45 protein-coding genes and 2 pseudogenes (2 of these 47 only partly in view) are annotated in these 57,671 nt (G+C 71.0%); 27 read left to right on the top strand and 20 right to left on the bottom strand.

The window, feature by feature from the left end:
- A protein-coding gene (locus tag BLV72_RS38470) for a TetR/AcrR family transcriptional regulator (RefSeq protein ID WP_093468203.1) crosses the window boundary here: on the top strand, positions 1-192 show its 3' portion. Its footprint begins 384 nt before the window's first position; only the last 192 of its 576 coding nucleotides appear in the window; its start codon lies beyond the left edge, outside the window; it ends in the stop codon at positions 190-192.
- 145 nt (positions 193-337) lie between these two features.
- Here BLV72_RS38470 and BLV72_RS51655 read toward each other — a convergent pair whose 3' ends face one another.
- Together BLV72_RS51655 and BLV72_RS38465 are read right to left on the bottom strand one after the other, a co-directional pair.
- Positions 338-496, bottom strand: coding sequence for a cytosine permease (locus tag BLV72_RS51655; RefSeq protein WP_342030704.1), 159 nt, complete (start codon positions 494-496; stop codon positions 338-340).
- A gap of 351 nt (positions 497-847) precedes the next feature.
- The gene (locus BLV72_RS38465; protein WP_093468202.1) at positions 848-1,468 is read right to left on the bottom strand and encodes a TetR/AcrR family transcriptional regulator; all 621 of its coding nucleotides are present in this window, start codon (positions 1,466-1,468) and stop codon (positions 848-850) included.
- Between the two features lie 211 nt (positions 1,469-1,679).
- Between BLV72_RS38465 and BLV72_RS38460 the strand changes: the two genes are divergently transcribed.
- Together BLV72_RS38460 and BLV72_RS38455 are read left to right on the top strand one after the other, a co-directional pair.
- Positions 1,680-1,970, top strand: a complete 291-nt coding sequence (locus BLV72_RS38460; RefSeq protein WP_093470795.1) for a muconolactone Delta-isomerase family protein — start codon at positions 1,680-1,682, stop codon at positions 1,968-1,970.
- 115 nt (positions 1,971-2,085) lie between these two features.
- Entirely contained in the window at positions 2,086-3,537 is a 1,452-nt protein-coding gene (locus BLV72_RS38455; protein ID WP_093468200.1) for an amidase, read from the top strand.
- Positions 3,538-3,642: 105 nt separating this feature from the next.
- Here BLV72_RS38455 and BLV72_RS38450 read toward each other — a convergent pair whose 3' ends face one another.
- The 4 genes from BLV72_RS38450 to BLV72_RS38435 form a co-directional block, all read right to left on the bottom strand.
- Positions 3,643-5,124 carry a MerR family transcriptional regulator gene (locus BLV72_RS38450; protein ID WP_093468199.1) on the bottom strand — a complete coding sequence of 494 codons (1,482 nt, stop codon included), beginning with the start codon at positions 5,122-5,124 and terminating at the stop codon, positions 3,643-3,645.
- Entirely contained in the window at positions 5,118-5,912 is a 795-nt protein-coding gene (locus BLV72_RS38445; protein ID WP_425288478.1) for a HEAT repeat domain-containing protein, read from the bottom strand. Before BLV72_RS38445 ends, BLV72_RS38450 begins: the two co-directional genes overlap by 7 nt.
- 93 nt (positions 5,913-6,005) lie before the next feature.
- The gene (locus tag BLV72_RS38440) at positions 6,006-9,407 is read right to left on the bottom strand and encodes a CARDB domain-containing protein (protein ID WP_093468197.1); all 3,402 of its coding nucleotides are present in this window, start codon (positions 9,405-9,407) and stop codon (positions 6,006-6,008) included.
- A 343-nt stretch (positions 9,408-9,750) separates the two neighbouring features.
- Positions 9,751-10,212, bottom strand: a complete 462-nt coding sequence (locus BLV72_RS38435) for a pyridoxamine 5'-phosphate oxidase family protein (RefSeq protein ID WP_093468195.1) — start codon at positions 10,210-10,212, stop codon at positions 9,751-9,753.
- Between the two features lie 149 nt (positions 10,213-10,361).
- Between BLV72_RS38435 and BLV72_RS50595 the strand changes: the two are divergent.
- A pseudogene (locus BLV72_RS50595) lies at positions 10,362-10,598 on the top strand (isocitrate lyase/phosphoenolpyruvate mutase family protein); the annotation flags it as partial.
- A gap of 152 nt (positions 10,599-10,750) precedes the next feature.
- Here the strand turns inward: BLV72_RS50595 and BLV72_RS38425 are convergent.
- A pseudogene (locus BLV72_RS38425) lies at positions 10,751-11,615 on the bottom strand (AraC family transcriptional regulator).
- Between the two features lie 19 nt (positions 11,616-11,634).
- Positions 11,635-12,465 (bottom strand): alpha/beta fold hydrolase, encoded by an 831-nt coding sequence (locus BLV72_RS38420; RefSeq protein WP_244321228.1) that lies wholly within the window; start codon positions 12,463-12,465, stop codon positions 11,635-11,637.
- Between the two features lie 413 nt (positions 12,466-12,878).
- On the opposite strand from BLV72_RS38420, the gene BLV72_RS38410 reads away from it, so the two are divergent.
- From BLV72_RS38410 to BLV72_RS38375, 8 genes are all read left to right on the top strand, one after another.
- Entirely contained in the window at positions 12,879-13,793 is a 915-nt protein-coding gene (locus BLV72_RS38410) for a LysR family transcriptional regulator (protein WP_093468191.1), read from the top strand.
- Positions 13,794-14,033: 240 nt separating this feature from the next.
- A complete protein-coding gene (locus BLV72_RS38405) occupies positions 14,034-15,041 on the top strand; it encodes an Lrp/AsnC family transcriptional regulator (protein ID WP_093468189.1) in 1,008 nt (335 codons plus the stop codon).
- A 91-nt stretch (positions 15,042-15,132) separates the two neighbouring features.
- On the top strand, positions 15,133-16,089 hold the full coding sequence (locus tag BLV72_RS38400; protein ID WP_093468188.1) for a polysaccharide deacetylase family protein: 957 nt from the start codon (positions 15,133-15,135) through the stop codon (positions 16,087-16,089).
- Positions 16,086-17,414 (top strand): MFS transporter, encoded by a 1,329-nt coding sequence (locus tag BLV72_RS38395; RefSeq protein ID WP_093468186.1) that lies wholly within the window; start codon positions 16,086-16,088, stop codon positions 17,412-17,414. Before BLV72_RS38400 ends, BLV72_RS38395 begins: the two co-directional genes overlap by 4 nt.
- Positions 17,414-18,337 (top strand): SDR family NAD(P)-dependent oxidoreductase, encoded by a 924-nt coding sequence (locus tag BLV72_RS38390; RefSeq protein ID WP_093468185.1) that lies wholly within the window; start codon positions 17,414-17,416, stop codon positions 18,335-18,337. Before BLV72_RS38395 ends, BLV72_RS38390 begins: the two co-directional genes overlap by 1 nt.
- Positions 18,334-20,556, top strand: a complete 2,223-nt coding sequence (locus BLV72_RS38385; RefSeq protein ID WP_093468183.1) for a M20/M25/M40 family metallo-hydrolase — start codon at positions 18,334-18,336, stop codon at positions 20,554-20,556. The genes BLV72_RS38390 and BLV72_RS38385 overlap by 4 nt, the downstream gene beginning before the upstream one ends.
- A gap of 339 nt (positions 20,557-20,895) precedes the next feature.
- Positions 20,896-21,639, top strand: a complete 744-nt coding sequence (locus BLV72_RS38380) for a hypothetical protein (RefSeq protein ID WP_244321227.1) — start codon at positions 20,896-20,898, stop codon at positions 21,637-21,639.
- A 119-nt stretch (positions 21,640-21,758) separates the two neighbouring features.
- Positions 21,759-22,652 carry an NAD-dependent protein deacetylase gene (locus tag BLV72_RS38375; protein WP_093468180.1) on the top strand — a complete coding sequence of 298 codons (894 nt, stop codon included), beginning with the start codon at positions 21,759-21,761 and terminating at the stop codon, positions 22,650-22,652.
- 49 nt (positions 22,653-22,701) lie between these two features.
- Here the strand turns inward: BLV72_RS38375 and BLV72_RS38370 are convergent, their stop codons facing one another.
- Positions 22,702-23,571, bottom strand: a complete 870-nt coding sequence (locus tag BLV72_RS38370) for a TIGR03619 family F420-dependent LLM class oxidoreductase (protein ID WP_093468179.1) — start codon at positions 23,569-23,571, stop codon at positions 22,702-22,704.
- Positions 23,572-23,915: 344 nt separating this feature from the next.
- Between BLV72_RS38370 and BLV72_RS38365 the strand changes: the two genes are divergently transcribed.
- Positions 23,916-25,061, top strand: coding sequence for a serine hydrolase domain-containing protein (locus BLV72_RS38365; protein ID WP_208906094.1), 1,146 nt, complete (start codon positions 23,916-23,918; stop codon positions 25,059-25,061).
- A 260-nt stretch (positions 25,062-25,321) separates the two neighbouring features.
- On the opposite strand, the gene BLV72_RS38355 is transcribed toward BLV72_RS38365, so the two are convergent.
- The gene (locus tag BLV72_RS38355) at positions 25,322-25,693 is read right to left on the bottom strand and encodes a winged helix-turn-helix transcriptional regulator (protein WP_093468176.1); all 372 of its coding nucleotides are present in this window, start codon (positions 25,691-25,693) and stop codon (positions 25,322-25,324) included.
- Between the two features lie 106 nt (positions 25,694-25,799).
- Here BLV72_RS38355 and BLV72_RS38350 point away from each other — a divergent pair, with 106 nt between their 5' ends.
- A complete protein-coding gene (locus tag BLV72_RS38350; RefSeq protein WP_093468174.1) occupies positions 25,800-26,639 on the top strand; it encodes an enoyl-CoA hydratase/isomerase family protein in 840 nt (279 codons plus the stop codon).
- A 93-nt stretch (positions 26,640-26,732) separates the two neighbouring features.
- Here the strand turns inward: BLV72_RS38350 and BLV72_RS38345 are convergent, their stop codons facing one another.
- The 4 genes from BLV72_RS38345 to icmF form a co-directional block, all read right to left on the bottom strand.
- Positions 26,733-27,086: a hypothetical protein gene (locus tag BLV72_RS38345; RefSeq protein ID WP_093468173.1), complete on the bottom strand. Its 354-nt coding sequence runs from the start codon at positions 27,084-27,086 to the stop codon at positions 26,733-26,735.
- 317 nt (positions 27,087-27,403) lie between these two features.
- Positions 27,404-28,519: a M24 family metallopeptidase gene (locus tag BLV72_RS38335; protein ID WP_093468170.1), complete on the bottom strand. Its 1,116-nt coding sequence runs from the start codon at positions 28,517-28,519 to the stop codon at positions 27,404-27,406.
- A gap of 504 nt (positions 28,520-29,023) precedes the next feature.
- Positions 29,024-29,884 (bottom strand): 3-hydroxybutyryl-CoA dehydrogenase, encoded by an 861-nt coding sequence (locus BLV72_RS38330; RefSeq protein WP_093468168.1) that lies wholly within the window; start codon positions 29,882-29,884, stop codon positions 29,024-29,026.
- A 41-nt stretch (positions 29,885-29,925) separates the two neighbouring features.
- A complete protein-coding gene (gene icmF, locus BLV72_RS38325) occupies positions 29,926-33,156 on the bottom strand; it encodes a fused isobutyryl-CoA mutase/GTPase IcmF (RefSeq protein ID WP_093468167.1) in 3,231 nt (1,076 codons plus the stop codon).
- A 339-nt stretch (positions 33,157-33,495) separates the two neighbouring features.
- Between icmF and BLV72_RS38320 the strand changes: the two genes are divergently transcribed.
- The gene (locus BLV72_RS38320) at positions 33,496-35,448 is read left to right on the top strand and encodes an oxidoreductase (RefSeq protein WP_208905860.1); all 1,953 of its coding nucleotides are present in this window, start codon (positions 33,496-33,498) and stop codon (positions 35,446-35,448) included.
- Positions 35,449-35,478: 30 nt separating this feature from the next.
- Here the strand turns inward: BLV72_RS38320 and BLV72_RS38315 are convergent, their stop codons facing one another.
- The gene (locus tag BLV72_RS38315) at positions 35,479-36,021 is read right to left on the bottom strand and encodes a class I SAM-dependent methyltransferase (protein ID WP_093468165.1); all 543 of its coding nucleotides are present in this window, start codon (positions 36,019-36,021) and stop codon (positions 35,479-35,481) included.
- A 561-nt stretch (positions 36,022-36,582) separates the two neighbouring features.
- Between BLV72_RS38315 and BLV72_RS38310 the strand changes: the two genes are divergently transcribed.
- Positions 36,583-37,722: a PQQ-dependent sugar dehydrogenase gene (locus tag BLV72_RS38310; protein ID WP_093468164.1), complete on the top strand. Its 1,140-nt coding sequence runs from the start codon at positions 36,583-36,585 to the stop codon at positions 37,720-37,722.
- 114 nt (positions 37,723-37,836) lie between these two features.
- On the opposite strand, the gene BLV72_RS38305 is transcribed toward BLV72_RS38310, so the two are convergent.
- Positions 37,837-38,103: a dihydrodipicolinate synthase family protein gene (locus BLV72_RS38305; RefSeq protein ID WP_244321226.1), complete on the bottom strand. Its 267-nt coding sequence runs from the start codon at positions 38,101-38,103 to the stop codon at positions 37,837-37,839.
- 277 nt (positions 38,104-38,380) lie between these two features.
- Between BLV72_RS38305 and BLV72_RS38300 the strand changes: the two genes are divergently transcribed.
- Both BLV72_RS38300 and BLV72_RS38295 read left to right on the top strand, forming a co-directional pair.
- The gene (locus tag BLV72_RS38300) at positions 38,381-38,956 is read left to right on the top strand and encodes a helix-turn-helix domain-containing protein (protein ID WP_093468162.1); all 576 of its coding nucleotides are present in this window, start codon (positions 38,381-38,383) and stop codon (positions 38,954-38,956) included.
- Positions 38,957-39,018: 62 nt separating this feature from the next.
- Positions 39,019-40,272, top strand: coding sequence for an MFS transporter (locus BLV72_RS38295; protein ID WP_093468161.1), 1,254 nt, complete (start codon positions 39,019-39,021; stop codon positions 40,270-40,272).
- 56 nt (positions 40,273-40,328) lie between these two features.
- Here BLV72_RS38295 and BLV72_RS38290 read toward each other — a convergent pair whose 3' ends face one another.
- The 3 genes from BLV72_RS38290 to BLV72_RS38280 form a co-directional block, all read right to left on the bottom strand.
- Positions 40,329-41,231 (bottom strand): phosphotransferase family protein, encoded by a 903-nt coding sequence (locus BLV72_RS38290; protein WP_244321225.1) that lies wholly within the window; start codon positions 41,229-41,231, stop codon positions 40,329-40,331.
- 147 nt (positions 41,232-41,378) lie between these two features.
- The gene (locus tag BLV72_RS38285) at positions 41,379-42,026 is read right to left on the bottom strand and encodes a DUF4232 domain-containing protein (RefSeq protein WP_093468158.1); all 648 of its coding nucleotides are present in this window, start codon (positions 42,024-42,026) and stop codon (positions 41,379-41,381) included.
- A 200-nt stretch (positions 42,027-42,226) separates the two neighbouring features.
- Positions 42,227-43,159, bottom strand: a complete 933-nt coding sequence (locus BLV72_RS38280; protein ID WP_093468156.1) for an NADP-dependent oxidoreductase — start codon at positions 43,157-43,159, stop codon at positions 42,227-42,229.
- A gap of 89 nt (positions 43,160-43,248) precedes the next feature.
- Between BLV72_RS38280 and BLV72_RS38275 the strand changes: the two genes are divergently transcribed.
- A complete protein-coding gene (locus BLV72_RS38275) occupies positions 43,249-43,641 on the top strand; it encodes a winged helix-turn-helix transcriptional regulator (RefSeq protein ID WP_093468155.1) in 393 nt (130 codons plus the stop codon).
- A gap of 42 nt (positions 43,642-43,683) precedes the next feature.
- Here the strand turns inward: BLV72_RS38275 and BLV72_RS38270 are convergent, their stop codons facing one another.
- Positions 43,684-44,034 (bottom strand): gluzincin family metallopeptidase, encoded by a 351-nt coding sequence (locus tag BLV72_RS38270; protein WP_244321224.1) that lies wholly within the window; start codon positions 44,032-44,034, stop codon positions 43,684-43,686.
- Positions 44,035-44,955: 921 nt separating this feature from the next.
- Between BLV72_RS38270 and BLV72_RS38265 the strand changes: the two genes are divergently transcribed.
- The 8 genes from BLV72_RS38265 to BLV72_RS38230 all read left to right on the top strand — a co-directional run.
- On the top strand, positions 44,956-46,434 hold the full coding sequence (locus BLV72_RS38265; RefSeq protein ID WP_093468153.1) for a sugar transferase: 1,479 nt from the start codon (positions 44,956-44,958) through the stop codon (positions 46,432-46,434).
- 70 nt (positions 46,435-46,504) lie between these two features.
- Positions 46,505-47,830, top strand: coding sequence for a nucleotide sugar dehydrogenase (locus BLV72_RS38260; RefSeq protein ID WP_093468152.1), 1,326 nt, complete (start codon positions 46,505-46,507; stop codon positions 47,828-47,830).
- Entirely contained in the window at positions 47,820-49,100 is a 1,281-nt protein-coding gene (locus BLV72_RS38255) for a glycosyltransferase family 4 protein (protein WP_093468150.1), read from the top strand. The genes BLV72_RS38260 and BLV72_RS38255 overlap by 11 nt, the downstream gene beginning before the upstream one ends.
- On the top strand, positions 49,097-50,494 hold the full coding sequence (locus BLV72_RS38250; RefSeq protein WP_093468149.1) for a Wzz/FepE/Etk N-terminal domain-containing protein: 1,398 nt from the start codon (positions 49,097-49,099) through the stop codon (positions 50,492-50,494). The genes BLV72_RS38255 and BLV72_RS38250 overlap by 4 nt, the downstream gene beginning before the upstream one ends.
- Positions 50,491-52,011, top strand: a complete 1,521-nt coding sequence (locus BLV72_RS38245; RefSeq protein ID WP_093468147.1) for a Wzz/FepE/Etk N-terminal domain-containing protein — start codon at positions 50,491-50,493, stop codon at positions 52,009-52,011. Before BLV72_RS38250 ends, BLV72_RS38245 begins: the two co-directional genes overlap by 4 nt.
- Positions 52,012-52,014: 3 nt before the next feature.
- Positions 52,015-53,949 carry an asparagine synthase (glutamine-hydrolyzing) gene (gene asnB / locus BLV72_RS38240; RefSeq protein WP_093468146.1) on the top strand — a complete coding sequence of 645 codons (1,935 nt, stop codon included), beginning with the start codon at positions 52,015-52,017 and terminating at the stop codon, positions 53,947-53,949.
- Positions 53,950-53,967: 18 nt separating this feature from the next.
- Positions 53,968-56,175, top strand: coding sequence for a bi-domain-containing oxidoreductase (locus tag BLV72_RS38235; protein ID WP_093468144.1), 2,208 nt, complete (start codon positions 53,968-53,970; stop codon positions 56,173-56,175).
- On the top strand, positions 56,172-57,671 hold the 5' portion of the coding sequence (locus BLV72_RS38230) for a heparinase II/III family protein (protein WP_093468143.1). It continues 477 nt past the right edge of the window; the window shows 1,500 of its 1,977 coding nt (coding positions 1-1,500); it begins with the start codon at positions 56,172-56,174; its stop codon lies beyond the right edge, outside the window. Before BLV72_RS38235 ends, BLV72_RS38230 begins: the two co-directional genes overlap by 4 nt.

Here is a 57,671-nt window from a genome sequence, read left to right as displayed (position 1 = left end):
CTGCGCGAGGGGTACCAGGCCCTGCTGGACCCTCTCCAGGACCACGCGGGCTCTGATGCACCGGGGTTGTTCGTCGAGACGTTCTGGGCCGCGCTGCACGGACTGGTCACCCTCACCCGTGCCGGACGTATGCCCGCCGACCAAGTCCGCCAGCGCCTCGACCTCCTGATCGACCGCTTCATCCCCCGCTGAGGCCCGCGGGACGCCGCCCGCCGCCCACGCCACGGAGGCGAAGCGCGACCGATCAGCTCGGCTCGCGTAGGTCAGGCCCGCCTCGCCCAGTGGTGACCGGGGGCGACATAGGCCCGCACCGGGACGTCGGTCAGCAGGCGCCAGGTCAGCGTCGCGACGAACGGTGCGATGACCTCGGTGATGGTGCGATCGCCTGTCCGGCGACGAGGCTGCCCTCGACGGCGAAGCCGAGGTACATCAGCACCACCATGACCGAGGGCAGCAGCGCGCCGTAGAAGCCGAACTGGGCGCGGCTCTGCACCATCTGCGGCAGGCCCAGTTGGGTCCCTGGGCGGAGTGGTAGGCCATGAACAGCGCACCGACCAGGTTTCCCACCAGGATGCTGATGATCGACCAGGTCAGGCCGGGTCCCGTCCGTCAACAGCAGCGTCTACGTCGGCCCGCTGGTGCGGCCCCTCGGCGGCGCCGACCTGTCCTGGCTCATCGGGCTCGCCGTGGGCGCGGTGGGGTACTACGCCGCACCAAGCTGTTCTCCGACCGACGGCCCCGGCCGGTCGCGCCGCAACGGGAGCACGCCACGCTCGCCGGTACCGATCCGGCGCCTGTCGACCAGCGCTGACCAGGCGCCCGCGGGCCTCGGTCACGCCCGCACCGCTCAGGAGCGGACGGCCGCCATGCCCGTCTGGCGTGCGGAAAGCAGCGCCAGGCAGTTCTCCCACAGGGCTTCGAGGTGCTGGGTGTTGTTGTAGAGCTTGGCGAACAGCACCTGGCCCTCGAGCTGGGCGACGACCGACCGGGCGGCGTCACGGGTGTCGCCGACGGTGACCTCCCCGCGCTCCCGGGCTTCGGCGATGACCGTATCGACCATCTCCACCTGGGCGTCGAAGATCTGCTGAAGGCGTGCGCGGATGGGCTCGGTCTGATTGCTCAGTTCCAGGGTGAGGTTGCCGAACATGCACCCGGAGACCGTTCCACAGCTCTGCTGGCCCGCGCGCAGACCGGCCTGTGTCTGCTCGAACAGCCGGCGCAGCCGCGCGAGCGGCTCCGCGTCGTCCTCCAGGGCCCGGGCCCAGTCGCCGCGCTGCGTGTGCCAGTGCTCGTCGAGGACGGCCAGGGCAAGAGCTTCCTTCGACTCGAAGAAGTAGTAGAAGCTGCCCTTGGGGACGTCGGCCGCCTTGCAGATCTCGGCGACGCCCAGCGCCGAGTAGCCCCGCAGTTCGATGAGCGAGTGCGCGGCGTCGAGGATCTTCTCCTTCGCATCACTGGTGCGTCCCATGGCGGCAAGTGTACGACCGATCGTCTATACCGAGGATGCGCAGCCCCCGGGGGCCCCGCCGGGTGCCCGGGGCCGGCCTGTCCCCCGTGGATCCATGCTGGTGGTTGCCGATAGACGACCGGTCCACTAATCTGGGCCGACCGGTCGCCGGCGAGACGGTTCCGATCGACCGCACCGCGATCCCCTGCCTCACACGGAGAGGAACATGATCATGAAGGAGTTCCTGGTCGAGCTCACCACCACCGTGCCCGAGGGCACCGACCCCGCCGAGGTCAGCCGGCGCCGCGCGGACGAGTCCGTCCGGGCGAAGGAGCTCGCCTCCGCCGGCCACCTGGTCCGGCTGTGGCGCCCGGTGGGCGAGCTCCGCAGCATCGGTGTGTGGCGCGCCGACAGCGAGGCGGATCTGCGCGCGAAGGTGCTGGGGACCCTGCCCCTGTGGCCCTGGATGACCGCGATGGTCACGGCCGTACAGCCGCATCCCAACGACCCGGGGCAGCGCTAGCGCCACCGGGCGAATTCTCCCTGTCGGCAGGGCACTTGATGCGTATTCAGGCATCCATCCCGTTGCGCTGAGCGGTGTTTCGTGGCCTGTTCCTCAGGCCGTTACGGTCGGATTTATGGAGTGGAATTTTCAGACGGCCGAAAACCTCGCGGCCGCTTTGCGTGCCGGTGAAGTGACCTCGGCGGAACTGACCGACCAGGCGATCGCCCGTATCGAACGGGACGACGAGGCCATCAACGCGATCTGTGTGCCGGACTTCGACCGCGCGCGGGCCGCAGCGCGCGGTGCCGACGAGGCCCGCGCCCGTGGTGAGGACCGGCCGCTGCTCGGCATTCCGGTGACGGTCAAGGAGTCCTACAACGTCGCCGGGCTGCCCACGACCTGGGGCATGCCGCCACACCGGGACTTCATGCCCGCCGAGGACGCGGTGCAGGTGTCGCGGCTCAAGGCCGCCGGCGCGGTGGTGCTCGGCAAGACCAATGTGCCCTTGGGGCTGCAAGACATCCAGAGCTTCAACGAGATCTACGGCACCACCAACAACCCGTGGGACCACGGCCGCACGTCGGGTGGGTCCTCCGGCGGATCGGCGGCGGCCCTGGCGTGCGGATTCGGCGCGCTGTCCATCGGTTCCGACCTCGCCGGTTCGTTGCGTACCCCCGCGCATTTCTGCGGTGTCTACGCACATAAGCCGACACTCGGGCTGGCGGCCAACCGCGGTATGGTCCCGCCGTCCGAACCGGCCTTGCCGGTCGACCTCGACCTCGCCGTCGTCGGTCCGATGGCGCGCACCGCCCGCGACCTCACGCTTCTGCTCGATGTCATGGCCGGACCGGATCCGTTGACGCTCGGCGTGGCGCACGACGTGAGGTTGCCGCCCGCGCGCCACGAACGGCTCCGCGACTTCCGGGTCCTGGTCCTCGACGAACATCCGCTCATTCCCACCGGGGCGGCGGTGCGGGCGGGCGTGAACCGAGTCGCCGACGCGCTGGTCGAGGGCGGCGCCCACGTCGAACGGCGCAGTCCGCTGCTACCCGATCTGGCCGAGGCCGGGACGCTCTACAGCCAGTTGCTGGTTTCGGGCTCCGTCGCACGTTTTCCCGTCGAATCGTACGATCGGCTGCGGGCCCGCGCCGCCGGACTGGGCGCGGACGACCAGAGTCTCGACGCGGCACGGCTGCGCGCCATGGTGTTCAGCCACCGCGACTGGCTCCAGGCGATCAACCGCCGCGAACTGCACCGCCACGGCTGGCGCCAACTGTTCGCCGAGTTCGATGCCGTGGTGTGCCCGATCACGCCCACTCCCGCGTTCCCGCACGACCACGACCCCAATCCGCTGGAACGCCGGATCGACATCGACGGCGTCGAGTACCCGTACTTCGACCAGCTCGTCTGGGCCGGTCTGGCCACCATGCCCGGCCTGCCCGCCACCGCCATACCAGCGGGCCCATCCTCCGAGGGTCTGCCGGTGGGAGTGCAGCTCATCGGCCCGATGTTCGAGGACCGCACCCCGCTGCGGCTGGCCGAGCTGCTCGAGCGGCAGATCGGTGGCTTCCAGGCACCCAAGTAGGGCGTACCATCGGGCGTCCCCACTCCGCACCAGGGCAATCTGTGGGGGATAGCCGGCTCACGGCCAGGCGATCCGGCTACCCCCGTACACAGGTGACCGAGCTTGTCAGCCACCCACTCGTAGGTGCCGTCGTTCGGCCAGTTCCTCCGGGCTGACGACGGTCAGAACCGGGGTACCGGGAGGCGCGAACATGGTCACCACCAGCTGCGACTGCGCGTCCGCGAGGTTGTTGGCACCCTGGTAGTGGATCACGTCTCCGCCGGGCTCGAACAGGGCGTCACCGGCCTTGAGCACCCGGGGCGCCTCCCCTTCCAGCTCGAAGAGGATCTCGCCCTCGGTCACATAGCCATACAGCGGTCCCGGGTGCCGGTGCGGCGGCGCGCCGGGGTCACCGGGCGCCAGGGTGACCCGGACGGTCCTGGCCTCGGCGCCGGCCGGGATCCGGTCCGCCGCCCCCGGCAGGGTCGTGATCACCTCAACGCCATGTGGCAGGTGTGCGTGCTCAGCACTCATGGGTTCCTCCAAACAGGGTCTGTCCCTAGTAAGGACAAGACGGCCTCCCTGTTTGTGACAGCCCCGCCTCCGCTCTTCGAGAAGCCCGACGAAGGACGAGGCGACGAGGGCGACCGCGCGGTCGTCGTCGTGGGCCAGTTGGCGCAGGACCTCCCGCACGGGGGTTCCCGACAGCTCGACCAGCGCCTGGGCCAGGCGGATCCGCGTCGCGGAGTCCGCGGTGGGGACGGCGAGTTCGTCGGCCAGTGCGTTCGTGATCCGGTCCGCGCACCCGGGGTCCTGGGACAGCGTTCCCAGGACCTCCGCCGCGTCGACGTCGTTGGAGCCCTCGACCACCATGCCGACGAGGGTCGGCACGGCCGCGGTCACGCCACGTCTGCCCAACGCCAGAGCGGCCTGCCTGCGCACCATCGGGTCCCGGTCCCCGAGCGCGTCCGCGAGCAGCGCGGTCGCCCCCGGGGCCTCGGGCAGTTCGGCGATCGCCAGTACCGCGCGCCGCCGGATGTCGACGTCCTCCGAGTGCACACCGGCGGCCAGCGTCGCCACGCCGTCGCCGCCGGATCGGGCGAGGGCCCAGCGCAGGGCGCCCGCGACGTTGGTGTCGGATTCGGCCAGGACCGCCCCGGCCAGCAGTTCGGCGGGAACCGACACATCCCCCGGCCGGGCCAGGATCGCCTGCTGCCTGCGCGCGGCGCTGGTCGAGTTGAGCCCCTGCATGAGTTCGACGATGCGCAGGACGTCCTGCCAGCCGGTGGGCGCCGACGCGTCGATCGCGCGGAGCCGCTCGAGCAGTTCCGCTTCCCGCGCCAAGCGGTCTTCCGTCCATTGGATGAGGTCGCCGACCAGGGCGGACGGGGTGAAGGCCGGGTCGTCCAGCGCGCGCCCGATCTGCTTGAGCGAGAGCCCGAGGGACCGCAGGCTCTCCACGTGGAAGATCCTGCGGACGTCCTCGGCGGAGTACTCGCGGTAGCCGCCGACGGTGCGACCGGTCGGGCGCACCAGCCCGAGGGCGTCGTAGTGCCGGAGCATCCGGGCGCTCACGCCCGAGTGACGGGCCACCTCGCCGATCAGCAATCCGCGATCTCCGCAGCCTTCGCGGTCTCCGCGGTCTGGGCGGTCTGGGCGGTCTGGGCGACTCCCGGCGCTGCCGCGGCGGCAGCAGCCTCCGCGGCAGCGGCTCCTTCCGGGCCGAGTGTGACGACCCGCTTCGCCTCGTCGATGGCCGCGTCGAATCCGGTCTCCGGGTTCTGCCGGAGCAGCTCGGTGGCACGGGCGTGCGTGGCCACCTCCGGGTCGGGGTTGGCCGCGGCCCGCTCCAGGGCGGGCTCGGTCACCTCGCCGAGGTCGACCAGGGCCCGGCTCAGACTCAGCCGCACATCGCGGTCGCCGCGGCCGAGCTGCGTGACCAGTTCCTCGGCCAGGCCCTCCTGCTCGTCCTCGGGTACGAGGACGACCGCGACGCGCCACGCGGTCCGCGCGACCTCGTCATCGGCGTCGTGCAGCAGGTCGCGTGTGATCCAGGCCCACGCGCCCTTGTCGCCGATCTTGGAGAGCGTGTGCAACGCCTGGCCGCGGGCCTGAGTGCGCTCGGAGTCGAGTTCCTGGCGGATCCGGGGCAGGGTGATCTCCGGCGGGAGCCGGGTCAGCGCCCAGGACAGCATGTCCCGTACGAAGAAGTCCGGCTCGATCGCGCACCGCTCGACGAGCGGCTCCAGGAAGCCGGGGTCGGGGTTCGAGCCGACCGCCAGGGCCGCCTGCAGCCGGACCGAGGAGTCCTCGGCGCTCAGGGCGTTGGCCACGCGGGTGTTCTGCCGGGTTCCGATGGTTGTGTTGATCGGGGCCACCTCCTGCACCCAGGGCACACGTTATCACCGTGTCAAGGTCAAGCCCGTGACCGGCGGATCAGAAGATCCGCTGGTCACGGGCCGAAACCGGTGAGCCCTGGGGAACAGCGCTCAGTCGCGCGACGCGGATGCGGAGGACCGGTTCGCGGAGCCGTTGATCACGAACTGCGAGCCGGGCTCCTTCACCACGTCGCCCTCGGCCGAGTTGGTGATCGTCACGTTCGTCAGCGTGGCGCTGCCGCGCGCCCCGCTCATCGCGAGGATCCCGGACCCGTTGGTGGACTTGTCGATGGTGACGTTCTCGATCCGGACGCCGGGCATCGTGCCGCCGCCCGTCTTGAACTGGATGCCGTCGTAGGTGGAGTCATGGATGTCGGTGTCGCGGATCGTGACCCCCGGGATGTCCTGTCCCTGGGCGAACAGGGTGATCGCGCCGAACTCCTGCGCCTCGCCCCAGAACGCGCCGCCCGTGCGGTACAGGCCGTTGTTGGCGATGAGCGTCTGGCCCGAGAAGGGCAGCGGGTCGTGGTCCGTGGCCAGCATGATCCCCGGGTAGTTCATGGTGTCGGAGATCAGGTTGTTCTCGATCGTGTTGCCGTAGCCGCCGTAGACCGCGATGCCGTTGGCCCGCCAGGGCAGCTGGATCGTGTTGTTGCGGAAGTGGTTGTCGTGGCCGATGTCCGTCGAGGTGTCCTTCACGTACTTGTTGGCCCAGACGGCGAGGGAGTCGTCGCCGGTGTTGCGGAAGGAGGAGTTGTAGACGGTCGAATTGCGGGTGCCATTGGTGAAGTTGACGCCGTCGGCATAGGTGTTGCGGATCCGTACGCCGCTGAATTCGAGGCCGTCACCGGGCCCCCACAGCTCGGGGATGTTGGAGTAGTCGCGGCCGACCCAGGCGCCGACGTTGGCGTGTTCGAGCCATACGTTGGTGATCTTGGTGTTCTTGCCGAAGCGGCCATTGAGCCCGACACCGCCCTCGGCGCCGCCGTCGCCACCGCGGATGGTGCCGGAGCCGAAGATGGCGATATCGGAGATCTTGGTGTTGTCGTCGATGTCGAAGCCGAAGTTGCCCTCGTGGGGGTGGTTGATGCCCCCCGCTTCCTGGGGCGGGATGAGCGAGTAGAGCTGGGAGTGCCACATCCCGGCGCCGCGGATGGTGACGTCCCGGATGCCCATCTGGTTGTACTGGCCGTGGTTCTGCGGGTCGTCGGTCAGGATCTTCTTCTCCTGGCGCCACTGGCCCGCGGGGATCCACACGCAGGGGATCTGGCCCTCCTGGTCCGCCGTGACGGCGCGCTGGATGGCGTCCGCGTCGTCGATGCCGTCGCCCGGCACGGCCCCGTAGTCGGTGATGGAGGCGCAGTCGGCGGGCTTGGTGGCCGGTGCCGCGACCTGCTCCAGGTCGACCAGGTCGATGATGTAGAAGGCCGCGTCGTCACCGGCATCCCGCTGCAGCCGGAACTTCGTACCCACCGGGTAGGAGTCGGTGAGCAGGGCGTGGGACTCGTCGAACAGCCGCCGGGCGTCGCCGCCGGGCCGATTGGTCAGGCCCTCGGGGTCGTCGGTCGTGCCGTAGAGCCAGCTGTGCTTGGAGGACAGGGTGAGTTTGCGGACGAACTTCCCGTCCGCGTAGAGGCTGATGGTGGCCTCCTTGCCGCCACCGGCCGCCGCGTCCGGGATGGAGTTGCGGACGACGATCGAGTTGGACGGGGTGGTGGAGGTGAACTCCACGTACTGACCGGTGCTGTCGAGCCGGACCGATTCGCGCCCGGAGGACTCGGTGGCGAAGTTGGTGTGCCCGAAGGTGCGCTTGGCGTCCGACTTCAGCAGGGTCCCGTCGTATCGGCCGTCCTCCGCCTCGTACTCGGTGTACGGCACGGCGGCGCCGCGTCCGACGACGAGGGAGCGGGCGAAGGTGTTGTTGTCCTCGTTGGTCTCGGCGACGGTGCCGGTGGCGTCGGCCGTCGCGGTGAGTGTCGCTCCCCCACTGGTGGCGGTCCAGTCGCCGCCGATGGCCACGGTGGCGGTGCCACCGGCCGGGATGGCGCCCGCCGTGCCGTTCAGCGTGGTCTCGCCGACGGTGAGCCGGGTGACCGATCCGGCGGGCACCGCGCTCGTACCCCTGTTGTGCACGGCGACGGTGAAGGTGACCTTGGCGCCGACGGCCGGGCTGGAGGGGTTGGTGGTGATGCCGGTGACCTCCAGGTCCGGCCCGGGGGCCTGGCCGACGACCAGCTTCGTGGCGGCGTTGCGACTGTTGTTGGTGTTGTCGAGCTCGGCGACCGTGTCGGTCGGATCGACGACGGCGGAGACGGTGTAGCTGCCCATGGGCCGCTTGCCGACCTTGACCGGCACCTTCACCGACGCGCCCGGCGCGAGCGCGGCGACGGCGCCACTGCCGGCGACCGCGCCCTCGAGGCTGACGTTCACGGTGGTCGCGGGCGCGGCGACCGGCCCGGCGTTGCGGACCGTCGCCTCGACGGTGACCGCGTCCGTCTCGGAGGGCGACTGGGGTGACCAGGAGAGATCGGTGACGGTCAGATCGGGGGCGGGTGCGGCCGAGCCGACGACCTCGAATTCGGCGACCTGTCCCCCGCCGGCGCCGGTGTTGCCGAAGAACTGCAGCCGTACGTCCGCGTACCGGCCCGTGACCGGGATGGTCACCGTGTTCTTGTTCTGCGACGGGTTGAACGTGTAGTCGGCCCGGTCCTTCAGCGAGGTGAAACCGGACTCCCCGACCGGCCGTCCCAGCACCTGAATGCTCTGCGACCGGGTGCTCCAGACGGGGTCGGGGTTCAGCTTGACGACGACGCCGGTCAGATCGGCGTCGGCGCCGAGCTTCGCGGTCAGCGTCGAGGACTGGCCGCTGGCCTCCCAGTAGCTGGAGGTGCTGCCGTCGTTGGCGTTGCTCGCCACGTAGTTCTGGGTGGTCGACGACGCCTCGATCGGCTTGCGCAGGGCCAGGTTGGTGCCCGCGGGCGGGTCCCCGGGGCCCTCTCCACCGGCCTCCCCGCGCACCTCCACCTCGGAGAGCTGGGCGGCGTCCCAGCCCGTGTTGCCGGTCACCTGTACGCGCACGTACCGCGCCTCGGCCGTGACGTCGAGCGCCACGCTGTTGCCGGACGACGGCGAGAAGTCCTTGCGCACGTCGGTGACCACGGTGGTGAAGTTCTGGCCGTCGGCGCTGGCCTGGACCCTCACGCCCTCGGTGCGGGACTCCCACGAGGCGGGGAGCTTCAGCACCACCTCGTCGATGTCCGCCTTGTTCCCGAGGTCGACCTGCACCCACTGCGGGAACGAGCCCGCGGGGCCCTCCCAGTAGGAGGACTGGCTGCCGTCGGTGACATTGCTCGCCGGGTAGGAGCCGTGCGCCCCGCTGGCCGTCACCGGCCTGCCCAGCGCCAGGTTCGCTCCCTCTGCGGCATGGGCTGCCACGGGCAGCAGCCCGACCGTGAGCAGACCCGCCGTCACCAGCCCGGCGGCTAACCGCCGACCGTGATGTCTTTTCCTCATGAGGCCCTCTCGATCCCTTCCCCTGAGCGCCCGCAACCGGCCCCGCCACCCGCCGCCCACAGACGCGCAGGATTTCTCGGGGCAGGGAGCACGCAGGCATGAGGGAGCGGTGCGCCTGGTGGACGATGACGGTGTTCAGCGGGCCCGGACGATGTCGCGGTGAAGAAGCCGAGCCAGCCGCAGTGCGAGAGTTGAGTAATTTCGTCTATCTTTTGCAGTGCCTTGACGACAGATTTCTACTGCCCATCGACTTTGTCAACGGCCTGGAACATCGCAGTACTTGGTGACGGAGCGCTGCAACTGGTCACCGACGCGGTGGGCGTCGCGCCCCCGCAGGAGGCGATCACTCCTGCCACGTCCCGTCGCGCATGATGGCTCTCCCGCGTAGCTCCTGCTCACCGCACCAGGCGAGCACCGTCTTCGGCACCACGCGGACGTACAGAAAGGGCCCCTCCTCCGTGCGAGGGTCCCAGCCGAACTTGGCGGTGAACGCCTCGGCCGCCTCTCCGGGGACCTCCTGATCCGGGAAGCACTCCGCCTCGCCCTGGAGCAGCACCACGTCGAAGGTGTCCGGCAGTGCCAGGCGCACGCGCGGCTCCTCGCGGACGTTCCGCGCCGTCACCGAAGTGGCGCTGGTGCACATCCACACGGCCTGCCCGTCCCACAGGAACCACAGCGGCACCTGGTGGGGTCCGCGCTCAGGATGCCCCGTCGACACCCATACATCCCGCTCGGCGACGAGCCGGTCCAGTGTGTCGCGCCTTCGCTCCGCCGTCCGGCGACGAGCGTTTCCCGTGGTCCGCATGGGAGCCGACGCTAGCCAGCGGGCTCACCGCGCGCATGAGGCGCGGGACCTACTACCAGCGACCGGTGGGCGGGCCGAGACTCGGCACGGTCGACGCCGATGTCAGATTCCTGCCGGAAAGGACCACCCGGCGGTGTTTGGGTGGGCGCATGACCGTCACGCAGCAGGCCAAGGCCCGCCTCTTCCGCTCCCTGCACACCCTCGCCGGGCCCCTCGCGCTCGCCAACGCCTGGGACGTAGCGAGCGCTCGCGTCATCGCATCCGCGGGCGCCCCCGCCATCGCCACCACCAGCGCCGGTGTCCCCTGGTCGCTGGGCTGCCCGGACGGCGACGCGCTCGCCCGCGACCAGGCACTGGAGACGATCTCCCGCATCACCGCCGCGGTCGCGGCCTGGGCTCCGGCGTGGCGCAGGGCGCGTACGCTGCCGCTCGCCGCGCGGCGCGGGAACTCTTCGACACCGGTGACTACGGCTCCCTCGACGACGCGATCCCCTTCCCGGAACTCAACACGCCGCTCTCCGAGCCCCGGTGTGCCGTCTCATAAGGTGGGTTGCGTCCCCGCGATCACCCCAGGCGGCCTCCGGGGTGACGATGAGCCCGGCCACGCCACGTCGTCGATCGCGAGCCACGGCGCGACGGCCACGGCCGTCGGGGTGAGCCCGGTGAACGCCTTGACCTCGCGGTGGAGATGGGACTGGTCGACGTAGCCGCTGGCGGTGGCAACGTCGGCGGCGGCGCGACCCGCCGCGAGAAGGTGGGCCGCATGGTCGAACCGCACCAATCGGGCGGCGCGTTTGGGAGTGATGCCGAGCTGGGACCGGAAGCGGGCCGACAGGCGCTTGCGGCTCCAGCCGACCTCCTCCGCCAGGTGCTCGATCCGCACCCGGCGTCCGCCGCCACGCGTGGGCGACCTCCGGGTCGACCGGTGGGCGCGTACCCAGCCACCGGCCGAGGAGGTCCACCGCGATCGCGAACCGCTCGTCCCACGACGCGGCGGCACGCAGTCTCCCCTCGGCTCGCCCGGCGTCGGGGCCCCAGACCTCATCGAGGGACACCACCGCCCCGCTGAGCTCGGCCGACGGGCCGAGCACCGCGGCCGCCGCGACCGGCTCCAGCCGGATCTGGAGGCACTCGCCCACCCGGCCGCCTGCCCGAAGCTCGCCGGGGTGGAGCCCGACGACGACACTGCCGCGCCCGTGCCGACCGTGTGCGTCGTAGACGAGGCCCTCGTCCTCGCTCAGGTCGAGCAGCAGGGTGACGGACGGGTGCGCGACCATGGCGATGTCCACCGCCGCGGGGACACGTTGGCGGAACCCGGCCATGCTGACCCCCGGCAGCCGAGCGGACGGGCGCGGGACCGCGACGTCCACCGCTGCCCAGTCGAATGGTGTCCCGGCCGACATCACGCGACCAGTCTAGGTCTCAGGGCGTCACGGGCGGGGTGTCAACGCCCGTTGCCGCGAAGCCCAGCAGCAGGGTGCCGGTCGCCTCGGGCTCCTCGTACATGGGCACGTGTCCGACCCCGGGCAGCAGCTCGATACGCGCGTTCGGCACCACGTCGTACTGGTGCGCCGACGAGGGCTCCCAGCGGGGGTCGGCGGCGCCGAAGACCACCAGTACGGGGACGTCGAGAGCGGCGAGACGCTCGGGCAGGCTTCGCTCGGCGATGTACGCGGAGTTTTGGCGCAGCACGGTCCTGAGCGTGGGATAGGTGATCCTCCGTATGTCGGCGACCACGTCGTCCGGCACCTCCACCGGGCGAGCGCACGTCGCGCTGATCCCCCTGCGGATCGTCGCGTCCGAACGCCTCGGCCACAGGAGCGGGCCGAGGGGCGGGGCCAACAGCACCCGGAAGAGGAGCGGCTGCGGCAGGAGGGCGTCGAGACGCGGGCCGCTGCTGATCAGCGCGATCGATCTGACCAGATCGGGGCGGTGTTCGGCGAGCGCGGTGACGACGTAGCCACCGCTGGAGTGCCCGGCCACGGCCACGGAACGGACACCCAGGCCATCGAGCAGCGCCGCCACCTGACCCGCCTGCGCGCGCACGTCATAGGACGCCGCGGGCGGCGACTGGCCGCAGCCCGGCAGGTCGACCCGAATGACGTGATGGTGGCGAGCGAGCGCCGGGACCACCGGGCCCCAGAAGCCGCCCGAGGCCCCCGATCCATGGATGAGCAACAGGGGCGGTGCCTGCCGAGGGCCGTCGTGGGCCACATGCATCCCGTGCGAGAGCTCAACGCTGTGTTCACTCATGCGGGGATGGTGCGGCGGCGGCCGGCCGTCGGTCTTGTACATATGTCGTCGGGGCGGTGACGTGGGCCGAGGGGACCGAAGCGACCGAGGGGGTCGACTCCGGTCCAGCTCAGCCGGGTCACCGCCACGGTGAGCGGCATCCAGGCGGTCAGCAGCCCGACGGCGACCGCGGGCGCCCCGGCCCCCCAGTAGAAGAGCAGGTAACGGACCAGACCAGGACGCTTCCCAGCACTCCGCCGGTCAGGGCCGGATGGTCGCCGTGCGGGGTCTGCTCCAGGAGCGCCGGCAGGAGTACGGCGGTTCGTACCGCCCGATCCGAGACTGTCTGCCGCTCCGTCACGTGAGTCAGTGTGCGGCCGGGAAGGGGCGAGGAAAATCAAACGATTCGTGGCCTCACCGTGCAAAATGTTTTCGTGATTGACGCCCGGCTGCGGATCCTCCAGATGGTCGCCGAACATGGCTCGGTGACCGCCGCGGCACGGGCGCTGCACTACACCCCCTCTGCCGTCTCCTACCAGTTGCGCCGGCTCGCCGAGGAGGTCGGAACGGATCTGGTGGTCCAGCAGGGACGCGGCATCCGCCTGACGAACGCGGCCCGCATCCTGCTGCGCCATGCGGAGCGCCTTCAGGAGCAGTGGGAGCTCGCCCGAGCCGAGCTGGCCGCCGCCGGTACCGAGCCCACGGGGCAGGTCACCCTGTGCGGGTTCTCCACCGCCGCCAGCCGTCTACTGCCGCCCGCCGCGGCCGACCTGCGCGATGCCCATCCCCAACTCACGGTGCGGATCATCGAGGCCGAGCCCGACCGCTGCTTCGACCTGCTGCTCTCGGAGGAGGCCGACCTCGCGCTGCTCGTCGTCACCGCCGATTCACCACCCATGACCGACCAGCGCTTCGACCAGCGGCCGCTGCTGGACGACCCGCTGGACCTGGTCGTCCCCCGGGACCACCCGCTGACCCGGCAGCGGCGGGTCACACTGGCCGACGCCGCGCGCGAACCGTGGATCGTGGGCAACCCGGGCACGACCTACCACCAGTTGGTGCTCGCCGCCTGCATGAGCGCGGGCTTCACCCCCGATATCGCGCACCACGCGGACGAGTGGGGCACCGGAACCGCCTTGGTCGCCCACGGCTTCGGCGTCATCCTCGTACCGCGCCTGGCGCAACTGAGCGAGGAATCGCTGGTGGCGCGTCTCCCGCTGCACGGCGAACCGGCCCCGGCCCGCCGCATCATGGCCGTCACCCGCCGCGGAGCCGGCGAGATACCCGTCCTCACCCACGCCGCGCGGACCATCACCGCTGCCGCCACGCGGTTGCTGCCCATGCACTGACTTCCCCGCCCGGGAAGGGGAAGGGAGTACGCCGGTGCGCGCCGCGGCCGGCGAGGGTGAACTTTTTTGGATATCCGCGTGACGTAATCCGTCACGCCGCGCCTCCTCCGTTCCTGCGCGCCAGATCTGCGGGTGTTACCCCTTCGTGATGTCCGGGGTGCCGGATCGCCCGGCTGTGACCAGGAGCGATGCAGGATTCCCTCATTGACGAGCGGAAAAGCGCTCATTAGCGTCCGCCCCATGACCCACCAAGCCCTCGTGGACACCATTGATGACCTGGACCGTTGCGTGATCGCGGCGCTCCAGCTCAACGGTCGTGCCCCGTGGTGCGCGGTGGCCCGTTGGGTGGGTACCAGCGAGACGACCGCCCAGCGGCGCTACAAGGCCCTGCGCGAGCGGGGAGTGCTGCGGGTCGTCGGCACCCTGGAGCTGGACCGCACCCGGGAGGGCTCGTCCATGCTCGTCCGGGTGCAGGCCAAGCCCGGTCGCGGGCTGGACCTCGCGGACCGGCTCGCCGTCAGCCCGGATGTGCGCTTCCTGGCCGTCGTCACCGGTGCCGCCGATCTCATCGTCGACTTCGTTGCCCGTGACAACGAGGAGATGATGCGGATGCTCTTCACCGACCTGCCCGGGGCCGACCTGATCACCAGCACCGAGGCGGTCGCCGTCATCCGTGCGTTCACCTCCGCGTCGATGTGGGACACCGGGCTGCTGCCCGCCGAGGCGGCCGCTGACCTGCGGCCCGCTTCGCTCGCGTCCTCGTGCGACCGCGACGACTGGGACCAGGCGCCAAAAGCGCTGACCGGTCTGGAGCAGGAGGTCGCGGCGGCTCTCAAGGAGGACGGCCGGGCCCAGATCAGCGCCCTGGCTCGGCGCCTGGGCCACACCGAGGCCGGTGTCGCACGGGCCATGGAACGTCTCATATCCCGCGGCATCCTGCAGTTCCGGACGCTGGTCGAACCGGGCCTGCTCGGGTACGACGCGGAGTTCATGGTGTGGCTGTCGATCGAGCCCGACCGGCTCGAAGCCGCGGGGCGGCAGCTCGCGCGGCATCCGGGAACCAAGTTCCTGTGCGCGGCTACCGGGCGTTTCAACCTCGTCGGACACATGGTTCTGCCCCGTCGCACCGATCTGCTCCGCTACACCAGTGAGGTCATCGGGACGCTGCCCGGGCTGATCGCCTCGGATGTGACGTTGCACCTCGCCACCCTCAAGTACTCCTGGCACCGGATGGTCCGCACCGTCTGAGCCCCGGCCGGCCGCCGGGCACACCGCCCGGTGGCCACCCGGCCATACCCTCTTCCGCCCTCTTCCGCTCCGATCCTTGTGGAGATTCACCATGCCCACAGACGACTTCGGCCTGCCCTCGGAGAGCTGGCGCTGGCCCGAACACACCTGGCGCGGCCACATCGACGCGGTCCGCGCCGGGCGGCGGCTGGTCCCGGACCGCTGGCCCGGCGGTGCCCGCGTCGCGGTCGCCCTCTCCTTCGACGCCGACCACGAGACGATCCCGCTGCGCGACGGCGGGACCAGCCCCGGTCTGCTCGCCCAGGGCGAGTACGGAGCCCGCGCCGGCTCCCCGCGGATCCTGGACCTCCTCGCCCGCTACGGCGTCCCCGCGACCTTCTTCATGCCGGCCGTCTCCGCCCTCGTCCACCCCGAGGAGGCCCGCGCCTACACCCGTGACGGGCACGAGCTGGCCGTCCACGGCTGGATCCACGAGCGCAATATGCTGCTGGACCGCGAGGACGAGAAGGACCTCACGGCACGCTCCCTGGACACCCTCACCACGCTGACCGGCCGGCGCCCGGTCGGCATCCGCACCCCGTCCTGGGACTTCTCCGACTCGACCCTCGCCATCATGCTCGAGCTGGGCTTCGCCTACGACTCCTCGCTCATGGCCGACGACGAGCCGTACGAGATCGTCGCCGACGGCCGGCCCACCGGCCTGGTGGAGATCCCCGTCGACTGGATCCGGGACGACGCCCCGTACTTCACCATGGACCGCTACGGGTCCGCCCGCCCGCACAGCCGTCCGCGCGACGTACGGGAGATCTGGACCGACGAGTTCGACGCCGCCTACCGGGACGGCGGCGTCTTCCAGCTCACCCTGCACCCGCACGTCATCGGCCACCGCTCGCGCCTGGTGGCGCTGCGGGAGCTGCTCGACCACATCGCCGCTCACCCCGGCGTCTGGTACGCCACGCACGCCCAGCTCGCCGACACGGCCCGCGACGTGCTGCACGGCCGGACCACAGCCGGCTCCGCCGCCGACACTCCGGAGCACACGCCATGAACACCGGATCCGCCACGCCCACCGGCCCCCTGCGCCAGGACGCCGCCGCCCCCGCCACGACCCGGCTCAGCGGCGCCCAGCGCAAGGCCATCGTCGCCGGCACCATCGGCAACACCGTCGAATGGGTCGACTGGGCCCTGTACTCCATCTTCGCCAAGATCATCGCCGATGAGTTCTTCCCGAAGAGCGACGGCGCGGTGGCCCTGCTGTCCACACTCGCCGTCTTCGCCGTCGGGTTCGTGATGCGCCCGGTCGGTGCCGCCGTCCTCGGCGCCTACGCCGACCGCCACGGCCGCAAGAAGGGCATGACCCTCACGGTCGGCCTGATGGCGGCCGCCGGCTTCGTCATCGCGATCACCCCCTCCTACGAGACCATCGGCATCGTCTCGCCGCTGCTCCTGCTGGTCGCCCGGCTGGTGCAGGGCTTCTCCGCCGGTGGCGAGTTCGGCTCGTCCTCCGCGTTCCTCGTCGAGTCGGCGGCCCGTGGCAGGCGCGCGTTCGCCGGATCCTGGCAGCAGGTGTCGGTCGCCGGCGGGGTGCTCGTCGCCTCCCTCCTGGGCACCCTCGCCACCTCGGCACTGAGCGAGGACGCCCTGCACTCCTGGGGCTGGCGTGTGGCGTTCATCCTCGGCGGCCTCCTGGGGCTGGTCGGCCTGTGGCTGCGGGTCTCGGTGGCGGACACCGACTCCTTCACCCAGGTGCGGGGCTCCGGCCGCACCCGCACCAATCCCGTCAAGGCGATGTTCGTGGAGCACCCCGGGGCCGCCCTGCGCGTCGCCGGCATCACGGTGGCGGGCACTCTCACCTACTACATCTGGGTCAACTACCTTCCCACGTACGCGAATCTGACCACCGGCATCCCGCTGAAGACCGCGCTGCTGTCCCAGACGCTGTGTCTGGTCGTCTTCGTCATCGCGTTGCCGCTCGTGGGCGTGGTCTCGGACCGGCTGGGACGCAAGCCGACCATGGCGGGGTTCGCCGGTGGCTTCGTCGTCCTGGCCTGGCCCCTGCTGCACCTGCTGAGCAACAGCTTCCTCAGCCTGTTCCTGGTGCAGCTCGTCGGCATGCTGCTGATCCTCGGCTACTCCGCCAACTGCGCCGTCATCATGGCCGAGCAGTTCCCACCGGAGGTGCGCGCCACCGGTATCGCCCTGCCGTACGCCCTGGCCGTCGCGCTCTTCGGCGGCACCGCGCCCTACTTGACGACGTGGATGCACGAGAGCGGCCACAGCGACCTGCTGTGGATCTACGTATCGGCGGCCTCACTGATCTCCTTCGTGGTCTACCTCACGATGCCGGAGACCAAGGACAAGGAGTTCAGCTGATGACCCACGTCCTCGTCACCGGCGCCGCGGGCGGCATCGGCGGGGCGATCGCCGAGGAGTTCGCCGCCCGGGGCGCGTTCCTCACCCTCGTCGACCGCGACCTGGCCGCGCTCCAGCGGACCGGGGCGCGGGTGGGAACCCGTACCGCGGCACGGGCCGCGGACCTGACCGACTCCGACGCGCCCACCGCCGTCGTCGAGGCGGCCTGGGCGGAGCACGGCCCCCTCGACGTCCTCGTCAACGCGGCCGGCGTCTACCCCTCCCTCGACATGGCCGAGGTGGACGCGATGGCCTGGGACCGGCTGTTCGCCGTCAACCTGCGCGCCCCGGTCCTGGCCACCGCCGCCTTCGCCCGGCTCGCCATCCGCCATGGACGGCCCGGTGCGGTCGTCAACATCTCCTCCGGCTCCGCGCTGCGCGCCCGCCCCGGCGGGGGCCCGTACGCGAGCTCGAAGGCCGCTCTGGAGATGGCCACCCGCGCCGCCGCGCTGGAACTGGGCCCGCACGGCATCCGCGTCAACGCGGTCAGCCCCGGTTTCATCCCGGTGGACAGCGACTGCAACCCCGTCTCCGCCCAGTACGCCGAGGCCATCGGCGCCAACCCACTGGGCCGCCCGGGAACGCCACAGGACATCGCCCGGGCGGTGCGCTGGCTCACCGGCCCCGACGCCTCCTGGATCACCGGCGAGGTGGTGCGGGTGGACGGCGGATCCAGCACGGGCGCCCTCCACCTGCCCCGGATCTGGCAGCCAGACGACACCCGCGCCACCCCGCCCGCCCCGGTGCCGGCGGCCACCGCGGCCGCGACCACCGCGACCACGACCGCGACCACCGCGACCACGACCACGAGCGCCGCGACCACCGCGACCACGACCGCGACCGCCGCGACCACGACCACGGAAGAAGGACGAACCACCCGATGAAGGACGCCCAGCCGGTCAGGCCCGGATACACCGTCGTCGGCGCGGGAGCGATCGGCGGCACCCTCGCCTTCGCCCTCGCGCGGGCCGGCCACCCGGTCACCGTCGTGGACACCGACCGCACGCATGTGGACGCCATCCGCACCCGCGGACTCGTCGTCGCCCGCGGCGGCATCCGCGAGAGCGTGCCGGTCGCCGCCACGACCCCGGACGAGTTCACCGGCACCCTTCATCGCGTCCTGCTGGCCGTGAAGGCGCAGGCCACCGGCACCGCGCTGGACTGGATCGCGCCCCGGCTGGCCCCGGACGGCTACGTCGTCTCCCTGCAGAACGGATTCAACGAGTCCCTGATCGCCGAGCGCCTGGGGGCCGCCCGCACCGTCGCGGCCTTCGTGAACATCTTCGCCGACGTCATCGAACCGGGCGTCGTCCTGGACGGCGGCGCCGGAGCCCTCGTCATCGGCGAGCCCGGCGGCGGGCCCGTCAGCCCGAGGGTCCGGGATCTGGTGGCCCATCTGCGGAGCTGGGGCCCGGCCGTGGCCAGCGACAACGTCGAGGGATATCTGTGGGCCAAGGCCGGGTTCGGCGCCATGCTCGCCGCCACCGCCCTCGCGGACGCCCCCATGGCCGACCTCATCGACCGGCACCGCCCCGCCATGGCCGCGCTCACCGGCGAGATCTTCGCCGTATCCGACCGCCTCGGCGTCACCCTGGAAGCGTTCGACGCCTTCGAGCCGCACCCCTTCCGGCAAGGGACGGATCCAGCCACCCAAGACGCCGCCTTCGACCGTCTCACCGCATGGCTGCGCACCCAGACGAAGGACCGCAGCGGTATCTGGCGCGACCTCGCGGTGCGCCACCGGCCCGTGGAAGCCCCCACCCACTACACCGACGTCTTCGACCACGCGGCGCGCGAAGGTCTGCCCACGCCCTTGCTGCACACGGTCGTGACCGGCCTGCGCCAACTGGAGGGCGCCGCGCAGAACATGTCGGAGTCACGGCTGGACGAACTGGACCGCCTGGCGCAGCCCCCCGCACCCTCGGTCCCGCTCGACGCCGAACAGGCCGACGCGGTGCGGCAGTGGCTCGACGCCCACCGCGAGGACATGGTCGCCGACCTCGCCGCCTACACCTCCCAGGGCAGCGCCAGCGACGACCTGGACGCCCTGAAGAGCTGCCTCGGCTGGCTGCGCGACTGGCTCGACCGGCGCCTGGGCGCACCGGACGCCGAGGAGACCCTCGCGCGCGAGGAGGCCGGAGACATCCTCGTCCGCCGCTACTCCGCCCGGAACACCACCACCCAGGACCACCGCCCCGTCCTGCTCCTCGGGCACTACGACACCGTCTGGCCGACCGGCACGCTCGACACCTGGCCCTTCCGGCGGGACGGCGACCACATCACCGGCCCCGGCGTCTTCGACATGAAGGCCGGCCTGGTCCAGGCGGTCTGGGCACTGCGCGCCCTGGACGCCCTCGATCTGCCCCGCCCGGCCTGCACCGTGATGCTCAACGGCGACGAGGAGACCGGCAGTCTCGCCTCCCGCGACGCCATCGTCGAGGAGGCACGCGACAGCCGGCTGGCCATGGTCTTCGAGGCCGCCGCCGACGGCGCGATCAAGACAGCCCGCAAGGGCGTCGGACTCTTCACCGTCACGGTCACCGGCGTCGAGGCCCACGCCGGTCTGGACCCCACGGCCGGAGCCAGCGCCGTGGACGAACTCGCCCACCAGATCCTGCGGCTGACGGACCTGCGCGCCCCCGACGCGGGCACCTCGCTGAACGTGGGCGTGGTGGAGGGAGGCACCCGCAGCAACGTCACGGCCGGGCACGCCGTCGGCCGCATCGACATCCGCGTCGCCACCGCCGCCGAACAAAAACGCCTCGGAGACGCCCTGGCCGCTGTGCGTCCCGTCGACCCACGGACCCGCGTGGAGGTCACCGGTGGCTGGAACCGCCCGGTGTTCGAACGCACGGAAGGGGTCGCCGCACTCGCCGGCCTGGCACGCCGGTGCGCCGCACTGCTCGGACACGACCTGCCCGAGGCGTCGGTCGGCGGAGCCAGCGACGGCAACTTCGTGGTGGCCCGGGGCACTCCGGTCCTGGACGGTATCGGCGCGGTGGGCTCGGGCGCACACGCCCGCTCGGAGAACACCTCGGTGCGGGGCATGGTCACCCGCGCGGCGCTGGCCGCCACCGTGCTGGCGGCACTGGCAAGGGAGTGACCCCCTGCCCCGCGCGACCCGGTGGGACATCGAACCGCGTGCCTTACAATTCCCCGGCCACTGGCGAAAAATGAGCGGTCGGCACATGGGCCGCAGGGGCGAGGAAGAATCGCGATGGCATCGGGGGGATGGGGTCTGCCGAACGACCCCGGACAGGGAGGAAACCGCTGGGGGCCTCCGCCGTCACCCGGTCCGTACGGGCCGCCGACGCCGGATCCGTACGGGCCACCACCACCGGCACCGGATCCGTACGGACCGCCGCCGAACCCCTACGGACCGCCGCCCCCGCCGCCCGGGCCCTACCGCCCGGCGCCCAGGAACCGGCACTGGTACCGGCGGGTGCCCTTCCTCTTCTTGATCGTCCCCCTGCTCCGCTCGGTGCACCGGGCCGCGCGCAGGGTGTTCGACCAGGACGGCGGCGGACGTGTCCACGATCCCGTGGTCACCCGCTTCCAGATCACCCGCACGGTGCTCGGCGTCCTCGCCACGTTCGCGCTCTACTACATGTACGGGGCGGACAACGGCCTGGAGGACCAGGCCAGCGAGGGTCTCGGCCGGCTCCTCCTGACCCCGGTCCTGCTCATCATCGCCGGACCGGTCCTGATCACTGCCTTCATCCGCTACGCGCCCGCGGAGCGGCGGCGGCTGCTGCGCTCCCGGCTCGGCGTCCCGGCCAAGACCGTCGGCTGGTACGTCCTGGTCGTGGCGGCCCTCATCGGCACGGCGTGGGTGATCTCGGACACCACGCTGCTGCACGGGGTGCACGGGGTGTGGCTGTTCGTGGCCGCCGTCCCCGCGCTCGCGTTCGTGCTGTGGGGGCTGCCGTTCTTCTTCATGGCCTCGGCCTACGTCGCCCGCTCCGCCTTCAACACCGCCTATGTGCACGCCGCGCTACCGGCCGTGCTCACCGTGGTGATGGTCTGGATCATCGCCATCCTCAACGTGACCGGGAGCGGCATGCCGAACGGTCCGATGTGGGCCCAGTTCTGCTCCCTGTTCGGCGGCCCGCTCTCGGTGACCGGGCTCTCCCTGTGGGAGCTGCGCCGACTGCGGACGCGCCACGGCGTGACCATACGCGGCTGAGACTCCCACCCTTCCCGGTGGCGCGGCGGTCGTACCGCGGGCCACCAGGCGCTCCGCCGCGTTGCCCGGGAAGCGACGGCGGACGTGGGCGGTGGCGGCCGGTTCCGTACCCTGGCGGCATGCGCATGCGCCCCACCTTGAGCTGGACCCCGGTCGAGGACCTGCCGCCGGGCAGCACGGACCTGGAGCCGGTCGCCGACGCGCTGAGCACCGGCGGTGTGCTGGTGCTCAGCGGGGCCGGCATGTCCACGGAGTCGGGCATCCCCGACTACCGGGGCGAGGGCGGGAGCCTGAGCCGGCACACCCCGATGACCTACCAGGACTTCACCGCCGGCACCCAGGCCAGGCGCCGGTACTGGGCCCGCAGCCACCTCGGCTGGCGCACCTTCGGCCGCGCCCGTCCCAACGCCGGACACCAGGCCGTGGCCGGGTTCGCGCGGCACGGCCTGCTCTCGGGCGTGATCACCCAGAACGTCGACGGCCTGCACCAGGCCGCCGGCAGCGAGGACGTCGTGGAACTCCACGGAAGCCTGGACCGGGTCGTCTGCCTGGCCTGCCGCGCCTCCAGCCCGCGCCGCGAACTCGCCCGGCGGCTGGAGGCGGCCAATGTGGGCTTCGCGCCGGTGGCCGCCGGAATCAACCCGGACGGTGACGCCGACCTCACCGACGAGCAGGTCGGGGACTTCCGCGTGGTGCCCTGTACGGTCTGCGGCGGCATCCTCAAACCGGACGTGGTGTTCTTCGGCGAAGCCGTTCCACCACGGCGCGTCGAGCACTGCCGCGAGCTGGTCCGCGAAGCCACCTCACTGCTGGTCCTGGGCTCCTCACTGACGGTGATGTCCGGGCTGCGGTTCGTCCGCCAGGCGGCCCAGGCCGGGAAGCCGGTGCTGATCGTCAACCTCGACCCGACCCGGGGCGACCAGCACGCCGTCACCCGCGTCGCACTCCCGCTGGGAACGGCCCTCACCAGCGTGGCCGAGCGACTGGGCATCCCGGGTCCGGCACAGACCTGACGCGGATCCGGCGTCACGCGGACCGGGTCCGGCACCTTCACGGCCCTGGCTATTCCGCCGGGCGGATCCAGGTCCGGGCGAGTTCCGCGACCCAGGTGGCCGCCGCGTCGGGAGCGGGCGGAGGAGCGCCGACGACCACGAGTTCGGTGACGCCCGCCGCGCCGAGTGCGGGGAGGTGCTCCGGGGTGCCGTCGCTCAGCGCGACGGCGACCGTGAGCTCGTCAAACGCGCGGCCGTGGCGGGCGCACTCGTCGGCGAGAACGGCGATACGCGCCGGGACGTCGGCCACCGGGACGTTGAAGCCGTACCAGCCGTCGGCGAGCGTGGCCGCCCGGCGCAAGGCGGCGTCGCTGTTGCCACCGGCCACGACCGGGAGCCGGCCGCCGCGCAGCGGCTTCGGGTTGACCCGGATCGCATCGAAGCGGATGAACTCCCCCGCGTAGGAGGCCGGATCCTCGGTCCACAGAGCCCGCATCGCGGCAAGGTACTCTTCGGCGCGCCGCCCGCGCCCGGCGAACGGAACTTTGAGCGCTGCGAATTCCTCGGCCGACCAGCCGACCCCGACCCCGAGGCTGAACCGCCCGGCGGAGAGCACATCGAGTGTGGCCGCCTGTTTGGCGACCAGGACCGGGTTGTGCTCCGGCAGCAGGAGTACGCCGGTGGCGAGCTCGATCCGGCTGGTGACCGCCGCCGCGAAGGCCAGGGCGAGCAGCGGGTCCAGCCAGTCCGCGTCCGCGGGCACGGCGATCCGGCCGTCCGCCGAGTAGGGGTAACGAGAGGCGGGCGCGTCCACGAGCACCACGTGCTCACCGCCCCAAAGCCTCGCGAAGCCGTGGGTCTCGGCGGCCGTGGCCACCGCACGGATCACCTCGGGACGGGCGCCGTCACCGATACCGAGCGCGTGCAACCCCACTCGCATGCTCCACCTCCGGGCGTCACCTTAGGCGCGAGGCGCGGAGGCACTCCGGTGACGTGGCACGCCGCGCCCGCGCGCGGCGGGGCATGTCATCCGGACGAGCGAAGGCTGCCCTCGATGCCCTCTGGCGGAAGCCTTGAGCATGTCTACGGGGGGTACCCCCAGCCACTGCCCTGAGGACAGCACATCGGCAGGTCAGGGGGGCGGCCGGATGGCCCGGTCCCCTCCCCGCTGGTGGGATGGTGCCGACCACCGGCTCCGGGGGCGAAACAGCCGCGGGCACAGCCTGAGCGGTCCCCGAACGCGCGGGCAACCCGAACAGAAAAGGGCTCACCATGCAACTCACCATGCATGTGCCGGGAAAGCGCCGCCGGGGCCGGCTCGTCCTGACCGGCCTGGCCACGGTCCTCCTCGCCGCCTCGACCGGACCGGCGGCGGCGAAGCCGCGGCAGACCGATCCGCTGCAGCGGCAGGTGGACTCGGTCCACGACACCGGGGTCGTCGGTGTGCTCGCCGAGGTGACATCACTGGACAGACGTGACACCGCGCGCGCCGGAACGGCCGAGGTGGGCACCGGGCGGCCGATGCCACGGAACGGCCGTTTCCGGATCGGCAGCGCCACCAAGACCTTCACCGCCACGGTCGTGCTGCAACTCGTCGGCGAGGGCCGCGTGTCCCTGGAGGACACTGTCGAGCGGTGGTTACCGGGAGTGGTCCAGGGCAACGACAACGACGGCAGCCGGATCACGGTGCGGCAGCTGCTGCAGCACACCAGCGGCATCCATGACGTCCTGCCGGAGATACCCGCGTTGAACAGCGCGGACGGCTACCGGGCCGAGCGGTTCCGCACCTACACCCCCGAGGAGTTGGTGCGGCTGGCGATGAAGCACCGGCCCAACTTCCCGCCGGGCGACGGCTGGTCGTACTCCAACACCAACTACGTGCTCGCCGCGATGATCATCAACGAGGTCACCGGCCGGAGCTGGGCACAGGAGGTGAACGACCGGATCATCCGCCCGCTGGGCCTGAAGGACACCAGCACCCCCGGCGCCTCCCCGTCCATCCCCGGCCCGCACGCCCACAGCTACGCCGAGTTCGGCACCCACACCAGCATCGACGTCACGGCGCTCAATCCGAGCATGGCCGTCGGCTCCGGCTCGATCATCAGCACCACGCACGACCTGAACCGGTTCTACACCGCACTGCTCGGCGGCCGCCTGCTGGCTCCGGCACAGCTCGACGCGATGACGACCACCAAGCCCGCACCCGAGCTGGGCGTGCGGTACGGACTCGGTCTGGGCGAGCTCCCGTTGTCCTGCGGCGGCAGCTACTTCGGCCACCCGGGCGAACTGCTCGGTTATCACACCTGGAGTGGCGTCACCCGGGACGGCACCCGGACCGCCGTGGTGTACGTCACCGGCGACGGCGGCGACGACACCCAGCAGACCATGAGCACACTCGTGGACCAGGAACTGTGCCGGGCCCGCTCCTGATACTCCGCTCCGCGACCCATGTGCGGGCCCGGTGGCCGCTGCTAGTGACCTGCGCCCATTCGACCAGTACGGCAGGGCGGCCGGACACAGGCGTGGGCGAGCGCTCCGCAGCGTGCGCCGCGAACACCCACCGCGCCCAGCAGGGCCTGGCCCTCGCCGTCGTCGCGTAACGGATGAAGGACTGCCAGGAGGAGCCTCCGCCCCCGTCGGCCCAACGAATCACCGAGCCGTACGACTGGTGGCCCCAACGCCGGCCTGTGTTACGGCGTGAGGGGCGTTTGTTCGCTGCGCGTACGTCGCTCGTCATAGTCGGATCGGGCGGCTTCCACCGTGTCGAGGTTGTCGACGACCCACCTCAACATCGCTCGCAGGGGTGACTCGAGGCTCCGGCCCAGGTCCGTGATGCGGTATTCGATCGCCACCGGGTCCGTGGACACGACCAGCCGTTCGATCACGCCATTGCGCTCGAGCCGCCGCAGGCATGTGGTCAGTGACTTCGGCGTGACGGCAGGCAGGTGCTGGCGAAGCTCATTGAAGCGCCGGGGGCGGTCGCACAGTGCCTCCAACACCAGCAGGGACCACTTGTCGAAGAGCTGGTCGAGCAGACGACGACCCTCGCTGTCGAAGTCCATTTCCGCCACGCCGGTCTCCTCCGCGATACCTGGTTTCGTTGAAGTATATCGCGCCTACTAGGTATACAGAAGATACTCCCTTGCTCGACCAGTGAAGGCAGGATCCATGCCCGGCGCATACTCGGCTCTCCAGGTCTCCATCAACGGCGGTGTGGCGCAAGTCGTCATCGACCACCCGCCGCTCAACTTGCTGGACGCCACCCTCATGCTCGACCTGGACCGGTTCGCGGCCTCGATGTCCGGCAACGACGACGTCCGGGTGATCGTCTTCGACAGCGCGGACCCGGACTTCTTCATCGCGCATGGCGACATGACGTTTGCCGACGATCCCACGACGTTCACGGGGCTCCCCATCGCCCCCGAGGGGGACCAGTCCTTGAACCCGATGATGCGGCTCCACGAACGCCTCGGGTCGCTGCCGCAGATCACGATCGCCAAGGTGCGCGGGCTGGCACGTGGTGGCGGGGCGGAACTGCTGTCGGCGATGGACATGCGGTTCGCTTCCCTCGAGCACGCCGGTCTGGCGCAGCCCGAGGCTGCGGGTGGGATCATCCCGGGCGCGGGAGGCACCGCATACCTGCCCGGTCTCGTGGGCCGCGCACGGGCTCTGGAGATCATCCTCGGTACGCGGTTGATCGATGCGGCGACCGCGGAACGGTACGGATGGGTGAACCGGGCCGTGCCCAACGCCGAGCTCGACCATGTCGTCGACACCCTCGCTGCCCGAATCGCCGCCCTGCAACCCGGTGTCGCTCGCGCCGCGGTCGAAGCGGTCGACGCCGCGTCGGACTCGATCGCTCACGGCCTGGAAAGGGGGAATGAACTTCTCGGCCAGCTCCTCGGCGGGCCCGCCGCGGCCCGTCTCACCAAGGCCGTACTTGCCGCAGGTGCACAAACCCGCGACGGGGAGCGGCACTTGGAGGCCATTTTCGACAAGGTCCAGTAGGTCCGCCTTCAAACGGATTCCGATCAGCGTGGCCGAGCCCCGCCACCACCCCTCGGGCGGTGGCGGAGCTCGGTGCGGTGCGGTGCTGACCGGTCAGGTGATGACCTGGGTGTAGGCGGGGCCGGTGGAGCCGTTGAAGTTGGCGTCAGCCGAGTAGGCGGCGAAGGTGATGAGCTCCAGCGCCGGGGTGTGGGTGTCGATGCCGGTGGACGGCAGGAAGTCCGTACTGCCGCTGTAGATGACCACCACGGCATGGGTGCCGACACCCAGGGCGCCGAGGTCACCGTGGTCGTCGTCGACGCCGGGATCACCAGGACCGCCGTGGTGCCGGTGTGGCGCAGCGCCCGGCGGCTCGCGCCGTGCGCGCCGCACATACCGGCCGAGCGCCGGTGCGACGGCGAGCCCACGTCCCGTCGCCGACGGCAGCGGCGGCGCGGCCCACCGCACGGGAACTGTGCGCGGCGGGCGCGGCGAGCGGCCGACGGACGAGCACGAAGCCGCTCCGCGCTTCGACGCCCCAGGCGCCATGGATGATGTGGTGGTCGGCGACGCCGCCCATGCGCCGTCCCACCTGGCGGGTCAGGGCATCAGCCTGGCCCTGACCGGCGCCTACCTGCTGGCCGTCGAGAAGCCCGGCACTCCCCCTCGTCCACCCGCACGAACTCGCCATCGCCACCGCATGAGGCAGCGGGCACACCCATGGCCATTCCATGCCTCATACGGTGTTCCGGCCCCGCCCCAGGAGCGTCGACCGCACAAGACGGTCACGGCAGGACGACCAGCTCACGGCTGGTGCGGTTGAGCCGTTCGCCACCGTCGTCGGTGCAGATGACGATGTCCTCGATGCGCGCTCCGAATCGGTCGGGAAGATAGATGCCCGGCTCGACGGAGAAGGCCATGCCCGGCTCCAGCGGCAGGGCGGAGCCCGCCACGATGTAGGGCTCCTCGTGGGTTTCCAGCCCGATGCCGTGGCCGGTGCGGTGGATGAAGTGGGGTCCGAAGCCCGCGTCCGTGATGATGTCCCGGCCGATCGCGTCCAGTTGCTCGGCGGTGATACCGGGCCGCACCGCGTCGGTCTGGGCGCGCTGGGCGGTCAACAGCACCTCGTACAGCCGTCGGTACTCCGCCGGGGGCTCGCCGACGACGTAATCGCGGGTGGAGTCGGAGCAGTAGCCGTCTTCGGTCGTCCCGCCGATGTCGACCACCACCGGGTCACCGGGCTGGATCACCCGGTCCGACAGCTCATGGTGGGGGCTGGCGCTGTGGGGCCCGGAGCCGACGATGACGAAGTCGGTCCGCACATGGCCTTCGGCCGTGATGGCTTCCGCGATGTCCCGGCCGACCTCGCGTTCGGTGCGCCCGGCGCGCAGCCACTCGCCCATGCGGGCGTGCACCCGGTCGATGGCCGCGCCCGCCCGGCGCAGCGCCTCGGCCTCGGCCTGGGTCTTGCGGATCCGCAGCCGGCCGAGCACCTCTCCGGCGAGTGCCTGGTCGGCGTCGGGCAGCACGCCGCGAAAGGCGATCGTCTTCTCGGCCCACATGTGGTTGTCGACGCCGACCCGGGCCATACCGGCGGGCAGCCTGGCCGCGATGAGGGCATACGGGTCCTCGGTCTCGGCCCATCCGGTGATCTCGATACCGAGGTTCCCGGCCGGGGACGCGAGCGCGGCGGGCCGTTCCAGCTCCGGCACCAGGAGGAAGGGCTCGCCGTCCACGGGAAGCACCAGGCAGGTGAGCCGCTCCAGGGGCAGGGCCTGGTAACCCGTCAGATAGCGCAGGTCGGCGCCGGGACTGATCAGCAGCGCGCCCAGGCCCGCGCCGGCGGCGGCCTCCCGGGCGCGCTCCAGACGGTCGGCGGGGTAGAGATCGGTGGGGATCACAGGGAGTTCTCCATCCTGGTATCGGGCCGGACCGGGCCGAGGCAGCGGACCGGACCGTCCTCGACCGGCTGGGGCCCCTTCAGCTTCAGCCTCCACAGCATGCAGCACAGCGGCAACCCCAAGGGCACGGGACGCACTGCCTGGGCCAGGTCCAAGCCGACCGCCTGACCGACCCGCTCCTAGCCCAGATCCTCGAAGATCTCGCCCCAGAACCCGGATTCGTCCACGTCCGAGTCCAGGTCGGTCATGCGCTCCCGCAGCTCACAGGCGCTGGTCCTACCGCGTGGCCACGGTGAAGCAGAAGTTCTTGGGCGGGGAGTCGTCGTCGCGGTGGCGGTTCCCGTAGATCTCGTCGGCATCGAACGGTTACAGCCCGTCCTCGGCCCGCACATGCCGGGTGTCGATCCCCACGACGCCGAGACGGACGGCGGGAAAACCGACCGTGAGCAGGAACTCCCTCAATCGCATCGCGCGGCGCGGCCTTTCAGCGCCACGGGGTCGATCTCAGGCATCGTAGGTGTAGAAGCCACGCCCGCTCTTACGGCCGAGATGACCCGCCGCGACCATGCGGCGCAGCAGCGCGGGCGGTGCGTACAGAGGCTCCTTGAACTCCTCGTACATCGACTCGGCCACCGCCTGAATGGTCTCGAGGCCGATGAGGTCGAGCAGCCGGAGCGGTCCCATCGGGTGGGCGCAGCCGAGTTCCATGCCCTGGTCGATGTCGTCCGGGCCGGCGGAGCCCGATTCCACCATGCGCACCGCGCTGAGCAGGTAGGGCACCAGGAGGGCGTTGACGACGAAGCCGGAGCGGTCGGGTGCCTGGATGGCCTGCTTGCCGAGCTGCTGGGCGATGTCGTGGGTGCGCCGCACGGTCTCCTGGCTGGTGGTGAGCGCGGGGATCACCTCGACCAGCTGTTGCACGGGCACGGGGTTGAAGAAGTGCATGCCGATGAGCTGGGCGGGCCGTTCCGTGGCGACCGCGAGGTCGACGATGGGAATCGAGGAGGTGTTGGTGGCCAGGATCGCCGCCGGGTCCTCCACCACCTTGTCCAGGGCGCGCAGCACATCGGTCTTGATGTCGCGGTTCTCGGCGACGGCCTCGATGACGAACTGGCGGTCGGACAGCTCACCGAGGTCATGGGTGAAGGAAAGCCGGGCGAGGGCCCGGTCCCGCTCCTCCTCGCTGAGCTTGCCACGCCGTACGCCCCTGTCGAGGGAGGCGGTCAGACGACGGCGGCCCGCCTCGACGGCGTCCGGGGTGGCTTCGGCGACACGGACATCGATGCCGTGCCGGGCGGCGACTTCGGCGACGCCGGAGCCCATGAGGCCGCAGCCGACGACGCCGAGGCGGGTAACGGGATCCATCTGAGGTCCAATCCGGTGGGGTGGTGGTGTGCCGGGGCTGGTCAGACGTTGCGGCGGTACTGGCCGCCGACCTCGAAGAAGGCGTCGGTGATCTGCTGCAGCGAGCAGACCCGGGCGGCGTCCATGAGCACGGCGAAGACGTTGCGGTCACTCACCGCCGCGTCCTTGAGCGCGGCCAGCGCGGCATGGGCCGTCTCATGGTGGCGGGCCTGGAAGTCCCGCACCCGCGCCAGTTGGGACTGCTTCTCCTCCTCCGTGGCGCGGGCCAGTTCGATGGCGTCGGGCTCGGCGGTGTCCGCATGCGGGTTGCGGAAGGTGTTGACGCCGATGATCGGCAGGGTGCCGTCATGCTTGCGCTGCTCGTACAGCATCGACTCGTCCTGGATACGGCCGCGCTGGTAGCCGGTCTCCATCGCCCCGAGCACACCGCCGCGCTCGCTGATCCGCTCGAACTCCTCGAGGACGGCCTCCTCCACCAGATCGGTGAGCTCGTCGATGATGAACGACCCCTGCAAGGGGTTCTCGTTCATCGCCAGACCCCACTCGCGGTTGATGATCAGCTGGATGGCGAGGGCCCGGCGGACCGAGTCCTCGGTGGGGGTGGTGACCGCCTCGTCGTAGGCGTTGGTGTGCAGGCTGTTGCAGTTGTCGTAGATCGCGATGAGCGCCTGCAGAGTGGTGCGGATGTCGTTGAAGTCCATCTCCTGGGCGTGCAGCGAGCGGCCGGAGGTCTGGACGTGGTACTTCAGCTTCTGGCTGCGCTCGTTCGCGCCGTACTTCTCCTTCATCGCCACCGCCCAGATGCGGCGGGCGACCCGGCCGAGGACGGAGTACTCGGGGTCCATGCCATTGGAGAAGAAGAACGACAGGTTCGGGGAGAAGTCGTCGATGTGCATGCCCCGGGCGAGGTAGGACTCGACGTAGGTGAAGCCGTTGGCCAGGGTGAAGGCCAGCTGGCTGATGGGATTCGCACCGGCTTCGGCGATGTGATAGCCGGAGATGGATACCGAGTAGAAGTTGCGGACCTTGTTGGCGATGAACCACTCTTGGATGTCGGCCATCATCCGCAGGGAGAACTCGGTGGAGAACAGGCAGGTGTTCTGACCCTGGTCCTCCTTGAGGATGTCGGCCTGCACCGTGCCGCGCACGCTGCCCAGCGCGTGCGCCCGCAGTTCGGCCGCCTCCTCGGGCGACGGGTCGCGGCCCTCGGCGGTACGGAACCTCTCGATCTGCTGGTCGATCGTGGTGTTCAGGAAGAACGCCAGGATGGCCGGCGCCGGTCCGTTGATCGTCATGGAGACCGAGGTCGTCTGCGCCACCAGGTCGAAGCCGTCGAAGAGCGCCTTCATGTCCTCCAGGGTCGCCACCGACACTCCGGAGGTGCCGACCTTGCCGTAGTTGTCCGGGCGCTCGTCCGGGTCACGGCCGTAGAGGGTGACGGAGTCGAACGCGGTGGACAGCCGGGTGGCCGGCTGGCCCTCGGACAGCAGCTTGAAGCGCCGGTTGGTACGGAACGGATCGCCCTCGCCCGCGAACATCCGCGCCGGGTCCTCGCCGTCACGCTTGAACGGGAACACCCCGGCGGTGAACGGGAAGTGGCCGGGCAGGTTCTCCCGGCGCCAGAACCGCACCAGTTCCCCGTGGTCGGTGAAGCGGGGCAGGGCGACCCGGGGGATCTTGTTGCCGGACAGGGACTCGCGGGTGAGCGTGGTGCGGATCTCCCGGTCCCGGATTTTCACGATCTGCTCGTCGCCGGAGTAGGAGGCCACGACGGCCGGCCAGTTCTCGATGCGTTCCGCGACCTCGTGCGGGAGTTTCCGGCGGGCATCCTCGAGCAGCGACCGCACATTCCCGGCGTCGGAGCCGACCTGGACGAGTTCGCCCTCCACCGCCTCCAACCGCTGCACCCGCCGGGCCGACTCGGCCATCCGGTCGGTCTCGGCGTGGTACCCGCGGACCAGCTCGCTGATCTCGGCGAGATAGCGCACCCTCTCCGCCGGAACCACCTGCCGGATACCGGAGGAGTAGCGCACATCGACGGGCGCCAGCCAGCCCTCGGACAGCGGCAGCCCCTTCTCGGCCAGGGAGCTCTTCAGGTGCTGGTAGAGCGCGGTGACACCGTCGTCGTTGAACGTGGCCGCCGAGGAGCCGTACACCGGCATCTCCTCGGGCCGCATGCCGAACGCCTCGCGGTTGCGGACCAGTTGACGGCCCACGTCGCGCAACGCGTCCTTGGCCCCGCGCCGCTCGAACTTGTTGATCGCCACGACGTCGGCGAAGTCGAGCATGTCGATCTTCTCCAGCTGCGAGGCCGCGCCGAACTCGGGTGTCATCACATACATCGAGGTGTCGACGAACGGCACGATCGCCGCGTCCCCCTGGCCGATCCCCGGCGTCTCCACGATCACCAGGTCGAACCCCGCCGCCTTCACCACGTCGATCACATCCGCCAGGTGCTCCGGCAGCTCACGGCTGTTGCGCGTGGCCAGACTCCGGAAGAACACCCGGTTCCCGTCCAGCGAGTTCATCCGGATCCGGTCACCGAGCAGGGCACCGCCACCACGACGGCGGGTCGGGTCGACCGCGATCACCGCGACCCGCAGCTTGTCCTGCTGATCGACGCGGAACCGGCGCACCAACTCGTCGGTGAGCGACGATTTACCCGAGCCGCCGGTGCCGGTGATGCCGAGCACCGGTGTGACCCGCGCCGCCGCGGCGGCACGGAGCTGGTCCAGGAAGTCCGGGGGCAGCTTGCCGAGTTCGGCGCCGGTGATGGCACGGGCGATCGCGAACCGGTCGCCGGCGAGTACGGCGGCGATGTCGGCCGGCCTGCCGTCCCACAGGTCGAAGTCGCAGTCCTTTATCACCGAGTTGACCATCCCGGCGAGGCCCATCCGCTGCCCGTCCTCCGGGGAGAAGATGGTCACTCCACTGTCGCGCAGCCGGTCGATCTCCTCGGGCACGATGACGCCGCCACCACCGCCCACCACACGGACGTGCTCCGCCCCCTGCGCACGCAGCGACTCCACCAGGTACTCGAAGTACTCCACGTGACCGCCCTGGTAGGACGAGACCGCGACACCGTGTGCGTCCTCCTCCAGCGCCGCGTCCACGACCTCCCGCACCGACCGGTTGTGACCGAGGTGGATCACCTCCGCGCCCTGGGACTGGAAGATCCGCCTCATGATGTTGATCGACGCGTCATGCCCGTCGAACAGCGCCGAGGCGGTGACCAGGCGGACGGGGTGCGCAGGACGGTGCAGATCGCTCATGAGGGCCTTCCCAGACAGGTCAGGGCGCTGACTGAAGAGATAGTAGGACGTCCTAGTAAATTACTGGAGGCGGGGGCGGTGTGAAGAGCAGCACAGCGGCGGCGCGAGTGATCCCGTACCGCCAGGGCATCGCGAGGGCGGGCCGGTCACATCGGCAGTAAGTGAATCTACTTCAGTTGGAAGATTAGGTGCGGCGCGTCGGCTCGTCAACCATCTCTGCAGATCAGCTCATGGTTGACGACACCCCGAGGCCACATCTAGCTTTGAACTCGATTAGGTTCCACCATGCCCTCTGCACGGAGCGTGCCCGCATGGCCCCTTCCCCAGAAGTGAGGCGCCGTGATCGCATCACACCTTCCGGCCGCCGCCGCACCACTGACCGTCGGTTCGCTGACCCTGCGGAACCGGCTCGTCGCCACCGCCCACGCCAGCGGTTTCGTACGGGACGGGCTACCGCTCAGCGGCGACGCCGAGTACTGGGGCCGGCTGGCGGCCGGTGGCGCGGCGCTACTGATCTGCGGCGGTACGACGGTGGCGCCGGAGTCCGCGCCACGGCAGGGAAACATCCTTCAGCTCCATCGCCCGGAGGCGGTCGAGCCGCTGCGAGCGCGGGTCAGCGCCATGCACGCCGAGGGCGCGGTTGCCGTCTGCCAGCTTGTCCATCTCGGCCGGGAGACGCTCGGCGCGCCGTCGTACTACGCACCGGCCGCCCCCTCGACCGTACGTTCTCCCCGTGAGCCGACAGCACCGCGCGCTCTGCTCGGCAGCGAGATCGACGATGTGGTGGAGGCGTTCCGCGTATCGTCCGCCCACGCCCTGGCGGCCGGGTTCGACGGGATCGAACTCCACGCCGCCCACGGCTACCTGCTGGAGCAATTCCTCTCACCCCGCACGAACCCGCGCCGTGACGGGCTCGAGGTGCTGGAACGCGTGATCGCCGCGATACGCGGGCTGTCCACCGCCGCACTGCTGGGCGTCCGTTTCAGCGTCGACGCGTCGGAGGACGTGGCCCTCACCCCGGACGAACTGGCCGAACTGCTGCCCGCTGTCGATCCGTTGGTCGACTACGTCAACGTCACCGTCGGCGTACGCACCACATACGTCCGGGACATGGCCACCGAGCGCCCGCCGGTGCTGGACGACCTGGCGCGTCTGCGGTCGCTCATCACCCGGCCGCTTGTGGCGTCCCACGCCTTCCGTACCGCGGCCGCGATCGGTGACGCCCTGGCGGCCGGAGCCGACCTGGTGGGGATGGCGCGCGCCCTCATCGCCGACCCGGACCTGCCGCGCAAGGTGCTTGACGGACGTGAGACGGAGGTCCGGCCCTGCGTGGCCTGCAACGAGGACTGCCGGACGTTCGACCCGGTACTGCTGTGCGTGGTCAACCCGGACCTCGCACCGCCCGGCGAACCGCGCCGGCCCGCCGCACCGCTGGTGCGCGCGTGGGATCCGCCACGCGCCACCGGACAGCGCGTGGCCGTCGTGGGGGCGGGACCCGCGGGCCTGGAGTGCGCGCTGAGTCTGGCCCGCGCCAAGGTGGCGGATGTCGTCCTCTTCGAAGCCGCCGACCGGCTGGGCGGACAGCTCTCCACGGCGGCCCTGGCACCCCACCGCGCCGGGTGGGCCGCACTGCTCAGCTTCTACGAACGGATGCTGTCCGCCATGGGTGTCGATGTGCGGCTGAGGCGGACCGCGGAGCCGGGCGGCGAACTCGACGCCTTCGACGCCGTGGTGCTGGCCACGGGCGCGGTGGAGACGTCACCGCTGATCGAGACCGGGGCCATGGGGTCGTCGGCCGCGCTGGCGCGGGGAGTTCCGTCCTTGGCCGGTGCCGGCCATGTGCTGGTGGCCGACGACGGATTCGGCTGGTGGCCGGGGTGCGATGTCGTGGAACTGGCCGTGGCCGCGGGAGTTCCCCACATCACCTTCGTCACCCCGGGAACGGCCTTCGCCGGAGCCATCCCGCCCGAGAGCCGCGTCCAGCTGCTGCAACGGCTGTCAGGCACCTGCGAACTGGACATCATGCCGCTGTGCACGGCAACCGGCATCGGCCCCGAGGGCGTCACCGTCGCTCACCACACCTCCGGAGGGATGACCACCGTGGCGGCGGACCAGGTCGTCGTCGTGGGGGAACGCCGCCCACGCGCCGCCCCGGACCGCACCAACCCCCTGGTACTGACAATCGGCGACGCCGTGGTGCCGCGACGTGTCGCGCACGCGATCGCCGAGGGACGGGAAGCCGCCGTGAGAATCGCCGCTGCGCTACGACACGGTATGACGCCCACGCGGTAGGGGGCGCTCCGGATCCCCTGGCAATCAGCGCTAGGGCTTGCCATGCACGGAAACGGCGTACTGCCCGCCGGTGTAAGGGTCCCGGGACCATGTCGCGTACCTGGCTTCAACGGTGAGTCCCACCGCACGGCAGTGCGCGTCGTAGTCGTCCAGTGTGTAACCGCGGTCCAGGGCAAAACCCGCGACGAGACGGCCGGCCGGGCGTACGTGGGCCGCCGCCCCGGCCACCAGGGCCGGTTCCGTTCCCGGTGGGGTGAACAGAGGGACATTGCCCGCCAGCACCACGACATCGAAGGACAATCCCAGGTCGAGGTCGACCAGATCCCGCTGGTACCAGCGGATCTCCGGGGCCAGTCGGCGGGCGGTGGCGAGCATCGACGCGTCGGTGTCCACGCCCACCACCTCGATCCCGTGACGGGCCAGCTCGATGGCCACCCGGCCGGTGCCGCACCCCGCATCGAGGACGGTGGCGGGCTGGAAGGAGCGGACCAGCGCGGCTTCACCGTGGATGTCCCCGCCTTCGGCGGCGATGCGGTCAAACCGGGACTGGTAGTCGTCACCGTCCCACCTCATGCTCACGCTCATGCGGCCAGAGTGTCACATGCGCGGTCGCGCAAGGCGATGCGGGCAGCCAGCACCTCTGGCCGCCCTCGGGAACCCGTCCGAGAAGGCTGCGGCCAGCCCGTCCCCGTCCCCTTGACGCATCGCTTGGCACACTATTCAGGACTCCACAGGTCCGCCGGACGGGCCTGGGCCGTGGTCGTCGCAGCGGCCGTCGGACCGCCGACGAGGGCCATGGAGGGGGCGGCGGTGGCGAGTTGTGCGCGAAACCTCAAGAGCATTCCCTGTCGTGTTGTCGAAGGGTCCGGCGGTATTGCTCGGGCTGCGACAGAGCATTGCGGGGGGCGGACCGGCCGGACAACGGCCACCGCTGTCCGGGACAGGCGCCACCCTGTCCCGGCCGTTCAGGGGAAGTTCTGGTCTATACCAAGCGCGTCCGTCCCAGTATTCTCATCCATGGCCAGTAGCACACCATCCCCCCACCCAGGTTGCGTGCCGGCGCGGGCGACACCCCCCTGAACCCGCCCAAGCAGCCAGGTGACCTCCCGATTCACCGCCTCTAGGAGGATCACGGTGAAAGTTCGCACCAGAAGTTCGGCGATCATCGGCACCATCTGCCTCGTCGCTTCCCTCGCCTTGACCACGGCCTCCGCCGACGAGCCCGCCGCCCCACGGCAGGCAGCGGCGAAGGTCGCGCTCAAGAATGTGGCCACGGCCCAGAATCCGACCGCCGGCGCCGCCGGTCCCCAAGGCACGGTCTGGATCGCCGAACGCCCAGGCACCGTCAGGGTTCTAGATGATCAGGGACTGGGCGATCCCGTCCTCGACATCTCCGACGAGACCACCACCGACGGCGAACGCGGCCTGCTGGGCATCGCGTTCGACAAGGAATTCGCGCACTTCTACATCTCGTTCACGAACCTCGAAGGCACCAGCACCGTGGACGAGTTCGCCATGCGGGACGGCAAGATCCAGCCGGACACCCGGCGCACCGTCCTCACCCAGACACAGCCGTATTCGAACCACAACGGCGGCGATATCAAGTTCGGCCCCGACGGCTACCTCTACATCGCCTTGGGCGACGGGGGCGCGGGCGGCGACCCGCACGGCAACGGGCAGAATCTCGACACGCTGCTCGGCAAGATCCTGCGGATCGACCCGAGCGGCGGCGAGCCGTACGCGATCCCGCCGGACAACCCGTTCGTGGACGACCCGAACGCGAAGGACGAAATCTGGGCGTACGGGCTGCGCAACCCGTGGCGCTTCTCCTTCGACGCGGGCACGGGCGACCTGCTGATCGGTGACGTCGGCCAGAACGACTGGGAGGAGATCGACTGGGCCCCGGCGAACAGCAAGGGCGGCGAGAACTACGGCTGGTCCCAGATGGAGGGCACCCATCCCTTCCGCGGCGGCACGGAACCCGCGAACCATGTGCCGCCGGTCCACGAGTACGACCGCACCAATCTGGGCTGCTCGGTGACCGGCGGCTACGTCTACCGGGGCGACGCGATCCCGGATCTCAAGGGTCAGTACGTGTACAGCGACTACTGCGACGGCACCGTCCGCTCTCTGCAGATGGAGAACGGCAAGGTGACCGGCGTGAACGACCTCGGAGTCAACGGCGGTGAGGTCATCTCGTTCGCGCAGGGCGGCAATGGCGAGCTGTACGTGCTCGCCATAGGCGGCAGCATCTCCCGCATCGACCCGGCGTAACCACTACGGGACGACGCGGCCGAGTGGCGAGCGCCACCGGCTCACGTCGCCGCCCCTCCTCTGTGCTGGAGGGCGGCGACGTGTCCGCGTCCGCGTCGCCGCTGACGCCGATCGTCACCGTGGCGGGCAGAAGGTGCCGGCGCGCAGGGCCCCGATTCCGGCGATCACCGGGACTCCGTCGGCGTGCTCCACCGCGATACGGACGGCGCGGGCCCGCTCGGGGCGGGTCAGGTAGGCGTACGAGCCCGTGGAGCCGAGCGCCCCGATCGAGTCGACACCGGCCGTGGCGAGCCGGCGGACGAGCCGGCCGTACGCCTGCTCATCGATGCTTCCGTTGCCGGGGATCGGGGTGAGCGGGAAGGCGCTGAGACCGGTGAACACGACGGATCCTCCAACGAGATGTGCGGGGTGCCGGCGGATGGTGGGGTGGGGCTCGAGGTCCCCGGAGTTGGTCCGGGGCGGCGGTCCGAGTGCGGGGTCAGGTGAGGGCGAGGAGGCTGACGGCGACGGCTGTCAGGTCGCCGCTGTACATCCTTGAGCATCAACACATCCTTGAGCATCAACAGAACGACTGGAGAGTACAACGGACCGACCGCGCGAGGTCAACCGAACGACCGCGTGGTACGGCAGACTGAACCATGTGGAGGGGAGCGCACCGATGGCGGAGACCGAGGCGGCTCTGCGGACGCTGGCGTACAACGTCAGAACCGCTCGCACACGCGCGGGGCTGTCCTTGGACGAACTCGGCCGACGGGCCAAGGTCAGCAAGGGCTCACTGTTCGCTCTGGAGAAGGCCCAGGGGAATCCGAACTTCGCCACCCTGGTCCGGCTGGCCGACACCCTCGGCGTCTCGGTATCCGCCCTGATGGAGGGGGCGGCCCAGGAGCGCGTCCGGGTCGTGTCCGCCGATGCCGTGACGCCGCTGTGGACGGGAACGCACGGCAGCGAGGCCCGGCTGATGCTGACGACCTCCGGACCGGCCACGGTCGAGGTCTGGCGCTGGAAGCTCCAGCCCGGCGAGGAGTACCCCAGCCACCCCCACCAGGCCGGCGTCGTGGAGACCCTCAGTGTCACGGCCGGCCGGATGGTCCTGGTCGTCGACGGCGTCGAGCATCCCGTCGAAGCCGGGCAGACCGCCACCTTCGACGGCGACGCCCCCCACACCTACCGCGGCGACGGCGGCGGGACCTGCCATCTGATCATGACCGTCCATCTGCCACCCGGCCCCGCCTGACCACGTCGACCCGTTCCGTTCCGCCCCCACCCGTCTCGAAGATCAAGGCCAAGAGGAGGTTCATGTCCGAGCGCGCGCAAGAATCCGTCATACGGGCCCCGGGCATACCGCACCTGCTGATGGTGGTGCTCTGCTGCTTCTCCGGATTCGCCCTGCTGCTGCCGGTCTCCCCGGCATGGGCCGTCAGCGGAGGAGCCGACGAGTTCGGTGCCGGACTCGTCACCGCCGTCCTGATGGCCGCCACCGTCCTGGCCCAGCTGTGCGTCAAGACGGCGCTGCGCGTGCTCGGCTGGACCCGCACCCTCGTCCTCGGTTCCCTGCTGCTCGGTCTGCCCGCCCTGCTGCAAGCCCTCAGCGACCACCTGTTGCCCATCCTGCTGACCACAGCCTTCCGGGGAGTGGGCTTCGGGATCATCACCGTCTGTGGATCCACCGCCGCGGCCGCGCTGGCCCCGCGCGGACGCCAGGGAGCGGCCATCGGCCTCTACGGCTTCGCGGTCGCTCTCCCCCAAGTCGCCCTCACCCCGGCGGCGCCCTGGCTGGTGGACACGTTCGCCCTCCCCGCGATCACCGCGTGCGGCGCGCTCCCCGTTCTGGCACTGCCCTGGACACGAGCCCTCGGCCGCGTCGTCGAGGCCCGCATCGGCAGCTCCGCGCCGGAGGACAGCCATCCGCGGCACCCCGCCCCCGCGACCACGGTGCTCCGGCGCATCCTGCTCCCGCTCTCCGTGCTGCTGCTGGTCACGGCCGCGGGGGGTGCCGTACTCACCTTCGCCCCGCAGTTCACCACCACCCCGACGCTGGCCGCCACGGCCCTTCTCGCCCTCACCGCCACCGCCGCGGTGTCCCGTTGGGGCTGCGGAGTGCTGGCCGACCGGATCGCCCTGCGGCCGATCAGCGGCGTCCTCGCCTCGGCCGCGTGTGCGGGCCTGGCGCTGATCGCCCTGGCCGTGGGATCGGAGAGCATCCCCGTCCTCGTCCTGCCGGCCGGACTGGTGGTGCTGGGAGCGGCGTACGGAGGGCTGCAGAGCCTCACGCTGGTGCAGGCGTTCACCTACGCCGGCCCGGAGAACCGGCATACGACATCAGTCGCGTGGAACATCGGCTACGACGCGGGCACCGGACTCGGCTCCCTCATGCTGGGTCTGGCGGCCCAAGCGGCCACCTTCTCCACCGGCTTCGCCACGATGTCCGCGGTGATGGCGGTCGCGGCCCTCACGGTTCTCCTCACCGGTCACAGACCGGCCACCGTCCGCTCGGCGAACAGCCGCCGGCGTCCGCACAGCCGAAGGCGCCGATCGCTCACCGACCGCTAGAAGCCACTCCCGCGCGGGTGTGGGTCACGGGGCCGCGCCCCGAACCGCCGTGTGGCTCAGCCCAGCGCTTCCATCACGGCGGTGACATAGGCATCCAGCCGCCCCTCCACGGCTTGCGTCGTCAGCTCTGTCCTCCCTGCCTCCCGCCATGGCTGCGACACCAGCCGCACTTCTTCCGAGCACGCCAGCCCGTCCCGCACCTGCCAGTACAGCCGCTCGCTCGCGGTCGCGGCCAGCACCCCGCCGGCCTCCTCATACGCCTCGGCGAACCGCAGGCCCCACGCCGGGCCGTGCAGCAGCGCGAGATTGGTGGCGCAGTGCGCCACATCGAGATCCGTCGGGCCCCAGCAGGCCCCCGCCCAGTCGACGACGCCGGCGATGCGGGCACCTGCCGGCCTGGAGGGCTCCCCGTCGAACAGCACGTTGCCGGGTTGGAAGTCCCGGTGCAGGAATCGCCCTTCATAGGGCGGCGCGGGCTTGCGGATCACGTCGATGGCCGCGGCCCATGCCGCCGCGTCGGCGCCCTTCGGAGTCACGACGGTGTCGGCGGTCGTCAACGCCACATACTCCCGGGGCCGAACGGCGGGTCGCACCGCGTGGATCGCCACGAGTTGACGGGCCAGTAGAGGGACACGCGTCTCCAATCCCTCATCGGCCAGGACCGTCCGGCCCGCCAGATGTGTCATGAGGAGCGAGGGATACTCGCACCGCGCGGCGGTGGGATCAACCGCGACCAGTCCAGGAGCCGGCACGTCGGACCCCGTGAGCAGGGTCAGGGCGCCGGCCTCCCGGTGCAGCCAGTCCTCGGCGTGCTCCATGTCGGCGAAGGTCCGCAGCACCAGGTGACGGGTGTCTCCGTCCCGGGTGCCGATGGTCAGCCTCCGCATGTCGGCAGTGATACCGCCGTGCAGCGCCTGTGTTCCGACGATCCGTTCGCCGGCCTCCAGGTGCCGGCTCACCCAGGCCAGGGTCAACGGTCGGACAGCCGCCGCCTCATCGTGATTGGGCACCGTGCCACCTCACCATCCGGACGGCGGCACGCGCGAACGCCCAGCCCATCACGTTTCGGTAGCGCGGTGCGGCCCGAGCACCCTGGGAGGTGCGGGTCAGCCGCCCTGACCGATGCCGCCGATCGGGCCGACCTTCACCGGGGAGCCGGCGCCGTCCGTGACGGGCAGTGTGCCGCCGCCCGGCCAGTCCAGGGTGACCGACTTCGTCTCGTTCGGCGGGGTCACCACCAGCCCCGTGACGCGGACGCCGGAGCCGCCCGAGTCGTTGATCGGGTAGTTGACGCCGAAGTACGTCGACTCCCCGTCCTTGAGGATGTGCGGGTCGGCCGGCTGACCACTGCGCTTCGCGGACAGCGCCCCCTCGCTGGTCTTCAGGTCGACGCCCGCGAACCCGGAGATCGTGCAGTCCCGGCCGCCACCGTTCTTCAGGGTCACCGCGACGGTGCCCTCGCCGTCGCCGTCGATGGTGCGGTCCGCCGCCGTGATCTCCAGCTCGTCGGTGCGGCACTTGCCGACCTTGCCGTTCTCGTCGGAGCCGGTCCCGGCGGCCGTGCCCTGCCCGCCGGAGTCCTTCCCGCCGCCCTGATCCGATCCGCCCGAGCCCGAACCGCCGCCCGAGGAAGACGCACTGGACGCGGACGACGGGTCGCTCTGTCCCGAGCCGTCATCGTCGTTCTGACAGGCCGTGAGCGAGAGACCCGCGGCAACGACCAGGGCCGCGAAGGTGAGCTTGTGAACGCGCATCGTTTCTTCCTCAGTATCGGTTGGGGGGTGCCGCCCCGCTCGGTACACGTCGGTACGAGCGAGCGTTGCTGATCAGCAGGAGCCCCCCGGCCCGCCGCCCGTTCCGCCCAACCGCCCCCCTGATACACCCCTGTTACACGAACAGCCGGGCGCGGCCGTTCAGCAATGCGGCCTCGCGCACGCGAGGCCCCACGACGGGATCAGAGGGTGAGGACGAGCTTGCCCCGGAGGTGACCGCCGTCGAGCAGCCGGTGCGCGTCGGCGACGCGCTCGAACGGGAACGTCTCCTGCACATGCACCCGGAGCCTGCCCTGTTCGACGAGTTCGACAAGACCTCGCAGGCCGACCGGATCGGGGTCGACCGCGATACCGCTGAAGCGCATGCCGGCCGCCTCGTACTTGGCGATGAGCTCAGAATCCTCCTCGGCGACCGCCGTCACCAGGTGACCGCCCGGGCGGAGCACACCGAGTGACCGCTCTGCAGTGTCGCCGCCGATCGTGTCGAGCACGACATCGATGTCGCGGACCGCCTCGGTGAAGTCGACCGCCGTGTAGTCGATCACCTCGTCGGCGCCGAGCCCCTCGACGAACGTCCGCTTGCTCCCACCGGCGGTCGCGATCACCTGCGCGCCGAGCGCCTTCGCGATCTGGATCGCGACGTGGCCGACCCCGCCACCACCGCCGTGGATCAGGACGCGGTCGCCCTCACTCACGCCGCCGAGGTCGACGAGGCCCTGCCACGCCGTCAGCCCGACGACCGGCAGCGCCGACGCCTCGACATGCGAGAGCGACGCCGGCTTGCGCACCAGGTGCAACGCCGGCGCCGACACGACCTCGGCGTACGCGCTCGCCGCCCGCGGGAACAGCGGCATCCCGAACACCTCGTCGCCGGGTCTGAACCGATACGTCTGCGACCCCTCCTCGACCACACCGCTGATGTCCCAGCCGAGGACGAACGGCGGCCGGCCGAGCAGCGGGGGGAACTCGCCGGCGCGCAGGAGCGCCTCCAGCGGGTTCAGCCCGATCGCCTTGACGCGGACGAGGACCTCGGTCGGGAGGGGCTGGGGCTCGGGCGCGTCCACGATGGTGAGTACCTCGGGACCGCCGAGCGTCTGCTGGGTGATGACTCGCATGACTCTCCTGGCTTGGGAGGGGGAGAGAACCCAGGCTAGGTTTCCGACAGGAACCAGCAGGTGCCTCTGGCGGAGGTACCTTTGGCGCCATGAGCGGTTTCGGTCCCGGTGGTCCCTTTCTCGCCGACTGCCCGGCGCGTCTGGCGGTCGAGCTCATCGGCGACAAGTGGACGGCGGTGGTGCTCTACGGCCTCAGCCGGGGCCCGGTGCGCCATGGCGAGCTGATCGAGCTGATCGGCGGCATCTCCCGAAAGATGCTCACCCAGACGCTCCGACGGCTCGAGGCGCACGGACTGATCCGCCGCCACGCCTACGCCGAGGTGCCGCCCCGCGTCGAGTACGAACTCACCCCGCTCGGGGCGACGCTGATCGATCCGATCCACATGCTGACCGAGTGGGCGATGGCGAACGGCGACGCGGTGCTGGACGCGCTCGACGCCGATCCCGAGCCGGTCGCCCCCGGCGAACCGGGCCGCCGCTAGGCACTGAGGCTCACCACACCCCGCCCGGGGTGTGGGAGCCGATCACCTGGGGCCGGGGAGTTCCGGCAGGCGCGGGGCGTGGAGCCAGGCGGTGAACAGCGCGTCGAGAGGCTGGGCGGCGCGGCGCCCGGCGAGCGCGGTGAACTCCTCGGTGGTGACGGTGGCGTGGCGGTAGGTGGCCGTCCATTCGCGCAGCACCGCGAAGAAGGTGCCGTCGCCGAGAACCGTACGGAGCGCGTGCAGCGTCAGGGCGCCCTGCTGGTAGACCCGGTCATCGAACATCCGCGGCCTGCCCGGGTCCGCGACCAGCAGGTCCTGCGGCTGATCCGCCAGCTTGGCCCTGGTGCGGGCCGCGATGGTGGCGGCGGGACGCTGCCGGAGGCTTCCGACCACAGCCACTCGGTGCGTCCGCTCGGGCCCGTCAGCCTGGGCAGGCCGGGGTGCTCGCGCAGGTCGGCGTAGTCCGGCGGCAGGGAAAATGGGCAGGTCCGAGCCATCGGCCACGTCTCGGCTCGCAGCGGACTCTGGTCGGACACGGCGTGAGCGTGCGTAAGCCATCCATGGACAAGAACGCTAACAGCGCGAATGGGAGAAGGTCATGTTTTGTCATCACAACTACTGGAAGCACCATGCATAGACCTTGACGCGGCGTATCGACACCGTTGTGATGGGTTGCGTGCAGCACCACCGGGCAGGTCCTGAGCGCGGCCCGTTCGGCAGTGCCGGGACGCCTCGGGCTGCCCGGTGCCGGCAACCCGCAGAACTCCCGTCATCACAGGCCACACGGCACGTCTGCGTCGCCAAGGCCCCCACGCGCAATCACCGCTCGGTGGATCCGGCTTCAAAGTTTGGGCACACTTTGCACACAACTCTTCTTCAGACAGGCCTCGATGTTCTACATTGACCCGTGCTTCACATGTTTGGACACGAGCGACAAATAATGATCTACAGGTCCGGCGCTATGGGCGGCCAGCAGGCGCGTCCCCGGCGCCGGACGTGGGGTTGATCAATTCTCGGAGCCCGAGAGGGGCGGCCTTGGGTGTGGGGAGCGCCCGAGGTTTCGACGGGCTCCCACACACCTCGAGAGTCTGGCAAGACACGCGAGTCCGCACCCGTCCGGGTGGGGTGTCCAAGTAGCGCTGCGATTCCGGGATGTCATGCGCGGGGGCGGGGGCCTCCCGAGGGGAGGAACAGCGCGACGGGGGGCGGGGGCCTCCCGAGGGGAGGAACAGTGCGGGAGGCGGGGGCGCCTCCCGAGGGGGAGGAACAGTGTGAGGCGAACACGTCGAACCACTGGGGACCTGGGGGGGTTCTGTGCGGCGAGGGGGATTACTCAGCCCGTTTTCGTCAGAGCGCGGGCGTCTGGCGAACGGGGCAGTCAGCCGGCCCGCGAACAACTGGGAGCAGCGGTACCGCCGTACCGTGATCACCAGCGATACCGTGGCCACCGCCTTCGTGGTGGCGGCGATCGGCAACTTCTTCGGGGCCCGCGACGCGGCCAACTGGCACGAGAAGTGGGGAATACTCGCCTTCGGCACCTGGCTGCTCGTGCTGGCAGCACTTGCGGTCGGCCGGGCCTGGGCTCCGGCCGTGCTCGGCCAGGGCGCCGAGGAATTCCGAAGACTCGGACGCTCACTGTTCGCGGCGACCGTCGTCCTGGCGCTCGGCGGGATCGCCCTGACCTCGCGCAACATCAAGCTCTGGATCTTCGTCGCGATCCCCGCGATCGCGCTGGTCACCATGACCGAGCGGTATGTGCTCCGTCTCTGGCTGCACAAACAGCGCAAGGAAGGCCGGTGCCTGAGACCGGTGCTCGCCGCCGGGAGCCCGGCCACCGTGCGCGACCTGATCGCCCGAACCCGCAAGTTCCCGCACCTCGGCTGGCGGGTGGAGGCGGTGTGCACGACGGACGGTCGCGGGCTCGACAGTGACCAACTGGACGGAGTGCGGGTCGTCGGCCGACTGACGGACGTCGCCAAGCACGTCCGCCACGACGGCTACCGTGTCGTCGCCGTCACACCGGACCCGCACTGGTCACCGGACCGGCTGCAGCGGCTGGCCTGGAACCTCGAAGGCAGCGATGCCGAGATGGTCGTGGCCCCCGTGCTGATGGAGGTGGCCGGCCCGCGGCTGCACGTCGACGCGGTACTCGGGATCCCGCTGCTGCGGGTCAGCATGCCGACCTTCACCGGGGGGCGCCGGGCGATCAAGGGGGTTGTCGACCGGGTGGGCGCGGCGGTCCTCCTGGTGCTGTTCGCGCCGCTGATGGTGCTCGTCGGACTGCTCGTGCTGCTGGACAGTCGGGGTGGGGCGTTCTACCGCCAGCGCAGGGTCGGCAAGGACGGCCGTGAGTTCACCATTCTCAAGTTCCGCACCATGGTCGCCGGGGCCCACCGGGCACGTACGGAGCTGGCCGACCGCAACGAGGGCGCGGGACTGCTGTTCAAGCTCCGCCGGGATCCGCGGGTGACCCGGGTGGGAGCGGTGCTGCGCCGGTACTCGCTCGACGAGCTCCCGCAGCTCTTCAACGTGCTCACCGGATCGATGTCGCTCGTCGGACCGCGGCCTCCGCTACCGGAGGAGTCCGCCGCCTACGACCCGGACATCCGGCGGCGGCTGCTGGTCAAGCCCGGGCTCACCGGGCTGTGGCAGATCAGTGGACGCAGCGACCTGCCGTGGGAGGAGGCGGTCCGCCTCGACCTGCGGTACGTGGAGGACTGGTCGCTCGCCCTGGACACAGTGATCTTGTGGAAGACGCTGCGTGCGGTGCTCCACGGGCAGGGGGCGTACTGATGCGCGGAGGTCGTCCGACCGGCGCGCGGACCGCAGGCCGTAAGGGCCTGCCTGGGGGGAGAGACGGGTCATGAGAGTCAGCGTTTTCGGGCTCGGTTACGTGGGCTGCGTGTCGGCCGCGTGCCTGGCCGGCATGGGGCACGAGGTCATCGGGGTGGACGTCAACCAGATGAAGGTCGATCTGGTCAACGACGGCAAGGCCCCGGTGGTCGAGGAGCGGATCGGCGAGCTCATCGCCGAGGTCGTGCGGACCGGAGCGTTACGCGCCACCGGCGACGTCCGCGAGGCGATCATGAACAGCGAGGTGTCGCTGGTCTGCGTGGGCACGCCGTCGGAGCCCAACGGCAGCCTGTGCACCACGTATCTGGAGAGGGTCACCGAGCAGATCGGCGCCGCGCTGGCCGAGGAGGCCGGGCAGGGGGGCCGGCACACCGTCGTATTCCGCAGCACCATGCTCCCGGGCACATGTCTGAACCTGCTGGTGCCGATCCTGGAGAAGAACGTCGGCGGCACGGCCGGGGTGGACTTCGGGGTCGCGGTCAACCCGGAGTTCCTGCGCGAGGGCACGAGCGTGCGGGACTTCTTCGACCCGCCCAAGTCCGTCATCGGCGAGCTCGACCCGGCAAGCGGCGACGCGGTGATGGCGCTGTACGACGGCTTGCCCGGCGAGGTGTTCCGGGTGCCGGTCCCGACAGCCGAGGCGATCAAATACGCGGACAACGCGTTCCACGGCCTCAAGATCGGCTTCGCGAACGAGCTGGGCGCGGTGTGCCAGGCGCTCGGGGTGGACTCGCACCAGGTGATGGACGTGTTCCTGGCCGACCGCAAGCTGAACATCAGCCCCGCCTACCTGCGGCCCGGCTTCGCCTTCGGTGGCTCCTGTCTGCCCAAGGACCTGCGCAGCCTGGTCCATGCGGCGCAGCGGGCCGATGTCTCGGTTCCCATTCTCGCCCATGTACTGCCCTCCAACTCCGACCATCTGCAACGCGCGGTGGACCTGGTCGAGCGCACCGGCAAGCGCCGGATCGGCATGTTCGGGCTGTCCTTCAAACCCGGCACCGACGACCTCCGCGAGAGCCCGCTCGTCGAACTGGCGGAGAGGCTCTTCGGCAAGGGCTACGACCTGCGGATCTACGACGCCAACGTCAACCTCTCCCGGCTGATCGGCGCGAACCGCGAGTACATCGAGAACCGGCTGCCGCACCTCGCGCAGCTGCTCGCGGAATCCGTCGGCGAGGTGCTGGAGCACGCCGAGGTGTGCCTGGTCGGGACCAGGGATCCGGCCGTGCTGTCGGCGCTGCCCAAGAGCGACGGTCCGGTGCTCGTCGACCTCATCCGCCTTCCCGACGCCGAGGCGCGCCGGGCCGAACCGGGGTACATGGGCCTTGCTTGGTGACACGCCGTTCGATGAGACAGCCGGCGGCGACGGGTCGCACCGGCGCGCGCTGATCCTGGTGGAGAACCTGTCGGTGCCGTTCGACCGGCGGGTGTGGCAGGAGTGCACGACGCTGCGCGACGCGGGCTGGGAGGTGCACGTCATCTGTCCCCGGGGGGAAAAGCGGGACACGGAGCCCGAGGCGGAGATCGACGGCGTGCGGATCCACCGCTACCCGTTGCGCGCGGCCACCGGAGGACCGGCCGGGTACCTGCGGGAGTACGGATCGGCGCTGTGGCACACGGCCCGGCTGGCCCGCAAGGTCGGCCCGGTCGACGTGGTCCACGCCTGCAACCCGCCCGATCTGCTGTTCCTGGCGGCACGGTGGCTGAAGCGGCGCGGTGCGCGGTTCGTCTTCGACCAGCACGACCTGGTACCCGAGCTGTACCTCTCCCGGTTCGACCGCGGCGAAGACCTGCTCTACCGCGCCGTGTGCGCGCTGGAACGGCGGACCTACCGGGCCGCGGACATCGTGCTCGCCACGAACGAGAGCTACCGGGACGTCGCACTGCGCCGTGGCGGACGGAGGCCGGAGGACGTCTTCGTCGTGCGCAGCGCGCCCCAGATCGACCGGTTCCAACCGGTGCCGCCCGAGCCGGAGTTGAAGCGCGGCAAGCCTCATCTGCTGTGCTACCTGGGCGTCATGGGTCCTCAGGACGGCGTCGACTACGCCTTGCGGGCCCTGGCGAAGCTGCGCGACGAGCTGGGACGGAACGACTGGCATGCGGTGTTCGTCGGCGCCGGCGACGCCTTCGACGCGATGGTGGAGCTGTCCCGGCAGCTCGGGCTCTCCGAGCAGGTGCGGTTCACCGGACGCATCCCGGACGCCGACCTGGTGCGCTACCTGTCCACCGCGGACGTGTGCCTCTCCCCCGACCCGCGCAATCCGCTCAACGACGTGTCGACCATGAACAAGGTCCTGGAGTACATGGCGATGGGCCGGCCGATCGTCTCGTTCGACCTGAGGGAGGCGCGCGTCTCCGCCGGTGACGCCGCCGTCTACGCGCCCGCCAACGACGAGGCCGCATTCGCGGGGCTCATCGCGCTGCTCCTCGACGATCCGGAGAAGCGGGCCCGGATGGGCAAGATCGGCCAGGAGCGGATCGGCGGGCCGCTCTCCTGGCGGAACTCGCAGGCGTCGCTGCTCGCCGCCTACGCCGCTGCCTGCCGCGACCGCACTGCGGCGCCGGCGGGCTACCCGGCGCGGTCAGGGAAGAGGCCGCACCGTTGAGCGATGACACGATACGCCTGGTCACGATCGGGCGGATGCTCCGTCGGCGCTGGCGGCTTCTCACCGTCGTCGCCGTGCTGGGTGCGCTCGTCGGCTACGGCACCTCCTTGCTGTTTCCGCCGCGGTACACGACGTCGGCATCGGTACTGCTGCCGGGGCAGTGGGAGGAGCGCGAGCTGCTGACCCAGGCGGAGATCGCGACCAGTTCGGTGGTGGTCGACCGCGCGGCCGCCGCGCTCGGCTGGCCCGGGGTCAGCGGCGGCGAGCTGCGGGATCGAGTGAGCGCCGAGGCCGCCGACGGGAACATCATCAAGATCTCGGGTACGGCCGGCACCCCGGAACGTGCGCGGCAGCTCTCCGACCAGGTGGCCCAGCAATTCATCACCTTCGCCGCGCGGCTCGCGGGTGACGACACCGACCCCGAATCGGCGGCCGGGCCCGAGGACGTGCGGAAGATGGTGGTGCAGACCAACCGCCGCATCACCGACCTGGCGGAGGCGGCCGATCCGGGGCAGACCGTGGAGAGCGTGCAGGCCCGCACCGAGCTCGCGAAGCTGCGTACCGCGCTGCAGGAGGCCGTGAAAAAGCTGGACGAGGCCGACCCGACGACCAACAGGGCCAACATGGTCGTCATGGGGCCGGCGGCCCGGCCGAGCGGCGAGGCCGCGCCGACGAGGACGCAGTTCATCGTCGCCGGGGCGCTGCTGTTCTTCCTGCTCGCGGTCATCGGCCATCTCGCCGCCGCACGGGTCAGTCGCCGACCGCGCACCGCACCGGAGATCGCCGCGGCGCTGGGCTCCACGCTGCTGGGTACCGTCGAGGTACCTGGTGAACGGCGCGCGCACCGGCCGGAAGGCCGTGGCCCGCGGGCCCGGATCCGCCGGCTGCTGGGCGTCGACGTCCGGTGGGACATACCGGCCCCGCGGACGTCCGGCGACGAGGCCGGCAGGCAGATCCGCTACCGGCGGGTGTGCGCCCGCCTCCGGGACCAACTGCCGGCGCCCCGGCGGCTGCTGGTTGTCGTACCCGAAGGCGACGAGGTCGCCCGCCGGGCCGCCGGGCAGCTCGTCGCCGAGGCCGAGAGCGATCCTTCCCTCACCTCTTCGAGCAGGGGATTCCCCACGCTGCGGGTGGTGGAGGTTTCGGTGTCCCGGCCGATGGTGCCGGACCGCGACACCGAGTCCGGTGCCCTGGTCGTGCTCAGCGCGGGCAGCCGGACCGCGGAGGAGCTCGCCGACGTCGCCGAGGCGTGTGCGGACGCGGGGCATGAGGTCGTCGGCACCGTCGTCGTCGGCACGGTCCGGGCCCGTCCGACACGGTCCGCCGGCCCTCCTCGGGATGCCGTCACGCCGGCGCTCACGGTCGGTGGCCACGCGCCGGGAGGTTCGGTGTGACGACGAGCAAGACGTCGGAGTCGTCGGCCTCCGCTCCGCTGCTGGACCTGCAGGCGCTGGTGGTGGCGGTGCGCAGGCGCCGTCGCCTCTGGGGCTCCTTGGCGCTGCTGGGACTGCTGGTCGGTGGCGCGGTGGCGGTCCTGCTGCCGCCACCGCCGACCGCGGTGACCAAGGTGCTGGTCGCGCACAAGGAGGACCAGCCGAACGACACCGGAACGCTGATCCGCACCGATGTGGCACTGCTGCAGACCACGCGGATCGCCGACAAGGCCCTGCGGTCCCTCAAGTCCCCGGACAAACCTGAGGACTTCATGCAGGACTACCGGGGTACCGGCCTGACCAACAACCTGCTGCAGATCACGGTGACAGGCGACAGCGACGCGCAAGCGGTGGCCCGCGCCGAGGCGCTGGCCGACGCGTTCGTCGCGGACCATGTGCGGCGGATGCGGGAAACCGCGAAGGCCGAGTCCCAGGCCCTGCTCGACCAGCGTGACCGCATGCGGGACGAACTCACCCGGGTCAATGAGGAGATCGGAGATCGATCGCCGGAGAGCGATCCCAAAGCGTCGGCGGGCATCGAGTCGCTCTTCGCCCGCCGCGCCGAGCTCAACTCGCGGATCGCCGAATTCGACCAGCGCGCCGCGGAGGCGCGCACCGGCACGCCCAAGGTCGTCTCCGGCACGCAGATCGTGGACGCCCCGCGCGCGGTGCGGTACTCCCTGCCCAAGGCCGCCGTCACGGACGCCGCGATCGGGCTCGTCCTCGGGCTCGTCCTCGGGCTCGCGCTGGCCGCGGTCGGCACGGTGGTGGCGGACCGTCCCGTGCTGCGCCGGGAGATCGCGGCGAACCTCGGTGCCTCGGTCATCGCGGAGCTGCCCCGCGGGTCGGCCAGACTGTGGCAGCGCCGACGCACCCGGGCGGCACGGACAAGGCTCACCACGTCACTGGCCCGCACTGTGGGCGACTGCGCGGAACCGGTGTCGCTGCTGGAACTGGGCTGTGCGCGCGGCACGAGCGCGATCGCCCTGGACGTCGCCGGGGCACTGGCGGCGGACGGCCCGGTGGTCATCGTCGACGGGCTGCCCGGCCGGCAGCTCGCGGGCCGCCGCCCGAAGCCGGGGGACCCGACCGTGGTCGGCGCCGAGCGTGCCGCGGCCGTACCGGATCAGGAGCGCCGGCTCGGAGTCGGCTCGGTCGCGCCCGGCACGGCGTGGGCCGACCTCCCCTACCTCGGCACCCGGACCGTGCTCGTCGTGCGTGCCGGGCACGGCAGCGCCGCATGGCTGCACACCGTGGCGCGGCAGCTCGCGGACCTGCGCATTGCAGTGATCGGTGTGGTGTTGATCGACCCCGACCCGCGGGACCGGACCGACGGCACGCTATGGGACGGGCTGCACATCGCGCTGCGGGGCCATGGCGAGCGGCCGGCCCGGCAGAACGTGAAGGGCCGGCTACGGACGGAGCGGCTGCCGATGTGGGCCGCACGGGTCCCGGACAGCGACCAGGAGGCGCGGTAGGACATGTGTGGCATCGCAGGCACATACCGATGGCCGGACGGGAAGGTCGTGACCGACCGGCTCACCGACACCCTCGCCCATCGCGGTCCGGACGGGGCGGGCCGGTACGGCCACCGCGCCGGTGACGGCGAAGTGCACCTCGGGCACCGCCGGCTCGCCATCATCGACCTGTCCGAGACCGGCGCCCAGCCGATGGTCTCGGACGGCCTCGCCCTGACGTACAACGGCGAGCTGTACAACGCGCCCGAGCTGCGTGCCGAGCTGACAGCCGCCGGGGTGCGCTTCCGCGGCACTTCCGACACCGAGGTGCTGCTCGAGGCCTGGCGGCGCTGGGGCACGGGCTGCCTGCCCCGGCTGCGCGGCATGTTCGCGTTCGGGATCTTCGACGAGCGCACCGGCGACCTGGTGCTCGCCCGCGACCAGCTCGGCATCAAGCCGCTGTTCCTGCTCCGGCGCGGTGCGGGCCTGGTGTTCGCCTCCGAGCTCAAGGCACTCGCCGCCGCCACCGGCGGGTCGCTGGAGGTGGACCATGCGGCGCTGGTGGCCTCGCTGCTGTACTACTGGGTGCCGGACTCACGGTGCGCGTTCCGCGAGGCGGAGAAGCTGCCGCCGGGGAGCTGGCTGCGATGTAGGGCCGACGGCCGGGTGGAGCGCGGCCGGTTCTGGGACCTGAAGGACGTCGCCGCCGAGGGGCGGGAGCGGGCCCGGGCCGGCGAGCAGCCGGATGTCGCCGCCGTCGTCGAGGAGTCGACTCGGCGCCACCTGCTCTCCGACGTACCCGTGGCGACCTTCCTCTCCGGCGGTCTGGACTCCAGCTACCTGACCGCGCTGGCGGCCCGCGACCGGCCCGGGATCTCGGCCTACACGATCGGATTCCGTGCCGAGGACGCCAGGTTCGAGGCGATGCCGGACGACCTGCGCCATGCCCGGCGGGTGGCGACACGGTTCGGCGTCGACCTGCACGAGATCGAGATCGCGCCGAACGTGCTCGACCTGCTGCCGGAGATGACGTACCACCTGGACGAGCCGATCGGCGACCCCGCCGCGATCAACACCTTCCTGATCTGCTCGGCCGCCCGGGAGGCCGGAGTGAAGGTGATGCTCTCGGGGATGGGTGCCGACGAGCTGTTCGCCGGGTACCGCAAGCACCTGGCCAACCTGCTCGCGCTGCGCTACCAGCGCGTCCCGCGGCCCCTGCGGCGCGGGGTGTCCGCGGCCGTGGACCGGCTGCCGGTCGCCACGTCCCGCCGGGGGTATCGGTCGGTGCGCTTCGCGAAGCGGTTCCTCTCCTTCGCCGATCTGCCGGAGGAGACCGCGTTCCGGCGCAGCTACACCATGTACGACCAGGACGAGCTGCTCGCCCTGATCGACCCGGACCTGGCCGGGACGGTCGAGGACGTGCTGACCGAACATGCGGACATCTACCAGGACAATGACCTGGACGACTTCGTCAACCGGATGTGTCTGGGCGACGCCCGGATGTTCCTGCCGGGCCTGAACCTCACGTACACGGACCGCTCCAGCATGGCCGCGTCGACCGAGGTGCGGGTGCCGTACGTGGACGTCGAGGTGGTCAAGGCGGCGTTCGCCGTGCCCGGGAATCGCAAGATCGTCGGACGGCAGGGCAAGGCCGTCCTCAAGGAGGCGGCCACCTCGATCCTGCCCCGGGAGATCGTGTACCGGCCCAAGGGACTGTTCAGCGCCCCGTTGCGGGCCTGGATGAGCCGGGATCTGGCACCGCTGGTGCGCGAGGTGGTCAACGACGGGGTGCTCGTCCGTTCCGGGTTCCTGCGCCGCGACGCGCTGGCGCGGATGGTCGCCGAGGACGCCGCCGGACAGCGGGACTTCTCCAAACATCTGTGGCATGTGCTGACCCTCGAGTACTGGTATCGCGACGCGACCTCTGGGTCCGGCCAGAGCACTCGGTTAACGGCTTAGGAATTCAGAGGAGTTCGGGTGAAACAGGTTGTGCAGAACTACAAGACCGGCGAGCTGGCGGTGCTGGAGGTGCCGGTGCCGGGGTGCAAGCCCGGCGGTGTGCTGGTCCGCAGCGCCTACTCGCTGATCTCCACCGGGACCGAGCTGATGAAGGTGTCCGAGGCCGGCATGTCGATGCTGGGCAAGGCCCGCTCCCGGCCCGACCAGGTGGCCAAGGTCATGCAGAGCGTGGCCACCAACGGGGTGCCCGCCACCTACCGCAAGGTGATGGGCAAGCTGGACTCCTACACGCCGCTGGGCTACTCGCTGTGCGGGGTGGTCGAGCAGGTCGGCGCCGGGATCGACGATGTGAAGGTCGGCGACCTGGTGGCCTGCGCCGGCAACGAGCACGCGCTGCACGCCGAGTTGAACTGGGTTCCGAAGAACCTCTACGCACCGGTGCCGGACGGCCTCGCGCCGCGGCACGCGGCCTTCGGCACCGTCGGGTCGATCGCGATGCAGGGCGTCCGCCAGGGCGAGTCCCGGCTCGGTGAAGTGGCACTGGTCATCGGCCTCGGCCTGATCGGGCAGTTGGTGGTGCAGCTCCTCGCCGCCTCGGGCGTCCGCGTCGTCGGGGCCGACCCCGACCCGGCGCGCTGCGAGCTCGCCGCCGGCCTGGGCGCCGCGGCCTGCGGCGATCCCGCGTCCACGACCGTGGAGGCCGCCGTCGCCGAACTCACCGGCGGGCACGGCGTGGACCAGGTGTATCTGGCCGCCGGCGGCGGCAGCAACCAGCCCGTCGAGCTGGCCGCCCGGCTCTGCCGGGACCGCGGCCGGGTCGTCGACATCGGCAAGTGCCGCCTGGACCTGCCGTGGAACGCGTACTACGAGAAAGAGCTCGACGTCCGGTTCTCCCGCAGTTACGGCCCCGGTCGCTACGACCCGGAGTACGAGCTGGAAGGGCGGGACTACCCGATCGGCTACGTGCGCTGGACCGAGCGCCGCAACCTGGCGTGCTTCCTCGATCTCCTCGCCCGCCGCAGCGTCGACGTGGAGCCGTTGGTCTCCCACGTCGCCGACTTCGACGACGCCGTCGAGACGTACCAGCGCCTGAAGGACGGCGGCCTGAAGGCCGTGACCGTGCTGTTCCGGTATCCCGGGCACCCCGGCCAAGCTGGGGAGACAGGGGAAGCGGCGCCCCCGGCGGTGGCCGTGCCCGCCGTGAGGCCACGCAGCGGTGGAGCGTCCACCCCGGCCCGGGCCGTCCCCACACCGGTGCGCCTCGCGTTCGTCGGCGCGGGGAACTACGCGACGTCGATGCTTCTGCCGCACCTGGCGCCGCGCGACGGAGTCGTGTTGTCGACCGTCGTCACCACGACGGCGCTGTCCGCGGCCAACGCGCAGCGGAAGTTCGGCTTCGCCGAGGCGACCACCGATCTCGACGCCGTGCTCGGCGACCCGTCCATCGACGCGGTGTTCGTGGTCACCCGGCACAGCTCACACGCCGAACTGACCCGAAGAGCACTGCTGGCCGGCAAGCCCGTGTTCGTGGAGAAGCCCCTGGCCCTCACCGAGGACGAACTGGCCGGCGTGCTCGCGGCGGTGGAGGAGTCCGGCAACGACCGGCTGCAGGTGGGCTTCAACCGCCGGTTCGCGCCGCTGCTGCAGGAGGCCAGGAAGCGGTTCGGCGCCCGGACCGGTCCGGCGAACCTCCGCTACCTGGTCAACGCGGGCCGCCTCGCGCCCGGTAGCTGGTACCTCCAGCAAGGCACCGAGGGCTCGCGGTTCGCCGGCGAGGGCGGACACTTCATCGACACGGCGAGCTGGCTGTTGGATTCCGACCCGGTCTCGGTGTACGCGGTCGCCACGTCCGGCCACGAGGACCTGCAGGTCATGCTGCGCTACCCGGACGGGTCCGCCGCCACCATCAGCTACGTCACCAGCGGCCCGGCCGACTTCCCCAAGGAGACGCTGGACCTGGTCGCCGATGGCAAGGCGCTGCGGCTCGACGACTTCGTCCGTGCCGCTGTCCACGACGGCGGCCGCAAGCGGTGGATCAGTTCGCGGCTGCCCAAGGCCCGGGACAAGGGCCAGTCCGCCGAGCTGGCCGCGTTCATCAAGGCCGTGCGGACCGGCGGGCCGATGCCGGTGCCGCTGGAGTCGCTGATCGCCACCACGACGGCCACCCTCGCCGTGCGGACCGGCCTGGCCGGCGGTGCGCCGGTGACGTTGGCGAGGGCGCGATGACCATGGACGCGAGCTGGTACCTGCGGCGGCTGTCCCGGATGGGACCGCGGGAGGTCGCGGGCCGGGTGGGCGACGCGGTGCGCAGGCGGCGGTGGCGATCGCCGCGGCCAAACTGCCCGAGCGTGACCGGCGCCCGGTTCACCGCGGTACTGCCCGCCGGGACGATCGCCGCGGTGTCACCGGACGCCGCGAAACGTCTCATCGCCGAGGCGGACCGGCTGATGTACGGGCACGCCGAGTACTTCGGGGTGGTCCGCGACGACCTGGCCGACCCGGACTGGTGGTGCGACCCGAAGACCGGGCGCCGGGCTCCGTGGGGCTACGCCTTCAACGTGCCGTACCGGAACGAGGACGCGGTCGGGGACATCAAGCAGATCTGGGAGCTGTCCCGGCATCAGTACCTCACCGTGCTCGCCGCCGCCTACGCGATCACCGGGGACGAGCGGTACGCCGAGCGCGTGGCCGCGCACCTGCGGTCGTGGTGGGCGGCCAACCCACCGCTGCGCGGCGTGCACTGGATCAGCGGCATCGAGCTGGGGATCCGGCTGCTGTCCTGGGTGTGGATCCGCCGACTGCTCGACGGCTGGCCGGGCGTGGCCGGGCTGTTCGAGGACAATCCGGTGGCGCTGAACCAGATCTGGCACCATCAGCGCTGGCTGGCCGCCTTCCCCAGCCGGGGATCCTCGGCGAACAACCACGTCATCGCCGAGGCCGCCGGGCAGTTCGCCACGGCCTGCGCGTTCGGCTGGTTCCCCTCCTCGGCGCGCTGGCGGGCCGGCGCGCTGCGGTCGCTGGAGCGGCACCTGCGCAACAACACCTTCGACTCCGGCCTCAACCGCGAGCTGGCCACCGAGTATCACGGACTGGTACTGGAGCTCGGCCTGGCCGCGGTGGCCGAGGCGGATGCCGCCGGCGTGCCGGTCCCCGCGTCCATCCGGCTGGTGCTGCTGCGGATGACCGACGCGCTCGCGGCCGTCGTGGACAGCCACCTGCGGCCGCCGCGCCAGGGGGACGCGGACGACGGGCACGGTCTGGTCGTGGACGGCACGGGCACCGACCGCTGGGCCTCGCTGCTGGCCACCGGGGACGCCGTGTTCGGCCGCCTCGCCTGGTGGCCGGAAGTGACCGGCACCGATGTGCGTACCCCGCTGCTGGCCGCGCTCATCCGGCCGTACGCGAACATCGCGGCCGCACCGGTCGTGACCCGCCCGCCGAGCCGACCAGGCCACTTCGCCGACGCGGGGCTCACCGTCCTGCGCGGTCCGGGAGAGATCTGGTGCCGCTGCGACGGCGGTCCGCACGGCTTCCTGTCCATCGCCGCGCATGCCCACGCGGACGCGCTGTCCGTGGAGGTCCGGCACGACGGGGTCGACGTGCTCGCCGACCCGGGGACGTTCTGCTACCACGGGCAGCCCGAGTGGCGGCAGTACTTCCGGTCGACCCTCGGCCACAACACCCTGCAGGTGGACGGCGGTGACCAGTCGGTCTCCGGCGGC

The organism is Streptomyces melanosporofaciens, assembly GCF_900105695.1.
GTDB classification, from domain to species: Bacteria; Actinomycetota; Actinomycetes; order Streptomycetales; family Streptomycetaceae; genus Streptomyces; species Streptomyces antimycoticus.
This window is presented reverse-complemented; position numbering and strand designations above follow the sequence as displayed.

What these genes read in the sequence shown, in the direction of transcription:
- BLV72_RS51655 (WP_342030704.1), bottom strand. Translation starts at nt 496, where the DNA reads ATGGTGCAGAGCCGCGCCCAGTTCGGCTTCTACGGCGCGCTGCTGCCC.
- BLV72_RS38465 (WP_093468202.1), bottom strand. Translation starts at nt 1,468, where the DNA reads ATGGGACGCACCAGTGATGCGAAGGAGAAGATCCTCGACGCCGCGCAC.
- BLV72_RS38460 (WP_093470795.1), top strand. Translation starts at nt 1,680, where the DNA reads ATGAAGGAGTTCCTGGTCGAGCTCACCACCACCGTGCCCGAGGGCACC.
- BLV72_RS38455 (WP_093468200.1), top strand. Translation starts at nt 2,086, where the DNA reads ATGGAGTGGAATTTTCAGACGGCCGAAAACCTCGCGGCCGCTTTGCGT.
- BLV72_RS38440 (WP_093468197.1), bottom strand. Translation starts at nt 9,407, where the DNA reads ATGAGGAAAAGACATCACGGTCGGCGGTTAGCCGCCGGGCTGGTGACG.
- BLV72_RS38435 (WP_093468195.1), bottom strand. Translation starts at nt 10,212, where the DNA reads ATGCGGACCACGGGAAACGCTCGTCGCCGGACGGCGGAGCGAAGGCGC.
- BLV72_RS38420 (WP_244321228.1), bottom strand. Translation starts at nt 12,465, where the DNA reads ATGAGTGAACACAGCGTTGAGCTCTCGCACGGGATGCATGTGGCCCAC.
- BLV72_RS38405 (WP_093468189.1), top strand. Translation starts at nt 14,034, where the DNA reads ATGACCCACCAAGCCCTCGTGGACACCATTGATGACCTGGACCGTTGC.
- BLV72_RS38400 (WP_093468188.1), top strand. Translation starts at nt 15,133, where the DNA reads ATGCCCACAGACGACTTCGGCCTGCCCTCGGAGAGCTGGCGCTGGCCC.
- BLV72_RS38395 (WP_093468186.1), top strand. Translation starts at nt 16,086, where the DNA reads ATGAACACCGGATCCGCCACGCCCACCGGCCCCCTGCGCCAGGACGCC.
- BLV72_RS38390 (WP_093468185.1), top strand. Translation starts at nt 17,414, where the DNA reads ATGACCCACGTCCTCGTCACCGGCGCCGCGGGCGGCATCGGCGGGGCG.
- BLV72_RS38385 (WP_093468183.1), top strand. Translation starts at nt 18,334, where the DNA reads ATGAAGGACGCCCAGCCGGTCAGGCCCGGATACACCGTCGTCGGCGCG.
- BLV72_RS38375 (WP_093468180.1), top strand. Translation starts at nt 21,759, where the DNA reads ATGCGCATGCGCCCCACCTTGAGCTGGACCCCGGTCGAGGACCTGCCG.
- BLV72_RS38370 (WP_093468179.1), bottom strand. Translation starts at nt 23,571, where the DNA reads ATGCGAGTGGGGTTGCACGCGCTCGGTATCGGTGACGGCGCCCGTCCC.
- BLV72_RS38365 (WP_208906094.1), top strand. Translation starts at nt 23,916, where the DNA reads ATGCATGTGCCGGGAAAGCGCCGCCGGGGCCGGCTCGTCCTGACCGGC.
- BLV72_RS38355 (WP_093468176.1), bottom strand. Translation starts at nt 25,693, where the DNA reads ATGGACTTCGACAGCGAGGGTCGTCGTCTGCTCGACCAGCTCTTCGAC.
- BLV72_RS38350 (WP_093468174.1), top strand. Translation starts at nt 25,800, where the DNA reads ATGCCCGGCGCATACTCGGCTCTCCAGGTCTCCATCAACGGCGGTGTG.
- BLV72_RS38330 (WP_093468168.1), bottom strand. Translation starts at nt 29,884, where the DNA reads ATGGATCCCGTTACCCGCCTCGGCGTCGTCGGCTGCGGCCTCATGGGC.
- icmF (WP_093468167.1), bottom strand. Translation starts at nt 33,156, where the DNA reads ATGAGCGATCTGCACCGTCCTGCGCACCCCGTCCGCCTGGTCACCGCC.
- BLV72_RS38315 (WP_093468165.1), bottom strand. Translation starts at nt 36,021, where the DNA reads ATGAGGTGGGACGGTGACGACTACCAGTCCCGGTTTGACCGCATCGCC.
- BLV72_RS38300 (WP_093468162.1), top strand. Translation starts at nt 38,381, where the DNA reads ATGGCGGAGACCGAGGCGGCTCTGCGGACGCTGGCGTACAACGTCAGA.
- BLV72_RS38295 (WP_093468161.1), top strand. Translation starts at nt 39,019, where the DNA reads ATGTCCGAGCGCGCGCAAGAATCCGTCATACGGGCCCCGGGCATACCG.
- BLV72_RS38285 (WP_093468158.1), bottom strand. Translation starts at nt 42,026, where the DNA reads ATGCGCGTTCACAAGCTCACCTTCGCGGCCCTGGTCGTTGCCGCGGGT.
- BLV72_RS38280 (WP_093468156.1), bottom strand. Translation starts at nt 43,159, where the DNA reads ATGCGAGTCATCACCCAGCAGACGCTCGGCGGTCCCGAGGTACTCACC.
- BLV72_RS38275 (WP_093468155.1), top strand. Translation starts at nt 43,249, where the DNA reads ATGAGCGGTTTCGGTCCCGGTGGTCCCTTTCTCGCCGACTGCCCGGCG.
- BLV72_RS38260 (WP_093468152.1), top strand. Translation starts at nt 46,505, where the DNA reads ATGAGAGTCAGCGTTTTCGGGCTCGGTTACGTGGGCTGCGTGTCGGCC.
- asnB (WP_093468146.1), top strand. Translation starts at nt 52,015, where the DNA reads ATGTGTGGCATCGCAGGCACATACCGATGGCCGGACGGGAAGGTCGTG.